51 protein-coding genes and 3 pseudogenes are annotated in these 54600 nt (G+C 60.1%); 28 read left to right on the top strand and 26 right to left on the bottom strand.

The window, feature by feature from the left end:
• The 4 genes from NKI20_RS23560 to NKI20_RS23545 form a co-directional block, all read left to right on the top strand.
• Positions 1–1378: sugar ABC transporter ATP-binding protein (locus NKI20_RS23560; protein WP_352834832.1), on the top strand; the 1378-nt coding region annotated here is incomplete at its 5' end.
• Positions 1378–2433 carry an ABC transporter permease gene (locus NKI20_RS23555; RefSeq protein ID WP_352486259.1) on the top strand — a complete coding sequence of 352 codons (1056 nt, stop codon included), beginning with the start codon at positions 1378–1380 and terminating at the stop codon, positions 2431–2433. The genes NKI20_RS23560 and NKI20_RS23555, both read left to right, overlap by 1 nt.
• Before the next feature lie 72 nt (positions 2434–2505).
• The gene (locus NKI20_RS23550) at positions 2506–3489 is read left to right on the top strand and encodes a substrate-binding domain-containing protein (RefSeq protein WP_352834829.1); all 984 of its coding nucleotides are present in this window, start codon (positions 2506–2508) and stop codon (positions 3487–3489) included.
• 404 nt (positions 3490–3893) lie between these two features.
• The gene (locus tag NKI20_RS23545; RefSeq protein ID WP_352834826.1) at positions 3894–4082 is read left to right on the top strand and encodes a hypothetical protein; all 189 of its coding nucleotides are present in this window, start codon (positions 3894–3896) and stop codon (positions 4080–4082) included.
• 573 nt (positions 4083–4655) lie between these two features.
• On the opposite strand, the gene NKI20_RS23540 is transcribed toward NKI20_RS23545, so the two are convergent.
• The gene (locus tag NKI20_RS23540) at positions 4656–4892 is read right to left on the bottom strand and encodes a DUF899 family protein (protein WP_352834823.1); all 237 of its coding nucleotides are present in this window, start codon (positions 4890–4892) and stop codon (positions 4656–4658) included.
• Between NKI20_RS23540 and NKI20_RS33790 the strand changes: the two are divergent.
• Positions 4885–5478: pseudogene (locus tag NKI20_RS33790) on the top strand (DUF899 family protein). The gene NKI20_RS23540 and the pseudogene NKI20_RS33790 sit on opposite strands and share 8 nt — an antisense overlap.
• Positions 5479–5759: 281 nt before the next feature.
• Positions 5760–6491 carry a Crp/Fnr family transcriptional regulator gene (locus NKI20_RS23530; RefSeq protein ID WP_352834820.1) on the top strand — a complete coding sequence of 244 codons (732 nt, stop codon included), beginning with the start codon at positions 5760–5762 and terminating at the stop codon, positions 6489–6491.
• Between the two features lie 577 nt (positions 6492–7068).
• On the opposite strand, the gene NKI20_RS23525 is transcribed toward NKI20_RS23530, so the two are convergent.
• Complete coding sequence (locus tag NKI20_RS23525; protein ID WP_352834817.1) at positions 7069–7269, bottom strand: hypothetical protein; 201 nt, start codon at positions 7267–7269, stop codon at positions 7069–7071.
• A 979-nt stretch (positions 7270–8248) separates the two neighbouring features.
• Here NKI20_RS23525 and NKI20_RS23520 point away from each other — a divergent pair.
• Positions 8249–8548 carry a DUF1236 domain-containing protein gene (locus tag NKI20_RS23520; protein WP_352486263.1) on the top strand — a complete coding sequence of 100 codons (300 nt, stop codon included), beginning with the start codon at positions 8249–8251 and terminating at the stop codon, positions 8546–8548.
• A gap of 201 nt (positions 8549–8749) precedes the next feature.
• Positions 8750–9511 carry a hypothetical protein gene (locus tag NKI20_RS23515; RefSeq protein WP_352834814.1) on the top strand — a complete coding sequence of 254 codons (762 nt, stop codon included), beginning with the start codon at positions 8750–8752 and terminating at the stop codon, positions 9509–9511.
• Positions 9512–9735: 224 nt separating this feature from the next.
• Here NKI20_RS23515 and NKI20_RS23510 read toward each other — a convergent pair whose 3' ends face one another.
• Positions 9736–10716 carry a GlxA family transcriptional regulator gene (locus NKI20_RS23510; RefSeq protein ID WP_352834811.1) on the bottom strand — a complete coding sequence of 327 codons (981 nt, stop codon included), beginning with the start codon at positions 10714–10716 and terminating at the stop codon, positions 9736–9738.
• 204 nt (positions 10717–10920) lie between these two features.
• On the opposite strand from NKI20_RS23510, the gene NKI20_RS23505 reads away from it, so the two are divergent.
• The 9 genes from NKI20_RS23505 to NKI20_RS23465 all read left to right on the top strand — a co-directional run bounded on the left by NKI20_RS23505 (position 10921) and on the right by NKI20_RS23465 (position 20649).
• Positions 10921–11607, top strand: coding sequence for a GntR family transcriptional regulator (locus NKI20_RS23505; protein ID WP_023758681.1), 687 nt, complete (start codon positions 10921–10923; stop codon positions 11605–11607).
• 444 nt (positions 11608–12051) lie between these two features.
• Positions 12052–12963: a dihydrodipicolinate synthase family protein gene (locus NKI20_RS23500; protein ID WP_023758682.1), complete on the top strand. Its 912-nt coding sequence runs from the start codon at positions 12052–12054 to the stop codon at positions 12961–12963.
• Positions 12956–14473 carry an aldehyde dehydrogenase gene (locus NKI20_RS23495; protein WP_023758683.1) on the top strand — a complete coding sequence of 506 codons (1518 nt, stop codon included), beginning with the start codon at positions 12956–12958 and terminating at the stop codon, positions 14471–14473. Before NKI20_RS23500 ends, NKI20_RS23495 begins: the two co-directional genes overlap by 8 nt.
• Positions 14470–15801, top strand: coding sequence for an NAD(P)/FAD-dependent oxidoreductase (locus NKI20_RS23490; RefSeq protein WP_023758684.1), 1332 nt, complete (start codon positions 14470–14472; stop codon positions 15799–15801). Before NKI20_RS23495 ends, NKI20_RS23490 begins: the two co-directional genes overlap by 4 nt.
• Before the next feature lie 81 nt (positions 15802–15882).
• Positions 15883–16734 (top strand): glycine betaine ABC transporter substrate-binding protein, encoded by an 852-nt coding sequence (locus tag NKI20_RS23485; protein WP_023758685.1) that lies wholly within the window; start codon positions 15883–15885, stop codon positions 16732–16734.
• An 88-nt stretch (positions 16735–16822) separates the two neighbouring features.
• Positions 16823–17914: a quaternary amine ABC transporter ATP-binding protein gene (locus NKI20_RS23480; RefSeq protein ID WP_352834804.1), complete on the top strand. Its 1092-nt coding sequence runs from the start codon at positions 16823–16825 to the stop codon at positions 17912–17914.
• A gap of 15 nt (positions 17915–17929) precedes the next feature.
• Entirely contained in the window at positions 17930–18778 is an 849-nt protein-coding gene (locus tag NKI20_RS23475) for an ABC transporter permease (RefSeq protein WP_352834801.1), read from the top strand.
• On the top strand, positions 18775–19632 hold the full coding sequence (locus tag NKI20_RS23470; RefSeq protein ID WP_023758688.1) for an ABC transporter permease: 858 nt from the start codon (positions 18775–18777) through the stop codon (positions 19630–19632). The genes NKI20_RS23475 and NKI20_RS23470 overlap by 4 nt, the downstream gene beginning before the upstream one ends.
• Before the next feature lie 18 nt (positions 19633–19650).
• Complete coding sequence (locus tag NKI20_RS23465; RefSeq protein ID WP_023758689.1) at positions 19651–20649, top strand: 4-hydroxyproline epimerase; 999 nt, start codon at positions 19651–19653, stop codon at positions 20647–20649.
• Between the two features lie 416 nt (positions 20650–21065).
• Here the strand turns inward: NKI20_RS23465 and NKI20_RS23460 are convergent, their stop codons facing one another.
• The 12 genes from NKI20_RS23460 to NKI20_RS23405 all read right to left on the bottom strand — a co-directional run bounded on the left by NKI20_RS23460 (position 21066) and on the right by NKI20_RS23405 (position 34037).
• Entirely contained in the window at positions 21066–23216 is a 2151-nt protein-coding gene (locus NKI20_RS23460; RefSeq protein WP_352834797.1) for a type IV secretory system conjugative DNA transfer family protein, read from the bottom strand.
• Positions 23217–23228: 12 nt separating this feature from the next.
• Positions 23229–24254, bottom strand: a complete 1026-nt coding sequence (gene virB11, locus NKI20_RS23455) for a P-type DNA transfer ATPase VirB11 (RefSeq protein ID WP_352834794.1) — start codon at positions 24252–24254, stop codon at positions 23229–23231.
• On the bottom strand, positions 24251–25714 hold the full coding sequence (gene virB10, locus NKI20_RS23450; RefSeq protein WP_352834791.1) for a type IV secretion system protein VirB10: 1464 nt from the start codon (positions 25712–25714) through the stop codon (positions 24251–24253). The genes virB11 and virB10 overlap by 4 nt, the downstream gene beginning before the upstream one ends.
• A complete protein-coding gene (locus NKI20_RS23445) occupies positions 25714–26511 on the bottom strand; it encodes a TrbG/VirB9 family P-type conjugative transfer protein (protein WP_023758693.1) in 798 nt (265 codons plus the stop codon). The genes virB10 and NKI20_RS23445 overlap by 1 nt, the downstream gene beginning before the upstream one ends.
• The gene (locus NKI20_RS23440) at positions 26508–27215 is read right to left on the bottom strand and encodes a VirB8 family type IV secretion system protein (RefSeq protein ID WP_023758694.1); all 708 of its coding nucleotides are present in this window, start codon (positions 27213–27215) and stop codon (positions 26508–26510) included. Before NKI20_RS23440 ends, NKI20_RS23445 begins: the two co-directional genes overlap by 4 nt.
• Positions 27216–27298: 83 nt before the next feature.
• A complete protein-coding gene (locus tag NKI20_RS23435) occupies positions 27299–28342 on the bottom strand; it encodes a TrbL/VirB6 family protein (RefSeq protein ID WP_023758695.1) in 1044 nt (347 codons plus the stop codon).
• 183 nt (positions 28343–28525) lie between these two features.
• A complete protein-coding gene (locus NKI20_RS23430) occupies positions 28526–29260 on the bottom strand; it encodes a type IV secretion system protein (RefSeq protein WP_352834786.1) in 735 nt (244 codons plus the stop codon).
• Positions 29261–29269: 9 nt separating this feature from the next.
• Positions 29270–30427, bottom strand: coding sequence for a transglycosylase SLT domain-containing protein (locus NKI20_RS23425; RefSeq protein WP_352834783.1), 1158 nt, complete (start codon positions 30425–30427; stop codon positions 29270–29272).
• The gene (locus NKI20_RS23420) at positions 30411–32813 is read right to left on the bottom strand and encodes a VirB4 family type IV secretion/conjugal transfer ATPase (RefSeq protein WP_352834780.1); all 2403 of its coding nucleotides are present in this window, start codon (positions 32811–32813) and stop codon (positions 30411–30413) included. Before NKI20_RS23420 ends, NKI20_RS23425 begins: the two co-directional genes overlap by 17 nt.
• Positions 32810–33103, bottom strand: a complete 294-nt coding sequence (locus NKI20_RS23415; RefSeq protein WP_023720449.1) for a VirB3 family type IV secretion system protein — start codon at positions 33101–33103, stop codon at positions 32810–32812. Before NKI20_RS23415 ends, NKI20_RS23420 begins: the two co-directional genes overlap by 4 nt.
• Before the next feature lie 3 nt (positions 33104–33106).
• On the bottom strand, positions 33107–33457 hold the full coding sequence (locus NKI20_RS23410) for a TrbC/VirB2 family type IV secretion system protein (protein ID WP_156938516.1): 351 nt from the start codon (positions 33455–33457) through the stop codon (positions 33107–33109).
• Positions 33435–34037, bottom strand: coding sequence for a lytic transglycosylase domain-containing protein (locus tag NKI20_RS23405; protein WP_352834776.1), 603 nt, complete (start codon positions 34035–34037; stop codon positions 33435–33437). Before NKI20_RS23405 ends, NKI20_RS23410 begins: the two co-directional genes overlap by 23 nt.
• 138 nt (positions 34038–34175) lie before the next feature.
• Here NKI20_RS23405 and NKI20_RS23400 point away from each other — a divergent pair, with 138 nt between their 5' ends.
• Genes NKI20_RS23400 through NKI20_RS23390 form a run of 3 tightly spaced genes read left to right on the top strand, consistent with a single transcriptional unit; the run spans position 34176 to position 35484 of the window.
• Entirely contained in the window at positions 34176–34778 is a 603-nt protein-coding gene (locus NKI20_RS23400) for a hypothetical protein (protein ID WP_352834773.1), read from the top strand.
• Entirely contained in the window at positions 34775–35323 is a 549-nt protein-coding gene (locus NKI20_RS23395) for a thermonuclease family protein (protein ID WP_023758702.1), read from the top strand. Before NKI20_RS23400 ends, NKI20_RS23395 begins: the two co-directional genes overlap by 4 nt.
• Positions 35320–35484 (top strand): hypothetical protein, encoded by a 165-nt coding sequence (locus NKI20_RS23390; protein WP_156938519.1) that lies wholly within the window; start codon positions 35320–35322, stop codon positions 35482–35484. Before NKI20_RS23395 ends, NKI20_RS23390 begins: the two co-directional genes overlap by 4 nt.
• Here NKI20_RS23390 and NKI20_RS23385 read toward each other — a convergent pair.
• A complete protein-coding gene (locus NKI20_RS23385; protein WP_352834770.1) occupies positions 35481–35825 on the bottom strand; it encodes a hypothetical protein in 345 nt (114 codons plus the stop codon). The genes NKI20_RS23390 and NKI20_RS23385 overlap by 4 nt on opposite strands.
• Before the next feature lie 642 nt (positions 35826–36467).
• Between NKI20_RS23385 and NKI20_RS23380 the strand changes: the two genes are divergently transcribed.
• Both NKI20_RS23380 and NKI20_RS23375 read left to right on the top strand, forming a co-directional pair.
• Positions 36468–38069: an RcgA family putative transporter gene (locus NKI20_RS23380; protein ID WP_031260018.1), complete on the top strand. Its 1602-nt coding sequence runs from the start codon at positions 36468–36470 to the stop codon at positions 38067–38069.
• Positions 38059–39084: an RcgR family putative quorum lactone hydrolase gene (locus NKI20_RS23375; protein ID WP_352834767.1), complete on the top strand. Its 1026-nt coding sequence runs from the start codon at positions 38059–38061 to the stop codon at positions 39082–39084. The genes NKI20_RS23380 and NKI20_RS23375 overlap by 11 nt, the downstream gene beginning before the upstream one ends.
• Before the next feature lie 82 nt (positions 39085–39166).
• Here NKI20_RS23375 and NKI20_RS23370 read toward each other — a convergent pair whose 3' ends face one another.
• Positions 39167–39682, bottom strand: a complete 516-nt coding sequence (locus tag NKI20_RS23370) for a helix-turn-helix domain-containing protein (RefSeq protein WP_023758707.1) — start codon at positions 39680–39682, stop codon at positions 39167–39169.
• Positions 39683–39778: 96 nt separating this feature from the next.
• Here NKI20_RS23370 and NKI20_RS23365 point away from each other — a divergent pair, with 96 nt between their 5' ends.
• The 3 genes from NKI20_RS23365 (at position 39779) to NKI20_RS23355 (ending at position 42651) form a co-directional block, all read left to right on the top strand.
• Positions 39779–40378, top strand: coding sequence for a hypothetical protein (locus NKI20_RS23365; RefSeq protein WP_352834763.1), 600 nt, complete (start codon positions 39779–39781; stop codon positions 40376–40378).
• A 56-nt stretch (positions 40379–40434) separates the two neighbouring features.
• The gene (locus tag NKI20_RS23360; protein WP_023758709.1) at positions 40435–40893 is read left to right on the top strand and encodes a hypothetical protein; all 459 of its coding nucleotides are present in this window, start codon (positions 40435–40437) and stop codon (positions 40891–40893) included.
• A gap of 381 nt (positions 40894–41274) precedes the next feature.
• Positions 41275–42651, top strand: coding sequence for an ISNCY family transposase (locus tag NKI20_RS23355; protein WP_352834759.1), 1377 nt, complete (start codon positions 41275–41277; stop codon positions 42649–42651).
• A 666-nt stretch (positions 42652–43317) separates the two neighbouring features.
• On the opposite strand, the gene NKI20_RS23350 is transcribed toward NKI20_RS23355, so the two are convergent.
• The 8 genes and pseudogenes from NKI20_RS23350 to NKI20_RS23315 all read right to left on the bottom strand — a co-directional run bounded on the left by NKI20_RS23350 (position 43318) and on the right by NKI20_RS23315 (position 52113).
• The gene (locus NKI20_RS23350) at positions 43318–44394 is read right to left on the bottom strand and encodes an ABC transporter ATP-binding protein (protein WP_023758711.1); all 1077 of its coding nucleotides are present in this window, start codon (positions 44392–44394) and stop codon (positions 43318–43320) included.
• Positions 44391–45191, bottom strand: coding sequence for an ABC transporter permease (locus NKI20_RS23345; protein WP_352485927.1), 801 nt, complete (start codon positions 45189–45191; stop codon positions 44391–44393). The genes NKI20_RS23350 and NKI20_RS23345 overlap by 4 nt, the downstream gene beginning before the upstream one ends.
• A gap of 1 nt (position 45192) precedes the next feature.
• Complete coding sequence (locus tag NKI20_RS23340) at positions 45193–46053, bottom strand: ABC transporter permease (protein WP_352601127.1); 861 nt, start codon at positions 46051–46053, stop codon at positions 45193–45195.
• Between the two features lie 67 nt (positions 46054–46120).
• A complete protein-coding gene (locus NKI20_RS23335) occupies positions 46121–47125 on the bottom strand; it encodes an ABC transporter substrate-binding protein (protein ID WP_352834754.1) in 1005 nt (334 codons plus the stop codon).
• Between the two features lie 82 nt (positions 47126–47207).
• Entirely contained in the window at positions 47208–48686 is a 1479-nt protein-coding gene (locus NKI20_RS23330) for an aldehyde dehydrogenase (RefSeq protein ID WP_023758715.1), read from the bottom strand.
• Complete coding sequence (locus tag NKI20_RS23325) at positions 48683–49732, bottom strand: LLM class flavin-dependent oxidoreductase (RefSeq protein ID WP_352834751.1); 1050 nt, start codon at positions 49730–49732, stop codon at positions 48683–48685. The genes NKI20_RS23330 and NKI20_RS23325 overlap by 4 nt, the downstream gene beginning before the upstream one ends.
• A 5-nt stretch (positions 49733–49737) precedes the next feature.
• A pseudogene (locus NKI20_RS23320) lies at positions 49738–51533 on the bottom strand (alpha/beta fold hydrolase).
• Positions 51526–52113: an amino acid synthesis family protein gene (locus NKI20_RS23315; RefSeq protein ID WP_031260025.1), complete on the bottom strand. Its 588-nt coding sequence runs from the start codon at positions 52111–52113 to the stop codon at positions 51526–51528. Before NKI20_RS23315 ends, NKI20_RS23320 begins: the two are co-directional and overlap by 8 nt.
• A gap of 130 nt (positions 52114–52243) precedes the next feature.
• On the opposite strand from NKI20_RS23315, the gene NKI20_RS23310 reads away from it, so the two are divergent.
• Together NKI20_RS23310 and NKI20_RS23305 are read left to right on the top strand one after the other, a co-directional pair.
• Entirely contained in the window at positions 52244–52912 is a 669-nt protein-coding gene (locus NKI20_RS23310; protein WP_352834748.1) for a GntR family transcriptional regulator, read from the top strand.
• A gap of 236 nt (positions 52913–53148) precedes the next feature.
• A complete protein-coding gene (locus NKI20_RS23305) occupies positions 53149–53403 on the top strand; it encodes a hypothetical protein (protein WP_352485932.1) in 255 nt (84 codons plus the stop codon).
• A 135-nt stretch (positions 53404–53538) separates the two neighbouring features.
• On the opposite strand, the gene NKI20_RS23300 is transcribed toward NKI20_RS23305, so the two are convergent.
• On the bottom strand, positions 53539–53652 hold the full coding sequence (locus tag NKI20_RS23300; RefSeq protein WP_352601115.1) for a hypothetical protein: 114 nt from the start codon (positions 53650–53652) through the stop codon (positions 53539–53541).
• Positions 53653–53674: 22 nt separating this feature from the next.
• On the opposite strand from NKI20_RS23300, the pseudogene NKI20_RS23295 reads away from it, so the two are divergent.
• Positions 53675–54253: pseudogene (locus NKI20_RS23295) on the top strand (sensor histidine kinase); the annotation flags it as partial.
• Positions 54254–54600: the final 347 nt, after the last annotated feature.

The raw sequence follows: 54600 nt of genomic DNA, 5'->3' as shown, positions 1-54600 counted from the left end.
CATGAATATCTTAACGGGCGTCTACATCCCGGACGAGGGCAGCATCCTCATCGACGGCCAGCAGGTAGCCTTCAACAATCCGCGCGAGGCGCAGGCGGCCGGCATCGCCACCATCTTCCAGGAACTCGACCTGGTGCCGACGCTCGACGTCGCCGCCAACCTGTTCCTTGGCCGCGAACTGATGCGGCCGGGCGGCTTCCTCGACGTGCCGGCGATGCGCGGCGAGTCCCGCAAACGCTTGGAAGCCATCGAGCTTGCCATAGATCCGGCCAGCATGGTCGCCGATCTGTCGATCGGTCAGCGCCAGGTCGTGGCGATCGTCAAGGCGCTGTCCTACGCCTCGCGCGTGCTGATCATGGACGAGCCTACGGCGGCACTGACGGTCGGCGAGGTCGAAAGGCTGTTCGACATCATGCGCAAGCTCGCTGGCAGCGGCGTCGGCATCGTCTATATCTCGCATCGCCTGGAAGAGGTGCCGCTGATCGCCGACCGGGTGACGGTGATGCGCGACGGCCGTGTTGCGGGCGTCACCGAGCCGCGCGCGCCGCAGGCGGAGCTGGTTCGGCTGCTGGTCGGGCGGCCGCTGGACGAGCTTTATCCCGAACGCACCAGGACGGCCGGCAAGACGCTGCTCAGCCTGCGCAACGCGAGCTTCCGGCTTGCCCATGAAAGTGCCGGATGGCAGCCGCCGACCGGCATCTCGCTCGACGTCAATGCCGGTGAGATCGTCGGGCTGGCCGGCATCATGGGGGCAGGGCGCACGGAACTGCTGAGCGCGCTCTATGGCGCCGGTCTGTCCGGCCGTTGGGAAGGCGAGGTCGCCATCGACGGCCGGCCGGTGAAACTGGATTCGATCAAGGCCGCGCGCGACGCGGGGATCGCCTTCGTCACCGACGACCGTCGGGGCAGCGGGCTGATGCTCAGAATGGCGGTAGGCCTCAACCTCGTCATGTCGGTGATCCGCCGCATCTCGCCGGCAGGCCTGATGTCGCCGCACCGCCAGGCTGATGCGGTCAGGCAGTCGTTCGGCCAGTTCGACATCAGGCCGAAGAACCCCGACATCGCTGTCGGCGCGCTTTCGGGCGGCAACCAGCAGAAGGTGGTGCTGGCCAAGGAGATTCTCGGCAATCCCCGGCTGCTGCTGCTCGACGAGCCGACACGCGGCGTCGATGTCGGCGCCAAGGGCGAGATCTATGCGCGGCTGCGGCAACTCGCGGCGCAAGGGCTCGGCATCCTGGTCGCCTCCAGCGAGATGCCTGAGTTGATCGGCCTGTGCGATCGCATCGTGGTGCTGCGCCAGGGGAGCAATGTGGCGGAATTCATCGGCGGCGTCGATGAGCACACGGTGCTTGCCGCGGCAAACGGCAGGGAGGCCTGATGGCGCAGGACAAGATTTCGATCGCAGGGGCGCCTGTGGTGCCCGTGCCGGCAGCAAAACATCGCGACCCGCTGGCCCTCATCGTGCGTTTCCAGAGCTTGATTGGACTGGTCCTGGTGGCGATCGGCGGCATCATCTTCTCGCCGCGCCGGCATGGCGAAATCCTGTTCCTCAACCCCGACAACATCGCCAACATCGTGCGCGCCGTGTCGGAAACCGGCATCATCGCCATCGGCATGACCTTCGTCATCATCACCGCCGGCATCGACCTCTCGGTCGGCGCCGTGCTTGGCCTTTCCAGCGTAGTGACCGCATCGATGATGATTTCGGGTGGCTTTGGCCTCATCCCGACCATCCTTGCCGTGCTGGTCATGGGCATCGTCTTCGGCACGATCCAGGGCACCATTTCCAGCCGCTTCCGGCTCGAGCCGTTCATCGTCACGCTGGCCGGCCTGCAGGCGGCGCGCGGCCTGGCGCTGGTGGTGTCGGGCAATCAGTACATCAACATTTCCTATGGCGACGGGCCTGGCCTGGCGCCCCCGGTGTTCGCGGTGCTTGGCGAACGCCTGTTCAGCAACACCGTTCCGGTGGCCACCATCGTGTTCATCGCCTTTGCCGCGATCGCCACGGTGGTGCTCAACACCACACGTTTCGGCCGCTATGTCTTTGCCGTCGGCGGCAATGAGCGCGCCGCGCGCATTTCCGGCGTGCCGGTGTCGATGGTGAAGATCTCGGTCTATGCCATCACCGGCTTTGCCTCCGCACTTGCCGGCATCGTGCATGCCGGCCAGTTCAATTTCGGCAGCGCCAATGACGGCATGGGCTACGAGCTCACCGCAATCGCCGCCGTGGTCATTGGCGGCACCAGCCTGTTCGGCGGCGCCGGCTCGATGGTCGGCACCGTTGCCGGCACCATCATGCTCGGCGCGCTCGCCAACATCCTTCAGCTCAACAACATCACCCCCGCCATGCAGCTGCTCGCGACCGCCGCGATCATCGTGCTGGCGGCAGTGCTTCAATCCCTCGTTCGCCGCCGCGAGGGTTTGGGCCGTTAGGACGAAGCGGCGGCAAGTAAGTGTCAGTCAACCAAGGTCTGGCCCCCCGGCCCGACGAGGAGGAGAGTGAATATGGAAACCACGAGAAAAAGGCGTGCCCTCAAGGCCGCGCTTATGGCAGGCGCTGGCCTGTGCATGGCGGGAGCCGCCCAGGCTGCCGGCCCGATGGTCAAGGCCTGCGCCAAGGACGGTCAGTTCATCATCGGCTTTTCGCAGGCGAACAATGCAGAACCCTATCGCCAGCACGTCAATGACGAGCTGACCGCGGCAGCGAAGCAAGTGCCAGGCTTCACGCTGCAGATCGCCGACGGCGCCGGCAACGTCAACACGCAGACTTCGCAGGTCGACAACTTCATCACCCAGAAGGTCGACCTCCTGCTGATCTCGCCCTTCGAGGCGGCACCGCTGACGCCTGCCGTCAAGCGTGCCATGGATGCCGGCATCCCGGTCATCGAACTCGATCGCAAGACGGTTGGCGATCCTGGCAAGGACTACACCGCCTTTATCGGCGGCGACAACTACAAGATCGCCATGGAAGCGGGCAAATACACCGCCAAGACCTTGCTGCCGGACGGCGGCGAGGCAGCCGTGCTCGAGGGACTGCCAAGCTCCACGCCGGCGGTCGAACGGCTGAACGGCTTTAAGGACGGGGTGAAGGCGAATGCCAAGATCCAGGTTGTGGCTGAGCAGGCGGCCGACTGGGTGCCGGACAAAGCCCAGACCGCCTTCGCCGCCATGCTGCAGGCGCATCCCGACATCAAGGTGCTCTACGCCTCGAATGATATGATGGCGGCGGGCGCGCTGCTTGCCGCCAAGGGCGCCGGCAAGGACGTCAAGATCATCGGCACCGATGGCTTGCCGGGACCTGCGGGCGGCATCGAAGCCGTCGCCAAGGGTGATTGGGCGGCGACCTTCACCTATCCGACCGGCGCCAAGGAAGCGATCGAAATGTCGAAGAAGATCCTGCTCGATTGCGCCTCGTCGGTGGAACCCACGGTCACCGTCGACACGACGGCGATCACGGCCGAGAACGCCAAGCAGCTGTCGGGTAAGTAGCCACGGCTGCAACTCACGAGAAGAGGGCGGGCGCGACCCCGCCCTCTTTGCGTTCGCAACTATCAAAGGCAACTCAAAAGAGGGCATCGCGCTGAAAGTACGCCAAACAGGCTAAGGCGATTCCATATTTGACAGAGCCCGGCAAAACGGCCGGCGCGGTATTGCCGGCGAGACAACAGTGAAACCCGCGTCGGCGCTGCGGCTAGTCATAGCCGCCCCGCCAAGCTAGCGCTCGCCCGAAGCCGGGCAATCCAGGCACTTCGGTTTGGTTAAAAACGTACGGTGGAATCCCATTGTGCCTACGTCGGATGTGCTTATGAATCGAAGTCGTCACCAACTGGGTTACAGGGCGTCGGTGCTTGAGACTTCGCAAAGCTCCCGCCCTCTGATGGGGAGTTGGCATCATGGACCGGCCATGTAATCAGGTATCGCCTTTTGTCCGCGACGTTCTGCGCAGCGCCTTCATAAAACTCGTCATCGAAGAGAAAATCCCTGAAGATCGATGGCGTACGTTTGCTGAGCAGTTGATAAGCGACTTCACGGATAGCGATGACATCGATCCTGAGTTGCTGGAATGGATCATACGCAAGTAGCTGCGTAACCCGGAAACGATAAAAACCCGCCGTTGCGACGGCGGGTTTTTACCGTTCAGGCGAAGCCGTGGGGACATGCACCCATGCGGCGGCGGGGCTTTGGGGGGCACATTGTCTGCGCCGCACATGGCGCCTTTCCCCACGTAAGCCGAAGTGTAATTTTACTTCAGCGCTCACGCAATTGCGCCAAAAGGATTACCAGCCGTAGGGGAATGCAGGGGTGTTACCCTGCCAAGCGCCGCTGTCGGTCTCTAGGTTCGTCTTCGATTGTAGCACGAACGACGAGAACAGATGGTGATTCTGATGGCGGCTCGTTTCGCAGGGCTGCAGCCGAAGAGGGAAAATGAAGCGCCGCACCCCACGCTTCACCCCACATTTTTCATGGACGTTACTGGACCTTGCCGGATTTCTGTAGCCTTCCTCGCGGAGATAGTTCGCGACAGCGTTCCTCACGTTACTTTCCCAAACCAATCAAGGTGGCGTCGAGAGATCCTGCCGGGTGCTGCTCTTTCTGCTGGGTGGTTGCAGACCCTCATAGAGCGACGATTGTGACCCCCGCCGCCGCCGGGATTATCATCGAGCATCATACTCGTCATGAAGACGGACCCAATCGCCCAAAGTATGGGACGGCCCATTTTCATTGCGACCGAGCGGGGTCAGGTCGAGATAGCTGTATGTGCCGATCAGGTTCTCGCCGCCACGTCCTCGCACCTGGAAAGTGCAATAAATCTCGCCATCGCCATCTTTGTAGAAGACGGTCGCTCCAGCGCGGTCTCTCCCTGTCATCGCGACCTCTTCAAAATTGAACAACACCCTCCCCGAGGCGCACCAGCGTCAACAACTCGCGGCGGACCGGCGAGCCCTGCCTTGGCTGCGGATCGAAAAGCCGTACGAGTTCGATACGGCGCGATGATGTGATCCGTCATGCCGCCTTACCGGGACTGGTTTGAAGCGCATAAGGTGCACTTCAAGAAAGAAAAGGCGTTTACGCGACTACGACCCAAGGAAGAAATCGCTCGCTGACCTCTTTGAGGGCCGTAGCCAGTTAATCGTCTATCACTTCATGTTTCCGCCTAATGCGGATTATCGCTGCACCGGCTGTTCATTCCTTTCGGATCACATCGACGCCGCCAATCAGCATTTGATGCATCACGATGTCTCCCTGGTCGTATGCTCGCGCGCTCCTCTGACTGAGTTGCTGGACTTCAAGGCGCGGATGAATTGGCAGTTCGATTGGGTGTCGTCATTCGGAAGCGATTTCAATTTCGACTTCCAAGTATCGTTCACGGAGGATCAGATCCGTTGTCGAAAGCCACGATCCGACACCAGCGGCGAGATTTCCACGGAAAAGAGCACAGGTGACAACACCGAACGCCGGTGGGCGTCTCGGAGATAGCGAAGCCATGAAGTGCTCGCGGTTGCAAATCTACCGGACCCTCAAAGGGTCGTCAGAGGACGTCGCCTGAGGCGACCACTACACACGCAAAACCATCAAATCACCGCGTGACCCGAGCGCCAGACAGCGGGGTTTCGGAGCCGTCCAGCGAGTCCCCAAATCGGCAATAGTGCGAAACGTACGGTTCGCGGAATTATGGTACAGTTTGCCATCGTCTGCATTTGCCACGGGCGCAGGCGGCTGGGAGATGACAAGCGCTCTTGCCTTTATGGGAGGGCGCCATGGACCAGGAAGTTACCCAGAGCAGAAGCGAACTGTTAGGTCGCCTCAGCCAAGCCGATTTCGAACTCCTTCAGCCCTACATGCACAACCGACATCTTAAATTGAAGACTCCGCTGGAATCGGCTGCCGAGCCCATTGAGTGCGTCTACTTTCTCGAAAGCGGCATCGCATCTGTCGTGGCGAAAATTCGGCCGGAAGCGAATGCGGAGGTAGGTATTATCGGCCGCGAAGGTATGACCGCCTGCGCCTTGGTCATGGGCGTCGACTGGGCAACCCACGATTGCTATATTCAGGTGACGAGTGAGGCGGTTGGCATCGACGCGGAGCCGTTCAAGGCTGCGCTGGAAAGCAGTCCAACTCTCCGGCTCTTGCTGCTTCGCTATGTTCACTACCTGCACATCCAGACCAGATCCACGGCGTTGATCAATGCCCGCGCGAGGCTGGAAGATCGGTTGGCGAGATGGCTGCTGATGTGCGACGACCGGATCATCGGCGACGAAATCGCGATCACCCACGATTTCCTGGCCGTGATGCTTGGCGTCAGGCGTCCCGGCGTAACGATCGCCCTGCAACTGCTGGAAGGAGACGGGCTCATCAAGTCCCGCCGCGGTGAAGTCACCGTTCGCGACCGAGAGGGCCTGATCGCTGCCGCTGGTGGCTTTTATGGCGAGCCTGAAGCAGAATATGCCCGGCTGCTCGGCAAGTCCGGGCCACGGGTGGCGCCTCGATAGAAAGCTGGGTGGTCGGCGCTTCGAAGCATTGCCACGGCCCGCCGGTACAGGGTGCACGTACGGACGGCAAGCCAAAGTTCGCCTTCATCTAAGTGGCCGATTTGAAAGCGATCAAGCACCGCCGAAGCTATGAGCTCTGCTTGTTGGCTTGTGTGGTCGAAATTTCGCTCGGCACAAAGCCGGTCGAAGACCCGTTGGCAGATCTGCAAATCAGCGGGACAAAAGCAAGAATTGCCGAGCTGGTTCAACATCGAGCGCCTCCCAGTACGCACGTGCAAGAACGTTCCCTCAGAAACGATTTAGAGACCGCAAGCGGCGAGAGTCAATGAACGGTTAAGGGCGTACATTTCGTGGTAGGCCTCATCCAGAAGGTTGGCCCCCGCAGCAAGTTTCGAGCATCGCCAGTTTTGATCAACGCCGCGCTTTTTCTATCTCTGGAACCCGCGCGAAGCCCCTTGAGAGTTAACTTGATGTCAAAAATCCTCGCAATGCCCACAGTTATCTCCCGCTCGCGGCCATCAGCGGGGACAATACGCTGCCAGTTCAACTGCGGACAGCTCGGCCGGATATGTTTTCGCTAGTCGGGCAAATCGCCTCGCTTTGGTTTTTCATTATCCAAAGCGGACAGCTTGCGCGTGGCCTCGTCAACTGCCACGCCAACCAGCGCGTCGAACTCCGCCACAGCCTCAATGTGACCGCCCGATGAGACGGACCTTCGGATCTGAAGCAGGAGAAACCTAGCATCGCGCAGGACGACGGACAGATCGTTATTGCCCATGGCTCGCCTCATCGCAGGACCAGTCGAGAGGCCGTCCGCAGGCCATCTTACCCAATGTACGCTACATCGCAAGAGATTTGTCGGAAACGTACAGAACTCGACAAGATACAACGAGCTTCAGTCGATTTGGTTGCAGCCGCTGATTGCCCGCCATGCGATCTCAGGTGGCGAGGATCAGGTGATCCTGGCTTCCGCGTCGCTGAGGTTCTTGTTCTTGAGCATATAGAGCATGTGTTTGGCCTCCTTGAGCGCCTCCGCCAAACCGACAAGCGAGACACCTCCCAGCCCTATGTCCCGCCGCCGTCCCTGGACGACGACCCAGAGTATCCAGCGCTTGGCGCCCGATGGGTCAACAACCGATAAAGTCCATTTCCATCAGCGTATCTGCCGGGAGATAGCTTCTGCTTGAGCTGGAGAGCGCTAAGTTGCTTTTCCTGTGTGCTGGCCCTGACGCTTTATCGAAGATCTCGAACTCGCCCCAAAACGTAGACGGATTTGGTTGAACCTCAATCGACATCGCTGGACAGTTGAAACTTCATAACCATCTTGTTTTGATTGAAAGACAGGACATTATAGGATGTCCCTGGCCACCGCATTGGCGGGCGCTCTCTCCGTCGCTTAGCAATACCTGCTGCGCGCTGGAAAATTGGAGGCGGCTGCGGTCGACTGAAACGCGGAGATATTTAAGAGGCTTTCGACCCTTCTTAGTGCTTCCAGCGGCAAAGGCGCTCACAGCTAGCTAATTTCATCAGATATGAAGTCGCCTGTTTGGCGTTTCCACAAGCGCGCAAACGTTTCTCCCAACAGTGCGACAAATGACGCCTCGAACTGGGCGAGGCGGTCAGAACGTCAGAACCGTTGCCGTGGCAACTCAGACCTAGGTCCAGTCATTACGTGGACTAAGGTCCAGGGGAGGAACATTTTGAATTCAATCAAGTTCGGCGGGGCGGGGCAACGCACTCCATAGGAGCATTGAAACATGAGAACCAATTTCAAGATCGCCGCTGCTGCGGTTCTGCTGCTTGCCGGCGTCGGCGCAGCTGCAGCTCAGGACGTTGTGATCACGCCTGAACAGGACACGGTCGTAAGGGAATATGTTAAGAAGCAGCCGCTCGCTTCTGTGAAGGTTCCCGGTGTCGAACTCAATGTGGGTACGGCTCTGCCCGAAACCGTCGAGGTTCACGAAATCCCCAATGTCAAATATCGCTATGCGGTGATCGACAACCGAACCGTCCTTGTGGATCCGGGAACCCGAAAAATTGTGAAGGTCTACGATTGACGAACACGTAGCGCAACGTAGCACTCCTTACCCTTCCTGATTGGCCCGTCACCGCTTCTAAGGTGGCGGGCTGCGGGCTTTGACACTCGGCCAGGACGAGGCACGCTGCAGGCGTGTTTCGACACCCCTGCAAAGTCGGCTTGACGAAACATTAGTGATCTCTAACTATTCGTGCTGCGGCAGACGATGCTAACCCCATCGTTGCTGAAGATCGGGATCTTCACCGGGCTCCCGATCGGCCCGCGCTTCCTGCAAGCGGCGCGGGCTTTGCTGGAAGCCAAGCGGCAACGCCGTATCGATGGGCAATCCCTTGTCGTCAACGGCGATGCAATCGCTGCCGCATGGCAAAAGACTGTGACGACGATGCGGACCGCGGGCATAGTCGGTCAGGCTCTCTCGGCAGCAGAGTCGATCGGCAACGATTTTCTTGAGTTCCGTCGCGATCGGGCAGGGGGAGGGCACTCAAACCCAACTACGGATCGCGCAGCAGACGACAAGCAGGGCCAGAAGTCTTTTCTGTCCCATCCCGGCATGAGAGAATTGAATGCACTGATAGGAGATTTGGACATGGCGCAAACCCCCTTGGAAATGCGGCGTCAGATGGCCCGCGTCAATCAGGCTCTCGACAACATGCGCGAGACGCTGCCGCCGGCGCATCAAGGACAGTTCGAACAATACCGTGAAGAGGTCAACAACAAGATGCATGATCGTCTCGCGCGGCTGCAATTCGAGCGGCAGCAGCAGCGTCGTGGTGGCGGTGGCGAGCCGATCCCCGAGCGTGAGGCACGAGGGCGAGACCTTCCAGCTCCGGACGATCCCCGCCAGCCGGAGCAGCCGCGCACAGGCACCGAGCAGGAGAAGGTGAGAGCCAAGCAGAAGGAAGCCAACAAGCAGAAGGCTCATCAAGCAGAAGAGCAGGACCGCAAGACACAGCGCTCAAACGAGAACGATTACGAGCGTTGACCAAGGGCCGACCTAGCGTCCTCGCGCGGTGGACGCATTCGTCACAGAATGATCAGGCTGGATGGCAGCAATGCTCCCGACTCCGTCGCAGAGTTCAATTTTTGCGATTGCCTGAAAATAGACATGTCCTACGACGGCTGGGGTCGCGTTTTCACACAAGCAGACAACGGTGATTTAGCAAACTTCGCACCCGAGGTGCACATTTCTTTCCCAGCGCTTGATGATCATTCTTTGGTGGGATTGCTGGCCGAGCGGGTCGGATGCCTAAGATTGGTAGGCGTCATACCGGTCTGCTGACGGAATACCCGGCTGAAATGCCCGGCATTTTCGAAACCGCATCGGTATGCGATTTCCCCTATCTGCAAGTCGCTGTCCTCCAGCAGGGACTTCGCATAATGCACCCGTAGCGCGAGATACGCCGCCATCGGGCTGACGCCCAATTCAGTCCCGAAAAGACGCTCCAGCTGGCGCCTGGAACAATTCAACCGGCCTGCGATCTCGGTGATCGAGACTTTCTCCTGAATATTGCTTTCCATCAACAGAAGAGCCCGCTTTACCGCGCGGCTCGACGCTTCGGGAAACAGATCCCCGACGGGCTGCACGTCCCTGGTGTTTCGAATACGATCAAGGACAAGGATCTTGGCGGCTTTTTCCGCCGCTTTCCGACCGATGAATTGCGACACGAAATAGCCGGCAAGGTCAGCCGCACCCGTGCCGCCGGCACAAGTGGAGCGGCCACGGTCGACGGAAAACAGACTATCGGCATGTGCGTTCACATCGGGGAACTCAGCCCGAAAATCCTTGATGTGGAACCAGCTGACGGCGGCGCTATAGCCATCCAGCAACCCGTAACGGGCAAGCGCGAAACTTCCCGTGCAAAGCGCGGTAAGAGGCACCCCCTTCTCAGCGGCTCGCAAAAGGAATGCCTCTTTCTCTGAACTGAGGGCTCGATTGGTGTCAAGCAGGCCACCGACCACGACGACGTTGTCAAAGTCCTCCGGATTGCCGATCTCCTTCGTCGGAAGCAATTCGACGCCGCAGCTGGCCCTGATTGGCAGGCCGCGTTCGCCAATGATCTGCCAGTCGAATTCGACCCTGCGGCTCCGGTCGCCCTCATCGCCCGCCAGGCGCAACGTGTCGATGAAGAGCGACAGCGGTGACAAGGTGAAGTCGCGAACCAGGAGAAAAGCAAACCTCTTGGCCATTCCTTTTACCTAGGCTGTCCTTGTGCGTTGTTCGATTAGCAGTGTGGGTCGGATCCGTCAGTGTCCCCCCGACGGGTGTGATTTGATGACCGCTGTATATTGTGTACCAAGAAAATACAATCCGTTGACTCGCTCACCAACGCATGCGATTCTTCCTCCCAGACTAAATGTCATTGACTATCAGAATCATTCCGAAGGTGCGCGATGAAGGGCAGCAAGGGCAGTCTCTACGACGATCTGAAGCGTCGCATCCTGACGATGGAACTTGATCCTGATGAGGATCTGGATGAGGTGGCGCTCAGCGAGCGCTACGGTCTCTCGCGGACCCCAGTCAGGGAAATCTTCCGCAGATTGGAGGGCGAAGGATACATCGAAATCCGTGCGAACAGGGGAGCCCGGGTTGTCCCGATGAACCATTCGACACTTCGGCATTTCTTCTTGGTCGCGCCCATGATCTACGCTGCCATCGGCCGATTGGCCGTCCAGAATTTCAAGCCCTCACAGCTTTCGGATCTGAAGGACACACAGGAGCGTTTCCGCAAAGCAAGTGTGTCCAGCGACGCGCTTTCCATGGTGCTTGAGAACAACAGATTTCACGAGATCATCGGCGAGATGTCCGGCAATGCCTACCTTCAGCCGAGTCTCGGAAGGCTGCTGATAGACCACGCCCGTATCGGTCACACATTCTTTCGGCCGCGCAACGCTGACATGCGCAAGCGGCTTCAGTTAGCAGTCGAACACCACGACGGCTTCATCTCTGCTATCGGCGCTCACAAAGAGGATGCCGTTGTCGACCTCGTGTTCGAGCATTGGGAACTGTCGCGCGAAAACATGGAGATGTTTATCGCGCCCCAAGGATTGAAGGCCGATGCCCTCGTTGGCGATCCTTGACCGCATCGCTGTAATCGATCCCGGTGAAATTCGAAGACCCAACTTTCCGGATTACCTCCGGGTTGGGATCATCCCATTTGCTCAAATCACGTGACAGAGCGGGCTCGAAACGCACTGCGCGAGAGGAATGCTCGCTCTCGCTGCTTCTGGTCTTGAGGCAGTTTGCCGGCAATCGCATAGTCGTCGGCAAACTCAGCCGAACCCAATTGACCGGTCCCGGATCGTCCTCGCGAGCAGGTAGTGTGTTTTCAAAATATAAAAATTGTGTACGCAGATAATACAATCCATTGACTCCCTGACGACCCTGTGCGATTTTCCAAGCCATCAAATGCGATCGGCGGGTTCGGGGCACTGAGAATTCTCGCGTGAGAAGTTCGCAGACGGCTTCGTGCGTCTCGAAAAGCGCATTCGTCGAAACGGCCACTCCATCGACGGAGGAATGACTTGAAATTCGAGGGTATCTATACGCCAGCGGTGACGCCGCTTGAGCCCGATGGGCAGATTGATCGCTCCGCCTTCGCGGCAGTTCTTGAGTCACTCATCGACGCCGGGGTGCACGGCATCATCGTCGGTGGTTCGACGGGCGAATACTACGCGCAGAGCGCCCAGGAGCGCTTCGATCTCGCCGCCTATGCCAAGGAGGTCATTGGCACCCGGCTCCCGCTCATCGTTGGAACGGGGGCCATCAGGACGGAAGACTCGGTCGAATATGCCAAGGCGGCGAAGGAAATTGGCGCTGATGCCATCCTCGTATCGTCGCCTCCCTACGCCTTGCCGACCGAAAGAGAAAACGCCGTTCATGCGCTGACGGTGGACCGCGCAGCGAACCTGCCGATCATGCTCTACAACTATCCGGCCCGCATGGGCGTCACCATGCGGGAGGACTTTTTCGCCCGCGTTGGCAGATCCAAGAATGTCGTGGCGATCAAGGAAAGCTCGGGTGAAATGAGCAACGTCCACCTGCTCGCCCGTAAGTTTCCGCACATCTCGCTTTCCTGCGGCTGGGACGACCAGGCGCTCGAATTCTTTGCATGGGGCGCCAGGAGCTGGGTTTGCGCCGGCTCCAATTTCCTGCCGCGCGAGCATGTCGCGCTCTACGAGGCCTGCGTGCTCGAAAAGAACTTCGACAAGGGCCGCGCCATCATGACCGCGATGCTGCCGCTTATGGATTTTCTGGAGTGCGGAAAATTCGTCCAGTCGATCAAGCACGGCTGTGAGTTGATAGGCCTGAAGGCAGGCCCGGTGCGGGCGCCACTGCGCTCGCTCAATTCAGAAGAAAAGCGAACTCTCCAGACTGTCGTCGCCACCTTGAAGCGCACGGTCGCCCAGATCACGTCGGGAGCAAACCATGCATGACCCTTTGACCGCTGCCGAATACAAGGCGATTGCCGCAGGCCTTCAATTTCCGACCAATGCCTTCATTGATGGTGCATTTCGTCCGGCGAATTCCGGCAAGACATTCAAGACGACCAATCCAGCGACGGGCGATACGCTTGCCGAGATCGCGGCGTGCGATGCTACCGATGTCGATTTCGCAGTCGCCAAGTCCAGGCAAGCTTTTGACGACGGCCGCTGGCATCTCCGCTCGCCCAGTGAACGCAAGGCCGTACTCCTCAAATTCGCGAAGCTTCTGGAGGATAACCGTCACGAACTCGCGGTCATGGAGAGCCTCGACAGCGGCAAGCCGGTCCGCGAATGCCAGACCGTGGATGTTCCGGACACGATCCATACTCTCCGCTGGCATGCCGAACTGATCGACAAACTCTATGACAACGTTGCCCCCGTGGGCTCGAACGCGCTGACCATGGTTGTGCGCGAACCGGTCGGCGTCGTCGGGTGCGTCCTGCCCTGGAATTTTCCGCTGCTGATGCTGGCCTGGAAAATCGGTCCGGCGCTTGCCGCCGGATGCTCCGTGATCGTGAAGCCGGCCCAGGAGACGACGCTGACGACGCTTCGTGTCGCGGAGCTGGCGCATGAGGCGGGCATCCCCGCAGCCGTCTTCAATGTCGTCACCGGCAGCGGCAAGGAAGTCGGTGAGCCGATCGGCATGCATATGGATGTCGACATGGTGGCGTTCACCGGATCGACACCGACAGGTCGCCGTTTCCTGCATTACGCGGCGGACTCCAACCTCAAGCGCGTCGTGCTGGAATGCGGCGGCAAGAACCCGGCGGTGGTTCTCGATGATGCCGAAGACCTCGACCTCGTCGCCGAGCAGGTGGTCAACGGCGCGTTCTGGAACATGGGGGAGAATTGCTCGGCCACGTCGCGGCTCATCGTCGACGCCAAGATCAAGGACGAATTGCTGCAGCGGATCGGCGCCTATATGCGCGAGTGGAAGACCGGCGATCCGCTCGACCCGGAAAACCGCATCGGCGCGCTGGTCAGCAAGAACCATTTCGAGAAAGTGAAATCCTTCCTCGGCGACGTGAAGACCGAAAAGCTTTCCGTCGTCCATGGCGGGGCCACGCATAAGGGCATCTACATCGAGCCGACCATCGTCGACGGCGTCACGCCTTCGAGCCGCCTCTTCCAGGAGGAGATCTTTGGACCGATCCTTTCGGTCACGACGTTCAATTCGCTTGCCGAGGCGATAGCTCTCGCCAACGACACGAATTACGGGCTGACCGCATCCGTCTACACAGGCAGCCTGCGCAAGGCGATCAAGCTCTCGCGCGAAATCCGGGCGGGCGTCGTGACCGTCAACTGCTTCGGCGAAGGCGACGCAACGACGCCGTTCGGCGGCTACAAGGAATCCGGCTTCGGCGGACGCGACAAGTCGGTCTTCGCGCACGACAACTACTGCGAATTGAAGACGGTCTGGATCGACGTATCGGATCGTTCAATCGACGAGACCATCCGGTGACCGACATCGTCGTCAAGCGTCTTCCGGCGGAATCCGGAACCTCGGGCTGGGAGGCGATCAGCAGACGCGGCTTCCCCGTCCGGACGCTCGACGGCGACGTTTCGGCCGACTGGCTGATCATCGGTGCCGGCTTCGCGGGCCTCTCCGCCGCGCGGCGGCTGTCTCAACTGCGGCCTGACGACAAGATCGTCGTGCTGGAGGCGGGTGAGATCGCCAAAGGGACCTCGGGCCGGAACTCCGGCTACATGATCGACGTTCCGCACAATATCTCGTCGGGCGAATATTCCGTCGCCGATGAGGCCGAGACAAGGACGGAGATCGCCCAGAACCGTTTTGCGATCGCTTTCGCCGCCGACGCCGCCGCCGCATATGGCATGACCGTGCGCACCTTCGACCCATCGGGAAAGATCAATGCTGCGGCGACAGACCGCGGGATGAGGCTCAACGAAAGCTACGGCCACTCGCTCGCTGGCATTGGCGAAGAGCACCGCTTCCTGGATGCGGACGAAATGCGGGAGATCACCGGCTCATCATACTACCGGGGAGGTCTCTACACGCCGGGCGCCGTGATGATCCAACCTGCAGACTATATCCGCGGGTTTGCGGCCGGGCTGGCATCGAAAGCCGACATATTCGAGCACTCGCCGGTGCTCAAACTGGAGCGCCGGAGCGGGATGTGGAAGGCCATGTCGCGCAACGGAAGTGTGACCGCTCCGAAAGTCATCCTGGGCGTCAATGGCCACGTCGAGGATTTCGGCCACTTCCGCGGCCGCCTTATGCACATCTTCACCTACGCATCGATGACCGCCCCTTTCACGTCGAGGTCCACCGGCAAGGACAGGTGGGCGTTACTCCCGGCCGATCCGATGGGGGCGACGGTCAGGAAGATCACATCAGATGGGTCTTCGCGTATCGTGATCCGGACCAGGTTCACCTACGACTGGACCGTCCAGGTCGGCGAGAAGCGCTTGGCCGGGATTGGCGCTGAGCAGCGGACATCCCTGGACGCCAGGTTTCCGGACCTCAAGGATGTGCCGTTCGAGCACGTCTGGGCCGGGCGGCTTTGCCTCAGCCGCAACCATGTGCCGGCCTTCGGCGAAATAGAAGAGGGCCTCTACTCGGCGTGCTGCGAGAACGGTCTCGGGACCGTGAAAAGCACGCTCGCGGGCGTCATGGCCGCCGATCTGGCGACCGGCACCCACTCGGACATGCTCGACAAATTCTCGGATCAGCCGGAGCCCGCCAGGCTCCCTCCGGAGCCGCTCGCATGGCTCGGCGTCAACACCGTGATCCGATTGCAGGAATTGCGTGCAGGCCGCGAGGGATGAGCCCTCGCCGCGCAATATGAGGACTGAGCCGACCGCAAAGTCTTCAAATGAGAATGGGAACAACAATAAGGAGTGAGTAAAATGAAGACGTTGTGGAAAGCGCTCTGCGCTGCCGCGATGGTCGGTATGACCATGCTGTCCGCGCAGGCGGAAGAAAAGACCATTACCATAGGCACGATGTCCTGGGAGGACCTCACCCCGATCACCGGCATCACCAAGAAGGTGCTCGAAGATTCCGGCTACACCGTGAAGGTGGTGCCTTTCTCAGAGTGGGGCATCGCCTACGCCGCGTTGGCCAAGGGCGACGTCCAGATCCTCGCCTCGCAGACGGACTATGTCGCCCAGGACTACTGGGACAAGAACAAGAAAAAGCTCGAGAAGATCTCTCCGGTTTCGCACGGTCTTTTCCAGGGCGTTGCGGTGCCGAAATACGTGACGATCGAATCGATGGACCAGCTGAATGACAACGCCGACAAGTTCGGCGGCAAGATCGTCGGTATTGAGCCGGGATCGGGTCTGATGCGTGATACGGCGAACTCTGTGAAGGCATACGATCTGAAACTTCAGCTCGTCGAAGGCAGCACCGCGGCCATGACCGCAGCGCTCAAATCGGCAACCGACCGCAAGGAATGGATTGCTGTCACCATCTGGGAACCGTCGTGGATGATGCAGAAATATGACGTGAAGTTCCTCAAGGATCCGAAGGCAATCTTCCCGCCGCCGCAGAGCTATTACTGGATCGGCAAAAAGGGTTTCTCGGCTGACAATCCGCACGCACGCGAGGTCATCGCCAGCGTCTACGTCCCGCTCGCCGACATCACCTCGATCAACTCCGCCGTCAACGAAGGCAAGACCATGGACGAGGCCATCAAAGCCTGGACCGATAGCCATGCCGATCTCCTGAAGCGCTGGGAGAACATCAAGGCCGAATAATCGTCCGGCGGGTCGTCGACATCGGCGGCCCGCCTCGAAACTTCGAAGAACGCGAAGGCCGACGCCAAGCCGGCCCATGGGGAACGCAATGAACAGTGCGATGAAGGACTCCAATGAAGTGCTGGTGGACTGCCAGTCCGTATGGAAAATTTTCGGTAGCCGCGCTCAGGCTGCCGTCAAGGCCATAACCGAACGTGGGCTATCCAAAAAACAGGTGCTGCAGGACTTCGACTGCGTGGTGGGCGTCTCCGATGCCAGCTTCCAGGTCCGCCGTGGTGAGATATTCTGCGTCATGGGACTCTCGGGGAGCGGCAAGTCGACACTGATCCGCCTCCTTAATCGTCTGATCGAACCAAGCCTCGGCAAGATCACGGTGAAGGGAAAGGAGATCGCCAAGCTGAATGCTGCAGAACTCCGCGACATGCGCGCCCGCAACATCGGTATGGTGTTTCAGAGCGTGGCGCTTCTCCCCAACAGGACGGTGCTGGAGAACGCCGCCTTCGGTCTTGAGGTGCGGGGCATTGCGAAAGAGGAGCGCAACAGGACCGCCCGCGCAACCCTCGAAAAAGTAGGCCTTGGCGACTGGACGTCGCGCTATCCCGTCGAACTGTCCGGCGGCATGCAGCAGCGCGTCGGCCTCGCCAGGGCATTGGCGGCGGACCCCGAAATCATTCTCATGGACGAGCCGTTCAGCGCGCTTGACCCGCTGATCCGCCGCCAGTTGCAAGACGAATTCCGCAACCTCACCAAGTCGCTTGGCAAGTCGGCAGTGTTCATCACCCACGACCTCGAGGAAGCCATCCGCATCGGCGACCGCATCGCCATCATGAAGGACGGCGTCATCGTCCAGGTCGGCACGGCTGAGGAAATCGTCACCAAACCCGCCGACGAGTATGTCTCCGATTTCGTGGCGGGCATATCCAGGATCCATCTGGTCAAGGCTCACTCCGTGATGCGTCCCGTGGCCGAGTTCAAGAGCTCGCAGCCGCAGTGTGATGTGAACGCGCTGCTTCGGACGTCGCCGGAGGCCGACATTGGCGAACTCATCGACCTCACCATGCAGTCCGAACGCGACGCGGTCGCTGTCGTGGAGAATGGGACCGTCATCGGTATCGTCACCATCCGTGGCTTGCTGCGAGGCGTTGCTGGGGCGCCCGCAAGAGAGCTCGCTGCGGCATAGTTCGGGAGGAGCGAAATGGACACGTCATTCATTACCGACACTTTCGATGCCTGGACGGACACGGCACTTGGCTGGATCAGCGACAACGGCGAATGGTTATTCGACGCTTTCAGGACCGTGCTTGAGGGCACTTACGACGGTGTCCTGTGGCTCCTGCAACTCGCACCGTTCTACTTGATCGCAATCATCGCGGCGCTGCTCGCATGGCGATTGATCAATCCCTTGTCTGGCGTCGTCGCCGGGGTCGCCCTGATCTTTTGTGCGGTCATGGGGCTCTGGACCGAAACCATGAGCACTTTGGCCCTGGTGACTACCGCCACGATCCTCGCCCTTGCCGTCGGCATTCCAGTTGGGATCGTGGCGGGCTTCGTCAAGTCGTTCAACCGGTTTCTCGAACCAGTGCTCGACCTGATCCAGACGCTTCCGCCCTATATCTACCTGCTTCCTGCGATCGCGCTATTGGGCTACGGGCCGGCGACTGCGCTCGTCGCTACTGTCATCGTCGCCATGCCGCCCGCCATCCGGCTCACGTCGCTAGGCATTCGGATGACGCCGCACGAATTTATCGAGCTTGGCCAGGCAAGCGGCCTGACGCCGTGGCAGATGTTCATCAAGATCAGGCTGCCTTTTGCCATCCCGAGCATAATGGCCGGGATCAACCAGAGCCTGATGATGGCCTTCGGCATGGTCGTCATCGCCGGCATCGTCGGTTCGGGAGGTCTCGGAGAGACAATCTACACAGCCGTGCGCACGCTCGACATCGCCACTTCGATCAACGCCGCGATCGCGATCGTCATCCTGACCATGATGCTCGACAGGCTCACACAGAGCGCGGCGCATCGCGCCGAGGGACGTGTAAGATGAACCTTGATCTGGTGCAGTTTTCGCCGGGGGCTTACCTCGCCCCCGCAGTGGATTGGCTGAACAAGAACTTCCATCCGTTCTTCGACGCGCTGACCAAGTTGATCGAGGCGGTGTTGGGCGCCATCGAAACCGCTCTGCTCTACCCGCCACCCTATGCAACGATCGTCTTGGCTGCCCTTCTCGCCGCGTTCTTCGTCAGCGTTCGGGTTTCCGTGGTGACAGCCATCGCGCTTGCATTCTGCCTGCTGGCGGGTTTTTGGACCGCTTCGATGCAGACCCTGGCGCTGGTGACGGTGGCGGTGATCATCTCCGTGTCGATCGCCTTTCCGCTTGGCATTTTGGCATCGCGCTACCGGAAGTTCGAAGCCGCGATCCGTCCCGTGCTGGACATCATGCAGACCGTCCCGCCATGGGTCTATCTCATCCCCGCCGTCATGATCTTCAGCCTCGGCCGCGTCCCGGCGATCATCGCGACGATCGTCTACGGCATTCCTCCGATGCTGCGCCTGACAACCCTGGCCTTCAACCAGGTGCCCAAAGACCTGCTGGAGCTCGGCCAAGCCACCGGCGCCTCGCCACGGTCTGTTCTGTTCAAGATCGAAATCCCTTCGGCCACCCCGACGCTCCTGGTTGGCCTCAACCAGTGCATCCTCCTGTCGCTGGCCATGGTCGTCCTGGCGGGCCTCGTCGGGGCTGGTGGTCTTGGAGCCGAGGTGACGCGGGGATTGACGCGGATGGAAATGGGCCTGGGCCTGCGGGCCGGACTGTCGATCGTCGCCGTCGCCATCCTTCTCGACAGGGTCTCCAGGGGCGTGCTGCAGCGCAGCCAGGCGCCTGGCGCGAAGGCCGCTTGAACCGCGAAGGAAAACACCATGCGCCGCAGTTTCTTCTGCATCGATTCCCACACCTGCGGCAATCCCGTCCGCCTGGTCGTGGGAGGCGGTCCCTTGCTGCCTCACATCCCAATTGCCGAGCGACGCGACCTGTTCGTACGCGACCATGACTGGATCCGGCAGGCATTGATGTTCGAACCGCGCGGACACGACATCATGTCGGGCGCGATCATCTATCCTGCGTACCGTCAGGATTGCGATTTCGCCGTGATCTTCATCGAAGTCAGCGGATGCCTGCCGATGTGTGGTGCCGGCACGATCGGGCTGGTGACGGCGGCAATCGAAGAGGGCCTCGTAACGCCGCGGGTTCCGGGAAAGCTGTCAATCGAGACGCCGGCCGGGAGGGTCGATATCCAATATGAGAAGCCGGGCGAGTTCGTGGACTCCGTCCGGATGTTCAACGTCGCCAGCTATCTGCATGCCGCGGACGTCGCCGTGGATGTCCCCGGTCTCGGTCGCCTCGTCGTCGACATCGCCTATGGTGGCAACTACTACGCCGTCGTCGAGCCGCAGGGTACATGGCAGGGTCTGGACGGCATGTCGGCGAGCGACATCGTCGGCCTCAGCCGCAGGCTCCGCGACGCGCTCGAACCCGTCTGCGATCCGGTTCATCCCGAAGACGAGAAAATACGCGGTGTTCATCACGCCATCTGGTGCGACAGGCCCTCAAGCAGCAATGCCGACGGCCGCGGCGCGGTGTTCTACGGCGACAAGGCGATCGACCGTTCGCCGGGCGGCACCGGAACTTCAGCGCGTATGGCGCAACTCTATGGTAAGGGACGACTGAAGGTCGGCGACAGCTTCCGCCAGGAAAGCCTGATCGGCACGGTGTTCGAGGGCCGTGTCGAGGCCGAGACCGACGTTGGGCTTTTCAAGGGCATACGGCCAAGCGTCGGCGGCTGGGCGAGGATCATCGGTCACAATACGATTTTCGTGGACGATCGCGATCCGCTGGCCCACGGATTCCAGATGCGATGACGACATGCACGCCTCTTCGCAATGTCCGCTCAGGATTTAGATCACGTCTATGCTCTGCGGGTCTGAAGGACCGCTTCTGAAAACCCATGCGCAAAGCCGCCGGTCTGCTTCCGTGAAGATCCTATGGGGATGGAAGGCGACCCGCGCTCTGCCAGAGTGAAGTTGCCAAACATCACCTGGAGGTCAGCATGCAAGCCAACACCACCAAAGCCCCGGCCGCTACCCGATCGACAATGTCGGCAGGCCGTGCATTTCGATATCCGAGGTTAGCCACGCCGTAAGGGAATATTCCGCTTTGCGAACTCACGGATTGGAACTTGTCGATCTCATTGCGCGAAGCGCGATGGATGCGGGATTTGCGGTTGAATTCGACGCCGCGGATTCTTGAGATTCCTCCGCCGCATCGAAATGCTAGTTTATTCATCGACTACATCAGGCAAAGTATCTTCGACGACGCTCAAATTTCGATCGAAAGCCTCGGTGTCGGATGCGTGGGCTCGGAGAGATCGCACCTTGTTTAGGATAGCCGCAACCGCCGCTTCTTTTTCTGGCGCTATGCGTGTTGTCACCGCTTTGGCCGCCAACGCGGAAAAATCTATGGCGGCATAAGGTGGCACACCTGCAGTGTCGCTTGCTTTCGGCCGTTCTTTCACGATGGTGCGCCGGCCCCGCGGCGGAGCCATACGCCCGGCTTTTGCGGCGAATGTCGCGCCGCGCCGCAGGCGGGTCTGCAAGAGGCCTGAGCGGTACGCCGATGCTGTCGGCACAATCGTCGGGAGCGCAGGAGATGGAACCGCCGCGGAAGCGTCCAACGCAGGTCTTTTCGTGCGCGAAGTGTCGGTAGAGGCGGGCAGGGGCATGAATGCGCGTTTGGCGAGCTGGCCGTCGGCGAAATAGAAATTGCGCGTGCCGAGGATTGGCAGTTCCCCACGCGGCAATATGATGACCTGGTTCTTGTCGAGCGTACGGATTTCATCCGGCCGCATGAGGGGCCGCCGCACTTCCTTGCGGTGCTCAGAGCGCGTGTAATAAGTGTCGAACAACGTTGCCTTGGTGCGCGTCACGTCTTTTTGCACGTCCGACGTTTCGCCAAGCTGCTCGGAAACGTAGCGCAGATCGTCAGCGTCCTGAGCACCGAAAAAGATCTGCACGCGAGCGGCGTTGATGAGCGTCTTGCGCCCTTCCTGGCGATAAATCTCGTCTACAGCCTTCAGCGACTGTACGAAAAACCACATAGAAACGCCATTGCCGCCGAGCACGCTCGCCATTTCGGTCACGTTCTCGAGCTTGCCGAGGTTCTGGAACTCGTCGAGCAGCACAAGCACCGGATGCTCTTCCGGACGCGGCATGGTTTCCGACATGAAGTTCATCATCTGCGTAATCAGGACGTTGAACAACGGTCCAAGCGACGTAATCTGCTCACGCCGCACGTCGAGATAGAGAGACATCCGATCACGCTTGAGCTTGCGAATATCGAACGTGCTGCGCGACGTAGCTCGCATCAGGCGCTCGTTGAGAAAGGGAGCCATGCCGGTGCGCACGCCGGCGTAGATTCCGGAAAACTGCCGCTCGGACATCTCAAAATAGGGCAGCAGGGTTTGCAGCGTGAAATGCGAACATTCGCGGCGGCGTTCCTCCCGCAGCGAGCCAATGAATTCCAGGAGCGGCTGCTCGGCACCGTTCATGATCTCGAGGATTGTGGCGAAGGTCTTCTTCTCGTTCGGGATCGCAGGCGATTCCATGACGAAGGACGCGATGCCGGTAAAGAGGAGGCGGGCGTCGTTAACCCAGTAGGGATCCGCGTTCGAATGGGGGCGCGGAAACAGCGCCGCAGCAATATTGCGAAGGTCGATGTCGCGCTGTGCTGAGTCCAGCGAGATGAAGTCCATGGGATTGTAGCATGCGGTATTGCCGTCCGGATCAGCCGGCGCGAAACGCACCACGCGGCTCATGGTCGAACGGTAGCCAGCAGTCGCCGCATAGGTCTCACCCCGTAGGTCGAGAACCACGAGCGAATGCAGCCAGGTCAAGGCGTTCGGGATGATGAGAGACGTACCTTTACCGGACCGCGGCGGCCCTATGACGAAGCCGCCGACATCATCGCCATCAATCCACAATTTCTTGCCGCCGATCAGCTTGCGCTGCGCCAAGCGGATCTTGCCGGAGCGCTGATCGCGGCCGGGCGACAGAATTCCGGCAAGCCTGCCGCCGGCTCGACCGACGAAGACGCCGCCAACTTTCGTCAGGCCGGTTTTTGATAAATCGCTCATAGTCATGAAGCGAGAGTCATTGCGCTTTCTCGGGCGCATGAGAAACAGGCTGACCAGTGGCAAGAGAAACCCTAACGCTCCCACTGCAACGGCGTATTGTACCCGGCCAAAATCCCTCGCCATCGTGTCCGCCCACGCCTGACGAACGACTGGCAAGGGATCGGCGTTCAACTGGTCGAACAGGACGTGGGAGCCCGTCCGGTACCAATCCGTCGCGGCATAGGCGACCGTGAAGAGCAGGACGCCCAAGGCCATCGCCATGAGCATCATGAAAATTGCTGTTGCGACTTTCTGCATGGATGGGGCCCGCTAGATCGTCTCGGCCTTGGTGAACTTGATCTCACTGATGCCGCGTCGTCCGCCTTCGGTGCGGACCATCTGGACGACCACCGGGATGACCTCGCGCAGGTAGTCGAGGATTTCGCTTCGTGAGAGGCCTGAACTGCCCTGCATGACCATCAGCGCCAGCCGCTCGTAGGCGGACCGGGCGGAATTGGCATGGACGGTCGTGAGCGAACCAGGATGGCCGGTGTTGATCGCCTGGAGGAACGCGAAGGTTTCAGCGCCGCGCAATTCGCCCAGTAGCAGACGGTCGGGTCGCATGCGAAGCGAGGCCTCGAGCAACTGTTGCGCTGAGACCTTGGCAAGGCCCTGGTCGCCCTTCGAGGCTATCAGGGTGACATTGTTGGGAGCCGGCAGCCTCAGTTCGCGAGTGTCTTCGATTGTGATGATCCGTTCATGAACCGGGACCTCCTTCAAGAGCGCATTCAAAAACGTCGTCTTGCCAGTCGACGTACCGCCTGAAACGACGATCGAGACGCGGTTGCGGACCGCGTATTGCAGGAAATCCATTGGCGACGTGTCGTGCAACATCTCGACAAGTCGCTTTTCTTCGGGTGAAAGCGCCAGGCCGCTGCCCATCGCCGTGTTTTCGAATGCGCCGAGATCGTTGTAGGCATCAAGGCTCATATCCATGATGACCTGCTTGCGGATCGAGATCGCCCCGCCTTCAGGAGCCGCCGGCGGCAAGATGCATTGGATGCGCTCCCCTGAAGGTAAAGCGGCTGACAGGACCGGCTTTTCTTCGTTGATCACCTGGTTGGTCGCCGAGGCGACGCCGGTCGAGATATGCCTAATCCAGCCGGGCGTGACCTCGCGCTTGACGACGTGCTCCATTTCCTTGGCGCCGAGGCGTTCGATGAACAATTCACCTGGCCTGTTGATTGCAATCTCGGACACCGCAGCTTCGTTCAAATAGGACCATATCGGCTCCAGATGAGCGCGCAGGACCGGAGCTCTCGCCCAAGGATCGGGGAGGGGATGGACGGCATTCATTTCACCGGGCTCCCATAGCCGGGATAGAAATGATCCTTCGGCGTGCCGTAGAGAGGCGTCGGATCGATCGCCTTCTTCGGCCGCCCGCCTGCCTTGAGGCGTGCAACTTCTTCCTGGACGGGATCGGCGTACAAATCGGAGAAATCGAGATCTCGCCGCACCAGCACGACGACCGATGTGCCCTGGTCGACGTAGACCGTCGGGCCAATGTTCTGCGTATCACGAAACGCCTCTTGCGCGAGTTGCTGCAGCGCGGTCGATGATTTGTCGAAGGCGATGCTACGCGCGTCGCGCTGCGAGCCATTGCCGCCATAAGTTACGGTCGTGGTCTCGCCGGTCACGGGATCGACCGTCGACACCTGGCGCTGTTGTCCATTCTGGCTACTATCGGAAAGCGAGGACAGATATTCAGAGACACCGCCAACGACGGAAAGCATGATGGCGTTGCCGTAGCGTTCAACCCAGTGCGTATCGACACGCCCGCCCATGCCGCCACGGCCGAGCGCGTCTGCCCCAGGCGACTTGATATCGACGGAAATGCCGTCCGAGCGAATGACCCTGCTCCAGACGATGAAAACACGCTTTTGACCGCGCGCAAGCCCCGAGCGGTATTCCCCGGTCAGGCGCGAGCCCTTCGGAATGAGGATTCGCCTGCCGTCGAGCGAGAAGACATCCTCACGCACGACTGCGCGCACGGCGCCGGGAAGGTCGGTGTTAACGGCGGTTTCCAAATAGCCGCGAATGATCGTTCCCTCTGGGATCAACGCATCGGTGCGTCGAAAAACCCTGGCTTTGACGATGCCGGAGGAACTTGCCTCAGACTGCGCCAGGAATGCCTTGTTGGGGTCACTGTCGGCGCCGGGGACCGGGATGATCTGACCGTCGGGCTCGATTTCGACCTGTGCCGCCTGGGCGCCGGCATCCGTCGAGCCGGTTTGATCATTCGTCACCATCTGGCTCGACCGCAGGCGTTCCCACACCGCTTTTTCGCGCTCGGCCGCCTCCGCTTTACGACGAGCCTCGTCCTCAGCCGCCGCCTTGCGTCGGGCTTCTTCCGCCTCGGCCTTGCGGCGTGCCTCCTCGGCCGCCATTTGCGCCTCCAGCGTGCGTCGCTGCGCATCAAGGTCGGCGCCCTCCTGAACGGTCTGATCGACATTATCGGCTTGTTGCGTGCCGTTCTGGACGTCAGCCGGTGGCGGCACCACGATCTGGTCGATCGTGCCGTCGGCAGGTTGCGGCGGCTCGTTCAACGTCGGCGGGCGGAACTCGGGCGGGTTGAAGTTTTCCTCGCCATCGCTGCGAACATCGCGCGATGCAGGCTCCCTGGGCCAGTTCAGCCATATCAGCGCGCCTACGAGCACTACGCCGAGGCCGACCAGGGCGATCCTGGTACCCACGCCCGCACCACGGCGCGCGACCGTCGGGCTGCCGTCCAGTTGGTTATAATCGATCTGGGTCATCACCGCCCTCCGCTGGATCCGAACAGGGTGGAACCACCCGTCAGTTTCGTTGGACCGTAGACCTGCTCGACTGGATCGATAGCGTTGGGTCGCGCCCGGTTGTAGAGGCAGAGCGTCTTGCCATCGGCCCGCAAGGTGAATTGCCGTGCGACCTTGTCGATGACTGTGTATTTGCCCTGAGTACGAACGTTGACCAGGGACTCATGGCGCTTGTCGTCGACAACGAAGATTGCCGGAATGTCGCCCTTGAACTCCAGAAACAGCTTGGTGCCGTCGTCGAATACGGTGCGCGGCTTCAGGCTGTCGTCGCCCTTGTAGGCGTAGTCGTAATTGAGATCGGCATAGTTCAGGTCCTTCAAATCCGGATCGGTTGCGCTCTCCTTGGCCTGTGAGAGCAGGCGCGCGTTGATATCCTCGTCCGGGTATTTGAACCGGACCTGGAAGGATGCCCGGTCACGGCTATTGTCAGTGGCCTGCAGCAGCAGGGAATAGACGCGCCGGTTGGTGACCACGTTGACGTTGGTCCAGGCATCGCGCTCCAGCGGCTTGACGAACAGAAACCGCGATCCGCGTTTGGGGATGATCGACCAGCCTTTCGTGTCGCCAGCCGACACGGTTTCGATGACTTCGGTCGGACTGAGTTCGACCATCGTGGAAATCCCAAGAGCGGCGCGCACCGACGTCACGTCGTCATTGTTGAAGGTGACATATCGGATGCGGCCGTCGCGTGCCGCCGCGCTGTGCATCGCGCCGAGCAGAAGGGCGGCCGATAGGACGAGGCCCGCGCGCCGTCTCATTGCAGGCTCCCCGCGGCCGGGGCCGATTCCTGGTCGCGGCGGTAATCCGTAACCTGAAAACCCAACGGGTTGTCGAAACGCCATTCGTTCTTGAGCGGCGTTGAGGTGTAGCGGAATTTTATCACCGCCACCCAATTGTCGGCGGTGGACGAATTGTCCCGCCGCGTCGTCGTGGCAAAGCGCACCGAGGCTGTGTTGCGATTGAGCAGGGAAACCGATTTGATCTCGACCGAGACAGTGACATTGCGGCCAAAAATCTTGTCCAGCGATTGTGGGTTTGCTGGCGTGAAAAGCCATGTCAAATCCTTGGACGCGGCTTCGGTCGAGTAGAGCTGTGCCAGGTCGTAATTCTGTTTCAGTTCACGCGAATCGTAGGTTTCGCGGGCCCTGATGTAGCGGACCAGATTGGCCGTCGTGACGGCCTCGTTCTGGGACAAATCTCCAGGCTTCAGCGCGCGCATGATCTCGAGGTAGCCCGTCGATTTGTCGACCTCCACAACATACGGTTCGAACTGCCGGAGGGGCAGGATCAGCACGAGCGCCAGCAGCGACAGCACCGCAACCAGTCCCGAAATGCCGCTGACGATCCAGGCCAATGTACGCGATCGGCGCATTGACCTGTGCGTGTCGTCTTCCCAGGTCGCGCCTGCCCTGTAATAGCGCTTGTCGACGAGTTCGCGGCTGCTGCTGGCAGGTGTTTCCATTGAGATTGACACTTTACTATTGCCTCGTTTGCGCGGCGATCCTGATCCGATCGAGGGCCGCGATCCGTGATAGTTCTTGTGTTCTAGCCCAGAGGCCTGGAGTTATCGCGCGCACCTTGCTGGATGGCGGTCCGGGTTGCGGCATCCGCTCTGGCTGCTCGCGAAGATCGAAAACTGTTTGTCGCGAGCTGCCGGGCGCCGCGAGCGGCACGGCCGGCGGCCCATCGCGCGCCGGAATAGCGCACGGCATTCCTTCCGAAGTTTCTATAAGGGTTGTATGCGCCCACAGTGCTGAGATACCCGCCGCCATTCAGGATCGAAGCAATCGAGGGTATCTGCATGAGAACGTAGATGCCGATGATCGTCACCAGCACCAAGGGCAGCACCAGCGACATTTTGCTGTCCATGGTCGCTCCGCCGGACGTGGCGGTGTTCAGCGCCGCATTGACGAGCGAGAAGTAGAAGCCGAGAAAGCCGTAGATGAGCACTTGCTGAATCATCAGAAAGGTGGTGAGCGAAAGGAAGCCTTCGCTCATGCGCGAGGACCAGCGGTAAAGCCAAAGGATGGTCCATATGGGCGCCAAGGCGAGCGTGATGAACAACATCACCTTGGCGGCGATGATCGCGGCCATGGCAAGCGCTGCGAAGATGATGGCCGACAGCAGAACCAGCAGCGACAGCAGCGCGCCAAAAATGTCATAGAAGGATCCGCTGTAGACCTGATTGGCCACGTCTTGCGCCCCTTGGTAGAGGTTGTCGATCAGCGCTGGAATTGCCGCCTGATCGCTGAGCTGATTGCCTGTGGCTCGCGACACGGCGCCTACGATCACCTTTCCGACCTCATCTGGAATGCTTTGCACAAGCTGGTATATCGTCGCGGAAAATGTGCCCCATCCGGTCAGCAGCAGATAGATGATGACGGCGCGGCCGAGGCGATAGGCCGCTTCGATTGGCGAAATCGACTCCCGCCCGCTCAGGATCGAATAGCCCCACCACGCGATATAGAGGGTGAGCATGAGGGTGAAGACGTTGCCCATCGCATTGCCCAACTGCATATAGACGGTGCGAACGAAGTCCTCGCCGATGTTGTCAATGCCACCGAGGATGCTTGCGGCGAGACCGTTCATGGATTCTCGTCAACGATGCTAGCGAACGGCGTTGAATTGACCGGCTTCAGCGCGCCGCATTCGTCGGCGTGGGCATACGCCAAAGGCCCGCACGGAACTTTCAGTTCACGATTTGCACATCCAAAAAGCACTGCGCCGAGCCCGATCGCAGCGCATATGCGCACCACTCGCCTCGACAAGTGCTTAGCCTCCGCTCTTGCCAAATTCCGCGAACGGATTGACGTCGCGCGGTGTCATCATTTTCTGCACCTGGCTCTGGCGAAGAAGATCTCCCTTCAGCTTCTCATTCAGGGCCGCGACCGCACCGTTTTGGACGCCGATCAGTTCGTTGACCGCACGCGCGTTTTCCAGCTGCATTCGTGTGTTCTGGTCCACCGAACCCTTGACGTCCTGCGACTGCCCGATCTGCCCACTCGCGGACTGCAATGACTGTTGGCGCTGGGTGACGCCCTGCGAGGCCTGCGAGGTCAACGCGCTTAGCAGCGACGCCACGTTGACGCTGCCGCCATAGGCGGTGTTGACGGCGCTCGTCTCCTTGCCGGCAATCTGCTGGAGCTGCTTCACCAGCTGCAGCCCATTGATGACGGCGCCGGCGATTTTCTGGATTTCGGGCGACAGGCCACCAAACGAAAGCGCACCGCCGTTCAGGATCGATCCGAACGACGGCGCCTGGGCGATCGACATATTGCCGGCGAGGCCCATTTGTCCGATCCCGAGCGAACCGTCACGACTGCCGCTGAGAGCCTGCAGGATCTCCTCGCTCTTTTTCAGAATATCCTTGTTGGAGTCCATGATGGAGTTGGTGTTTTCCGCATTCTTGCGGGCTACATCGAGATTGGCGCCATCAATGACGGCAATCTGTGCATGGGCCGTGCTTGCCCAAAGCGCCAGACTGGCCGCAATCGCGAATTTCTTCATGTGAGCCTCCTATTGCTGTAGAGAATCGATGACGCCGGCAGCGCCAGCAGGGTCGGTGGTAATGATCATCGAGCGGCTGTCGGCCGAGCTTGCCCCCGCGTTCTCAAGTGCGCATGGTAGCCACTGGCCGCGATCAATCTTAAGCCGTTCCAGTTCCGCGGGATTGCAAGAGAACGGGTTTGGAGAACCGCTCTTCGGTTGTTGCACCAGCTTGGCCGACTGCGATGCCTGAACGTTCTGCATCGACAGAAGTTGTGCCAGCAATGCCGTGAAGTCGCCCGCCTGGGCGAAGTACTGGTTGGTGACATCGGCGTTGATCCCACGAGCCGACGAGTTCAGCTCCCAAGCGTCCTTGTATTCGGTCACCTGGCCAACGTTGCCCGCCAGCGCGTCGATCGCCGCGTCGTTGGCGCCCATCTGCGATGAGCTTGCATCAAGGCCGCCAGCCGCCTTCCTGACCGTGCCCATGGCCGCGTTCTGGGCCGTGCCGCCTGCGCCGTCGGCCGTTACGAACGAGAATGGTGGCGGCGCAGCGGCCGGAGCCTTGCCGCTCGACACGTATTCGTTGAAGTAGCTGTTCCAACGGCCGACGCCGCCGGCCCACTGGTTTTGCTCGCCTGCGTTCGATCCGTTGTAGAAGGAGGCGAGACAGCCATAATTCGTCGCCCCGCATTGCTTCACGCCCATTCCGAGATATTTGACGCCGCCTTCGACATTCTGCTCGTTCACGTCCCGGTCCAGTCCCATGGACTTGCCGGTGGCTTTGGTCAGCTGCATGACGCCTTTGACGCCGGTGTGGCTCCCGGCGCATGTGTCGAAGCGCGATTCCTGATAGGCGACGGAGAGCGCCAGGCCTTCGGGCACGCCGTATTTTTGCGCATAATAGCGGATCATCTTCACGTTGCCCGCGTCGCGCTGCAACGCGTCGGCCGGCGACCGGCGAAACATCTGTGAGCGGTATTTGTTCGAATAGGTGCAGACGACGCTTTTCTTCTTGTCGGTTTCGTCCTTCTTCGCTTCATCCGACGTCTTGCTGTGCTGCTCATCCTCTTGCCGCTTGTCGAGGTTAGAATCGTCGATGACCGCGATCTGAGCGATAGCCACGCTCATACTTTCCGCCGTCGCGAGAGCCACGGCGAGACAAGCGCTGCTAAGCCGCTTCGTCATGCTCGTTCTCCCAACCGCAGAAGTATGGCAGCCACATCTCCGGCTCGTCGCCGAAGGTCTCCCGGAGCCGTGCGCATTCCTTGCTGTTGGCTTCGTTCGAGGACAGGACCTTGATCAGATCGGGCATCGCCGACAAATCGAGCTTGGCTACGATCGAGTCGCTGTCGTGCTTGACGAGGAAGGTGCGTGTTTCCTTCGCGGTCCGGCGCACGAACTCGAATTCCTTCGCTGTCAGCGAGAAGCGCTCCATGTAGGACTCCTTGCTCGCCTTCGGGTTGGGGAAGAAAATGTTGGTCTTCGTTTGCTCGATCAGCGACGACGAGATGGAGGAACTGACGACGTCTTCCGCTGTCTGCGTGCCAAAGCCGACAACGCCGTTGCGGCGACGAATGGTCTTCAGTGTCTCGTTGATGAAAGCGGCGAAAACCTCGTCGTCCAACAGCTTCCAGCCTTCATCGAGGAAGAGCATGATCGGCGAGCCGTCGATGACGTCCTCAAGACGATGGAAGATGTAGAGCAAGGCCGCCGAGCGCAGCTTTCTGTCGCCCAGGATCTTGGTCATGTCGAACCCGACCACCGGTTTCGAGAAATCGATGAGATCGACGGGATTGTTGAAAAGCCAGCCCTTGTCCTTCGGGTCGAGCCAAGGCTGTATCCGCGCGGCCAGATCGTTCATGCCGGGCATGAGGGAGCCCCGAAGCACTTCCGGCAGCAGGTCGAAGGTTCGCTGTTCGCGCGAAATCTTGTAGATCATGTCGACGGCGGCGTTGATGACGCGCATCTCCGCCACGTCCAGCGTGCCGCCTTCCGGCGTCAGAATATAAATGAGCAAATCTTCCAGGAAAGAACGGTTTTCTGCCGTGTCCTCGAGCTGCAATGGCGCGAACCCGGTCGGCTGAGAAGGCTCCATCACCTCGTAGCGACCGCCCAGCGCCCGAACAAAAATTTCAGCGCCGCGCATGTAGTCGAAATAGACACATCGCGGCCGCGGCATGATGCGCATGGCCTGCGCCATCAGGAACGACAGCACCACGGTCTTGCCCGAGCCGGTCGGGCCGAACACCGTGAAGTGGCCGACATCGTGAACGTGGAAATTGAAATAATAGGCCGTCTGGCTGGTCGTTTCGAGCAACGCGATGGGCCGTTTCCAATGCAGCCGCTCACGTTGGCCGGAGGGGAAATTGTGTCCGGAGAAAAGACCGGCGAAGTTAAGCGACGAGATCAACGCACGTCGCGCGATGTAGCTGAAATTTCCCGGCAACTGCGCCCAGAAGGCCAGTTCCGTATTCAGTGTCTCGCGAACCGGCACGATCGACATGCGCGAAAGCTCGGCCGTGATATCGGATAGCGCACGATTGAGCCCAGTCATGTCCGGTGCCAGGGCCATGACGCTCATATGATGTTGTCCGAAGACGACTTCGCCGCCGGCCAGCTTGTCGGCACCGTCGTGGACGGACTCCTCGACCGTCGTGCCCGCCTCGTCGGAACCCTCGACCTGGTTCGCGATGGTGTTGATCCTGCGCATCGCGGTTACCCGGTCTTCGATGGCAAAACTCTGCGTCAGGACAAACTCGTGTGGCAGGCGCAAGAGACCGTCCAATGAGCCCGGCGCGGTGAACGGTGGATATTCCTTGATCGACACCATGGCGCCGAGTTTGCCGGCGTCCGGCCCGCGAAGTTCCAGCGCGGATTTGCCGAAAAACAGCTGTCGTGTCGCCAGCACATCACCAAGGGACATGCGCGGCAAAGGCATTTCCACGTCGCGGCCGCCGGCGAGGATCTTCGCCAAAAATTCCGCAGGCTCGGAAAAGAAGCTGTTGCGGCGCTTCACGACACCGAGAAGACGCGCACCATAAGCGGTAAAATCCTTGACGACGCCGTCGAGAACGTCACGCAATTCGGCCATCGCCTCTTCGCGGGTTTCTTCGCCTGCGGTACTTATGCGAAACGCATTGAGCGCCTTGTCCACCCAGCCGACGCGACCGACCATCGGTCGGCGTATGATCGCCAGATACGCCTCGTTGACGAATAGGTTTTTCGCCCCGAGCTCATCCATGTAGCGGGCGTCGAGCTCGGCCACGAAAGGATTGTCAAAGTCGCCATCGATCTCCGGCGTCACGTGGCGGCGAATGATCGTTGTGTAGACCGCAAAGCGAGACGTCGAGAGATTGCGGAACGTAGTGTTGCGGTTGAACATGCGGCTGTTCAACTCGGCCTGGTCCATCGTCTGGAACGGCAGGCCACTAAGCTGGATTACGCCGACAAGAAATCCGCTCTTCGTCACGATCAGATTGTCATCGGTATGGCGAAGGTAGGGGATGTGCATCGCCGCGGGCTTTTCGCGGCGGCGCTCACGGCCAAATTTGAGGTCGGCATCGAGGCTCATGGCGAATAGCTCCTCGCGCCCCAGAAAGTAAGGTTCGCCACCGCTCCGCGTTTGGAGACGCGCCGCTCGAAAATGTGGAACATGTAGGGATCGCGCTGGCACAGATATGCGCTGACCAGATGCACCACCCCGAACACGCCAAGGCCGAGCATGAAGCTGCTGGTGGCAATAAAGCCGATCACCGCCAGAATGCCGTTCAGCGCGAACACCTCGTAGCGCACCCCCCATTTCATCGGGGGACGTGTCAGTGGCAGGCTGACCGGCTCGACATAGACTTCCTCGTCATCCATGCCTCAGCTGCCTCCCGCGGTCGCGCGAACCGCATCCACCAGCTGCGCAGCGCCGAAGATCAGAGCGATGCCAATGATGATGGAGAAAGCCATCATCCACGCCAGCCGGCCCGTCATGGCGAGGAAGCCGAGAAAACAGACCGCGATAATGGCGAATGAGCGCGCTATGTCGCCCTGCAGAACTCCAACGAACCACTGGAGCACATTTTCAACTGGTGCCGCCGACTGGGCATACGCAGTAGCTGGCGCGAGAGCTATTCCGACCGCCGAGGCCAAGGCCAGTTTCAGCGCAAATTTGCCCGCTTTCCTGTATTCCACCCCTTGGCTCCTTTCAGTTGCCGAGATCCATGACATGACCATCCTGCCAAGCGTCCTCGCTTGCTGGCGGTGCGGCCGCGAGCGTTTCGGATTTGGTCAGGGCGGACTTCTTCACCACACCGCCGAACTTCCAGCGGTTGAGTATTTTCACGATGTATTCCGCCGTCTCCGGATTCACCGGAATGCCCTGCGACTTGTAGACGCTGTTGGGCCCGGCGTTGTATGCCGCCAGCATCAGAAGCGGATCCCCGAATTCTCCATAGAGTGATTTGAGATAGCGAAGGCCAGCCCGGACATTTGCGTGTGTATCGCAACGATCGCTGACCCCTAGATCGGCCGCCGTGCCTGGCATCAGCTGCATGATTCCCAGCGCTCCGGTCTTGGAAGGACCCTGACTGGCGCCGAGATCGCTTTCGGCCCATGCAATCGCCTCGGCCAGATCGGTGTCGAACCCTTCGTCTTGCGCGATTGAACGCACAAGTCGGGAGACGTCAGCCCGATTTCCGGTCTTACACGCCCCCGGCCTTTGCGCCCCGACTCCGGAAAGGGCTTGCGCCGGTGTTGCGAAGGCGATTGCTACGCGGTCTGATGCCAGGTCCCGGCCATGCGCTTCCAACGGCATCATGGCGCCAAAGAGAGTGAGCAGGGGAGCGAATCGAGTGTTCATAGTGTCGCCAAAATTTAACACTTTACTATGGCTACACGCAGCCCTAGTAAAGTGTCAACACGATATCGATCGCAAGGACGGATTTCGATGAAACAGACTGCCCTTTGTACGGTCTTGCTGCTCCAGGGCACCGTGGCTTATGCTGCCGGCGCCGACGCCCCGAGCGCCTTCGCGCAACCCTCAGAGCACTACCTGCTCCAGTTTGCCAAGCCGGGCGAGAAGGTGTTCGTCTATGAACGCTACGATGCAAAAGGCGCGCTCTTTCAGCGCGATGCGGCGACCCTCATCTCGCCGGTCAAGGTGCCGTCGGCGACCGAGCGCGTCATCAACGGCGTGACGTACCGGCTGCGCGGCCTTGCGGCCTGCCCCAAACCGAAGATTGCGTACAAGACGCAGCAATGGGACTGCACGAAGGCCGCGCAGGACTATGAAGAGGTAATCTACAACGATCGTGCGTCTGTCGTGCTTTGCAAAACACTTGTGCTGCAAAGCAGGAAGGGTGAACCCGATGCTGTGTCGTGCTTCTCGCTCGTGGGTGCGGGCAACGCAAACGACCCGTACAACGTCGCCTACGACGATGACGAAATGGTTTTTTTCGACATGGCGGCGATCGGACGCAACAAGGACGGCAAGTCGCTGCGCCCCGATCTAGAGCATTCGGCCGACCTCGGTGGTCAGTTCCAGGAATGAAACAGGCGAGCTTTGCAGTGCTGGCCGCATTTGGTTTGTGCGCATCGGCACATGCCCAGGATGCATCCGAGTCTGCCGTGCCAACGCCCCTCGCGGTATCGAAATCGGCTCAACTGCTGACGGGAGATACCTGGCGTGACGGAGACCACCTTTTCCGCCTCTATGGCGTCCAGTCATGTCTTCGAGGGACGTCAGCCGAAGAGCCAAATGGGAACAAAATCGATTGCGGAAACACCTCGCTGGCGCACCTTGCTGCGCTGTTCGATAGCGCGGCGGTTACATGCCAGCCAATCGGCTACGCCTTCGACAAGGCGGTTTTTGTCGTGTGCGGTGCGCAGCTCAATGGCGAAACAATCGACGTCGGCACCGCGCTGATAGCGACCGGATACGCGTTTGCCGCAACGACAGCAAAGGGCAAAGCCGTCAATGAGAACTACCTCGTCGCGGAAATCAACGCGAAGATGAAACGTGCAGGTTTGTGGGGCACGACGTTTCAACATCCTGTGCAGCTGCTGCTGAGCCAAGGGTTGGAGAGACAAGAATGAAGCAAGACGATGAGGCGCACAGATATTACTATCCCGTCGAAGGACGCGGTGACGGTGCTATTGGTGGAGCCGCTGCATTCATCGCGATCATCTTGGTGCCGGCAGGACTCTTTGCGGCCTGGAATACTGTGGTCTCATGGATTTCAGCGCTTTTCTCTTAGGACTCCAGTTTCGTGAAAGAATCGAGCAACGCGCGCAAATCGTCGACATCAATCTCGCACCAGCTATGGGCCGTCAGCCGTTGGAAGTGGGCAGCCTTCATTTTCATTTCCGCGATAGTGATTACCGGGGCAATCGCAGCACGCCTTCGCAGTGCGGCCTCCTCCGCCATGACCGCGTCCAGCCTCTGACCCAGCAAGATCGCGTCCGTACCCTCGGCCTCCATTGCTCGCTTGCCCAGACGTTCAAGCTCTGCAATGCTCCGACGATGTTCCGCAATCAGTTTCGCGACGCCTTCAGCCGCTACCACCTGTCCGTTGCTACAGACCAATTGAATAGACATCGACCGGCTCCACGTAACTGACTTGGGGGGCGAGAAAATATCCCTCTGCTTCTCGGGCTCCCGAAGCCCTGGCTTCCCCTGCCTTTCGCTCATCCGAGCACACTCCGCCCTGCCATCAGACAAAACGTTTCAGAATCTATGCCGAAATTGCATATCCCGAATTTGACCCTGGCGCCGGCGCGACCAGCCGACGGTGCGAATAGACAGTCCCATGCGGTCCTTCTGCTCGGCGAAATATGCCCGACACGGGCGCGGGGTCGGGAGCATGTCCGGTTTGCCGTGCTTGATATTCTTCGGCATCGGCCTGCCTTCGGCGCCGGTGTTGGTGCTGGCCAGCAACTTGCGTCGACTCTGTCGCCGGCAACTAGAAGACCAGGGAACCGGCCGAAGGTGCGCCGGTCCATGATCTGAACTCGGACTGCTCATCTGACAGCCCGTAAAGTCTGTAACACCAGGATTTTTAACATCATCACCGCTCGTAAGGTGGGCGCCTGCCCTGCGACCGATCCGGGCAGTCAGTCCCTTGACTGGTCTCTCTCCTCGCCGGCCAAAAATCGAGTTGACAAAACCGTTGATTGAGGACGAAGGCACGATAAAATACGAAGCCTAGCGAAATGGAACGAAACTAGAGCCCGTAAGTCATTGGTTACGAACGGAAAGTTATTTCTCCCGGCGCCGAGAGACGGGAGTGATTTCAAAGAATTATTCAAGCGATTGGCGGCGGCGGGTGCGGGTCGGCCGTTAGGCAAAGACGGGTTTCCTGCAGGCCCATGGACGCCCGAGCTTCTTGCAGAGGCGATTTCACAGATTGATTCCAATCAGGTTGGGGTCGATCTGAGAACGGTGCAGCTTTGGTTTCAGGAGAACGACAAGGGGATTAGCACTACCAACATTCGTTGGCTGGCGAGGATTTTTGGATGCGATGATCCGATCGCAACTAGCGAATGGCAGATGGAGCTTAGTGCGGCGCAATCGCGCTTATCGGCCAAGAGACGAGAATGGAAGAGAGCCGCAAGCAGGATTGCTCCAGATACCGCACTGACTGGGACTTTCGATGACAAGACAGACTCGCCGGCAGAGCTGACACGGTATACTGACGCCAAGGGGCCGAGGCGGCGGTTTAGTTTGGCGAGGAAATCGGAGGCGTTTTTTAGTTACGGATCTCCCCTGAATTTACCGGCGTCGGTGTTTGCCGGCATGACCGCCCTCGGCTTTTTGTCGTACATCATTGGTATCCACAACGTCACCTACGAGCGAGCCGACGGGCTCGTTAAGCAGGTTGGATTTCTTTGGGCCGCAAATTGGACACTCGACTTTATGGTGTTCTTACCGCTGTTTTTCTTCTTCGTTATAGAGTTGCTGGTCTTCTGGAAAAGTGAGGGGCGCAGAAAGCTTGCAGTGCAGGGCGATCAGGAAGGCGACGACGCCTGGTTGCGCAACGTTGACTCTTCCTCGTACACCTATTGGTCGGTTTTTTTGATTTGCTTGCTGTTCGCGGGTCTTTTTCAATGGATCGGCGTGTCCCTGATCCCGTTGATGAGGGGCGGTGGCAACTATGCCATGGATTGGGGGAAAATAGCTCTTGTGCGTCCTGAGATCATATCTGTCCCAGAAACAGTCGCTTTTACGGGGCTAGCCTACCTATACATGTGCCTGGTGTTTTATCTTTTCTTCGCAGGTCTCATTTTGGTCTACACGGTTGTTCATGATCTTTGGAGAATTGGGGACAGGCTGAAGAAGCTGTCGTATGTTGATCATCAGCAAGAACTCAATGAAGCCGGCCTCACAGTGATGCGTGCGGTTTTTCGGTGTACTGTTTTGGGGGTTCTGGTGGCCATATGGATGAAGGTCCAAAGCTCTTATCTGGCATCCAGTGGTGAGAATATTGTGGCATGGTTGGTCGGCGATATGTCTTCGATGTTCCAAGGTCGCGAGCATGTGACCAACGGGTTCCGCTATCGCATGCCGACGCATTACAGCAGCCTTCTTGTCGTTATTTCAACCTGTTTTGTATTTCTGTATGGCACCATCCGACTAGTTGTCGGGGGTCGAGTTCATACGCCTTTGTGGAAGATGTCGGCGGTCGTGGCGTTACTTGTTGTCAGCTACTTGTTGATCGACACGTTTGCCGGCTTTTCGACCCTGCTGGCCATTTCAGTGCTAGTCGCGCTTTACAGCCTGTTCGATCCAGGGTTGGGGCGATGGCGAGAGAGTGATTTGGGAAACAAACAGAGTGTATCATAGTTGGCTTGATCGTTGGGACGAACGCCGGGCCCTTCGCGGTGAGGAAGGGAAGAAACCAACGAATTTCGTCCTTGACGCGGAACGCGCCTTTCCATGTGCGAAGAAGATGACAAGTATCGAGGAATTCTGTGCCCTTGCGGACCAAGCCGTGGTTGATCTAGCCTTTTTCGATGAGCCGAGTGTGAGTGATCAGGGTTTTGAAAGGGTAGATGGGTGGCTCAAATTTCCATCGGACATTTCTACTGATGTCGAACAGAACAACGTCGTCTCGGCGAAAATCACAGAAAGCGGGGCGTTCGATCAGGCAATGGTGATTTTTCACCATTGGAATGCAAGCGCCCGGAATCGTCAGATTGCCAACTTTTTCTCGCAGCGTGGCATCACGGTTGTGGAGATTGCTATGCCTTATCACTTAGAACGTAGCCGTCCCGGCTCCGTCCACGCCGATTATATGCTTAGCCCTAATCTCGGTCGAACGATCCAATCTGTAAGGCAGGCAGTGCTGGATGGGCGAAAACTCATACGATGGTTGAAGAGCGAAGGCTATCGAGAGATTTCGGTTGTCGGTATGAGCTTAGGCTCGTGGGTTGCGGGGCTGGTCGCGGCGCACGACTCGGCTGTGTCAAAAGCCTCGCTGTTTCTGACGGCGGGGAGTCTAGCGGATATGGTTTGGACGGGTCGCGCGACACGACTGATACGTGACAGCATTGAGCCTGAGATTGAGCTGACCGATCTCAGAAGGGCCTGGGGTCCGCTTAACTTGGAGAATTACGAACTTTGTTTGGCACGGCCTGATCTCGATCTTCACGTTGTGTTGGCGAAGAGAGACAAAGTGGTGTTGCCAGAATTATCGGAGAGTTTCATGCGGAGGCTGAAGGATGCCGGTGCTAGGCCAAGTATTTTGGAATTAAACTGTGGTCATTATTCGCTCGCCATGCCGCCTTACATTTTGTGGGCCGGGTTGAGCTTGAAGCGGTTTCTGTCGTGCGCTGACAAGTCGGCCCGGCGAGCATGAGTGTGGCGTTGGCCGGTCAGTTCACCAGAAAATTCTCTGTTAGGCGTGCCTGCGCGTCCGGCTGCAGCCAATAACACGTAGTTCAGGTTGGTGGGACCTTATCCCAAAATAGGAACGTCCGTGGGTCAAGCTTCAACGCCTTGGCGATCGCGGCAATCGTGTCCACGCTGATGTTGCCGCTCGCGCGCTCCAGTTTCGTGAATGTCGCCTCCGCCACGCCGATCAGCTTCGCCATCTCATAGCGGAGCATATTGCGTCGTTGCCGCTCCATGTCGATGATGTGTGCAAGGCGCTTGCGGATCGCAGTTTCGTCCAGCTGATGCACCCATTCGGGGAGTTTTTTCCCGCCGGAGAGCAGTTCTGCGACAGACACTTGCAGGCCGTTTGCCATGATCTGCAGCGTCGTCAATGTGACATTATTTTTCTGCCGAACGGTCTGGATGTAAGTTCGGTAAGCGAGCCCTTCGCCTTCAGGGGTGCGGAACAGCTCGGCCATGTACATATGGGATAGGCCACGCTTGGCTCTCTCCCGCTCCAGCACGGTCGCAATGTTGACGCGCAAGGGGTTGTCGACCGCGCCCGCATCGTCTCGTTTCATAAATCGATGTAGTCGCACAAACCTGCCTTCTTGATTTGTCCTTTTTCGCACGAATCATCCATAGTAAAGTGTCAAAATCGCAACGAGGAAAAGGCTATGACCATGCTGAAACATTTCTTGGTGAGTGCCGCCGCCGTCGCGGGCGCCGCGGCTCTCCCATCCCAATCACAGGGATCGGAATGGGGCTGTCAGGTGCTCCTCTGTCTGTCCGGTGATTGGCAGGGCACTCCTTCTTGCCACCCGCCAATCTACAAGTTGATTGCGGCGATGGAAGCCCCGGGTTTTAACTGGCCGACCTGTCCACAAGCCAACTCCAGCGCCGCGAAATTTGAGAAGTATGAGGATTGTCCGCTTGGCTGGCAAGCAGTTGGTGCCAACTCCGACCGACCCGGAATGGGGCACGAACGGAACATCTGCCGCATCAGCTCCGACAGACTCACGATACCCGGCGTTCTCAAAAACAGCGGCCTCGGCGGACGTGATGAAGACGGATCACGACAGGTCCAACTCGAAATCGAAGGTAAGGTGGTGACGGCAAAAATCCAGACAAGTGGCAACGACAAAGGGCATTCCTTGGGTAATGGCCCAACCTACTACACCATCGCTCGACCGATGCGCGGAGAGCCCTGGTTCATCGAGTATGACGACGCGAACGGTATGCGCCAGAAAAGCTGGTTCAATCTCAACATGCCATAAGCCAAGCCATCACGCAGGACGAGGACTGTGAGGACCATAATTCAGGGAGGTTTGTAGTGTTCAAGACGCTTCTCATGTCCACTATGATTATGAACACAGGCGCAGTGTTGACGGCGGCTGGTCAGAGCGACAGGCCGCGATCAAGCGTGGACAATCCGATGTGGCCCGCTTCACTGAAATGGGACTGCAAGACCGCTGCCAAAATCGTGTGTGAGCGTGATGGCAGTTGCTCGGTGGCTGAGGGCCACACCGGATTTGTGCTGAACTACGGCAGCAACGAAGCTGAGTTCCCGGCCAGCAATGTCAGGATCAAACGCCACTATCAACAGACTGTGCAGGCAAGCCCTTTGCAGCAGGAAGTTAAAGTCGAACTGGCCGACAACCGGGTTCTATGGCTGACGGCCGTGGATGCCAGCCGCACGTATTCGGAAGCGTGGGTCGGCGCACTGAGCGAGTTGAAGGGTGGCGCGGTACTGATGGAATCCGAGGGAGTCTATTGCATGCCGCACAAGTGAATGCGCCCGAGAGGGCAGGCGAGCAAAGGGCGATATGGTCTGACCGCGGCGTCGGACCTCGGCGTTGCAGAAGCGTTCAGGGTGTTCCGTCCAGGTTTATCGGGCGATGAGGTGATAGTAAGTAATATAAGATCCGTCGCATCAAGGCTTAGGGTGGGAGTGACTGTCACAACACTAGATATAAATTCACCATGGGACTGTCAAAGCGGTTGATACGCGAGCCATGTATACTTGGAATAACTGAGAAATATTTGCTTTTACTGATGAAAGTCGCATAAGATATCTTATGGAACTTTGACATATTGGCGCAAAGTTAAAATGTCTTGATTCTGCAAAGTAGGAATGTCGCCCTGCTCGCTGTCGAGCGAGGGAGACGGCAGAATGGGATTGATCCTCATGAGCGAGCGCGAGCTGCAACGCATTGAGGTGCTTTCGAAAGTTGTGGAGCGGCGCACGACCATGGTGTCGGCCGCACGGCTGCTGGGACTGTCGGCTCGGCAAGTTCAGCGTCTGTTGAAGACCTTTCAGGCTGAAGGCGCTGCGGCACTTCGGCACAAGGCTCGAGGACGACCATCGAACCATCGATATTTCGCCGGCGTCGGCGAGTTGGCGATCCAGTTGGTCCGAGAACATTATCTCGACTTCGGCCCGACCTTGGCGGCCGAGAAGCTGGGTGCGAACCACGGCCTGGTCGTGTCGCGCGAGACATTGCGCAAATGGATGGCGGAGGCTGGGATTTGGCTGTCGCGCAAGCAGCGCCGGACATTCCATCAGCCGCGTTTGCGCCGGGAATCTTATGGCGAGCTGGTGCAGATCGACGGCAGTGATCACCGTTGGTTCGAGGAGCGCGGCGACCCATGCACCCTGCTCGTTTTCATCGATGACGCGACCGGCAAACTCCAGCAGCTTCGCTTTGTGAAGTCGGAGAGCACGTTCAGTTACTTCGAGGCCCTGGAGCTTTATCTGAAGGCGCATGGTTGCCCGATAGCGTTCTACTCCGACAAGCACACGGTGTTTCGGGTGGCGAGGGCCGAGGCCAGCGCCGGCCGCGGCATGACGCAATTCGGGCGAGCGCTTTCCGAACTCAACATCGAGATCCTGTGCGCCAATTCTAGCCAGGCCAAGGGCCGGGTCGAACGTGTCAATCGCACGCTGCAGGACCGGCTTGTGAAGGAACTGCGTCTTGCTGGCATCTCAGATATCGAAGAAGCCAACGCTTTTCTGCCGGCATTCACGACCAGCTTCAACGACAAGTTTGCGAAGATCCCTACCCGGCCGGACAATCTGCACCGTGTCTTGAACATGCCGGCTGATCGACTCCGCGACCTGCTCTGCAAACGCGAGCAGCGCTATGTCGGCCAGCAATTGTCTTTCTCCTATGAACGCAAGCAGATCATGCTGGAGAAGAATGATATCTCATGCGGCCTAGTCGGCAGATATGTCGACATTTACGAGTTCGCCGACGGTCGCCTGGATGTTCGGTGGAAGGCATGCTCCCTGCCCTACACTGTCTTCGACAAAGAGCAGCGCGTCACCCACGCCGCGGTCACCGAGAACAAGCGGCTCGGCGAAGTGCTGACCTGGATCAAGGCTCAGCAGGACGAGGCGCGGCCTCCGCCGAAGATCAAGACCAACAGCGAACAGATCGCTTACAGGAAGCGCGGAACGAAGCCGGGCCGCAGGACGGATTTCATGAATGATCCTGCGATTATCGCGCGTCGAAAACAAGCGCTGGCAAGGCTGGATGCTGCCGAGTGAATCAGCTCTCAAAGCTAAAGCCGAGGCGCTAAGCTTGAAACGCGCCCGACCGGGCTGCGCAACCCCGACCAGCTGACGCCCGATCGGGCGCTTGTGTCAGCGCCAGGAAGCGCGTCACTGTCGCATTTCTAACTTGCTGGACCCTGCCCCTCGCAAACGTAGGATGCGACATTTCTACTTTGCAGAGCGAGCGACATTTCTACATCACCGCCACATGACATTAAATGAAAACGCTTCGTTGACCACATCGTCCTGTGCAACCCCGGATTCGTAGTTTGCGAAAGAGAAATCTCTCTCAAAAAGCACGTCGGCTACATTTGAGAAGAGCACATTTTTTGAGCGTTCAAGGCCTTCCGGCTTGTATCAGGCTCGCCCGCGACTCCCATGGAAAGCGTGCACTCGGTCGCGAAGCCACCAGGCAATCTTAGGACACTGCTATCACGGCGCTCTAAGAGATCAGCGGCGCCCCTCTCCGGCTTGGTAATCGGCCTTGCGCTTTGATCCCTAAGCGGGGAACATGCGCGATCAGCGCGCCGTCAGCCGGATTTTCGACTGAGGTCGCACGGCGTGCGGACAAATTCGCCGTCGACAAGGCACCGGTGTTGAAAGAGGGCGCGTCGGCGAGCGGCGGGAGGATCATTGGCAGGAGCTTTCTCGATCGGGCAGTTATGCGGAAAACAGGAATGCCGCCGCCGGATCGAAAAAGACCTGACGGCTGCAGGGCGTCAGATCCTGCGACCGCATGGCGGCGGAGGTCGGCCTGATGTCGATCTCCTGTCCAGTGGCCGTGCGCGCGACGATGCGCCGTCGTTCGCCATAGAAGGCGACGTCGACGATCTCGACAGCGAGTTCCGCGCTCGCCGGCTTTCGTTCCATGCCAAACGCTTCCGGCCGGATCATCAGCCTGGTTTTTTGCCCCTTGTCGAAGGTCCTGTTGACGCTCACGCCGGAGACGACTGAACCGTCCGCCAGCCGGATCGTTGCCGCGCCATTGGCGGTTTCGAGATGTTCGGCGGTGAGGAAATTCGAATTGCCGATGAAGCCGGCGACGAAGTCGGTGGCCGGTCTGAGATACAGGTCCTCGCCGGTGCCGGTCTGCTCGATGCGACCGTCCCTGAAGAGCGCGATCCGATCCGAGAGGTGCAGCGCTTCCTCCTGGTCATGCGTGACATAGAGGATGGTAACGCCGGTCTCGCGGTGGATGCGGCGGATCTCGGCCTGGATCTCCTCGCGCAGTTTCTTGTCGAGCGCCGACAATGGCTCGTCCATCAAAAGGATCGGCGGATCGTAGGCCAGTGCCCGGGCCAGCGCCACGCGCTGCTGCTGGCCGCCCGACAGTGCGCCGGGCAAGCGCGCGGCGAAGCTTTCCAGCCGCACCAGGGTCAGCATGTCGGCGACCTTCTTCTTCACCTCGGCATCAGGTCGGCGGCGCACCCGAAGCGGAAACGCGATGTTCTCGGCCACCGTCAGATGCGGAAACAGCGTGTACCGCTGGAAGACCATGCCGATGCTGCGCTTGTGCGAGGGTATCGCCAGCAAGGATTTGCCTTCCAGTTGGACATCGCCGGAGCTCGGATCCTGGAAGCCGGCGATGGCATAGAGCGTCGTTGATTTTCCCGAACCCGACGGCCCGAGAAAGGTCAGGAATTCGCCCCTGGGAATCTCAAGGGTGACGTCGTGCACGGCGGTGAACGCGCCGAACGCTTTGTGCAATTTGCGGATGGAGAGGAAGGGCTGGATCATGTCTTGACCTTTCGCTGCAGCAGCGCCGTCACCACCATCAGGGCAAGCGTCAGCCCGACCAGCAGGCTGGAGGCGGCGGCGATGACCGGGCTCAGATCCGAGCGCAGACTGCCCCAGATCTTGACCGGCAGGGTTTGCAAGGAGGGGCTAGCCATGAAGATCGCCACCACGACCTCGTCCCAGGAGGCGAGAAAGGAAAAGATCGCGGCGGAAAAGATGCCGATCCGGATCGATGGCAAGGTTATCCTGAGCCTGGCCTCGAACGGGCTGGCGCCGCAGACGATGGCCGCGTCCTCGATCGATTTGTCGAAGCCTTCAAGTGCGGTGGCGATCGGGATGATGGCGAAGGGCAGCGCCAGCACCGTGTGGGCGATGACGAAGCCGATGCTGGTACCGCCGAGACCGAGGCGCAGGAAGAAGGCGTAGATTGCGATGGCGAACACCACGACCGGCAACACCATCGGCGTCAGCAGCAGACCGCGAAGGATTTCGCGGCCGCGAAACTGGCCGCGAACCAGGGCAAAGGAGGCGAGCAGGCCGATCATCACGGCAAGGATCGCCGTCATCGTGGCGATGCGGGCGCTGGTCAGCGCCGCCTCCAGCCAGGAAGGGTCGGCGAACAGCTCCCGGTACCATTTCAGCGTCCAGCCAGGTGGCGGAAAGGCCAGCCAGCGCGACGAGCCGAACGACAGCAGAACAATGAAAACCACCGGCAGGAGCAAGAAAGCGGCGACCAGGGCGGTGAAGCCGAGCAGCGCAATTTTCAACCAACCCATGCGGTCGTAGTCGAGCAGCATCTCAGATGCCTCCCGTCATGCGCCTGGCGCCGACAAGGCGCAGCTGCAATGCGTAGAGCGCCATGGTGACGACGAGCAGGATGAAGGCGGCGGCGCTGCCCAACCCCCAATTGAGCAGCGACTGGATCATCTGCGCGATCATTTCGGCCAGCATCATGTTCGATGTGCCGCCGAGCAGTGCCGGGGTGACGAAATAGCCGAGCGACATGACGAACACCATCAGGCCGCCAGCGGCGAGGCCGGGCAGCGACAGCGGCAGCAGGATGCGACGGAATGCCTGGATGGGGCTGGCGCCGCACAATGCTGCGGCACGCAACGTCATCGGGTCGATCGCCCGCAAGGTGCCGACCAGCGGCAGGATCATGAACGGCAGCATGATGTAGACCATGCCGATGGTCACGCCGGTGAGATTGTTGATGAGCGGCAGCGGCTGGTCGATGATGCCGATGGCGAGCAGCGCTCGGTTGATGACGCCGGTGCGCTGCAGCAGCACCATCCAGGCATATGTGCGGGTGAGCAGATTGGTCCACATCGACAGGATGATGACGCCGAAGATGATCGAGGCCAGCGCGGAGGGCATGATCGCCAGCATCCAGGCGACTGGAAAGGCGACGACGACGGTAACGGCGGTGACCACCGCCGCGACGAGGAAGGTGTTGAAGAACACCCTGGCATAGGTGCCGTCACCCAGCAGCGTTGCGTAGTTCTGCAGGCCGGGTTCGGGCTCGGTGACACTGCGCAAGAGCAGGGCCAAGACCGGCACGACGAAGAACAGCACGATCAGGACCAGCGCCGGCAGCAGGCTGTTGAAGCCTGCCGGCATGCGGAATCCTGGTAGGCTCTGGCGTGTTTCGACCGACATGGCAGTGATCCGGCTATGGGACGAGACGGTGCTGGCCGCCTCGTCCCGTGCTGTTCAAGAGGCAGGCTTATTTCGCCTGCCAGGCATACCAGCGCGTGGCGATCTCGTCGCGGTGCTCGGCCCAGTAGTTCATGTCGAGGTTGATCTGCCCGTCGACATGGGCATCCGGCAGCGACTTCACGACGTCCGCCGCCATTTCGGCCTTGGCCTTGGTGTTAACAGGCGCATAGCCGCTGGATGCGGCAAATTCCGCCTGGCCGGCCGGGCTGCTTGCCGCAGCCAGGAACTTCATCGCCGCATCCTTGTTCTTGGCGCCTTTCGGCACCACCAGGACGTCGGCTGCCGTCAGGTTCTGATTCCAGGACACACCGACATCGGCTTCGTCGTGCTGAAGCGCAAAGACGCGGCCGTTCCACAGCTGGCCGAACGCCGCCTCACCGGAAGCGATCAGCTGCTGCGACTCGGCGCCGCCGCTCCACCAGACGATGTCAGACTTGATGGTGTCGAGTTTCTTGAAGGCGCGGTCGAGATCGAGCGGATATAGCTTGTCGGAGGGAACGCCGTCGGCGAGCAAGGCGATCTCGATGACGCCGGGCGCCGACCATTTGTAGAAGGTGCGCTTGCCCGGGAATTTCTTGGTGTCGAACATGTCGGCCCAGCCGGCCGGTTCGCCTGACACCGCGCCCTTGTTCCAGGCGAGCACGAAGGAATAGTAGAAGCTGCCGACGGCATGGTCGGTGGTGAAGCGCGGATCGAGATCGGCCTTCGGCACAGCGGCGAAATCGATCGGCTCCAGCAGGCCGTCCTTGGCCGCCTTGATGGCGAAATCCATCTCGACGTCGACGACATCCCAGTTGACGCTACCGGCGTCGACCATGGCCTTCAGCTTGCCGTAGTCGGTCGGCCCGTCCTGCAGGACCTTGATGCCGGATGCGGCGGTGAAGGGCTCGGCCCACGATTTGGTCTGCGCTTCCTGGGTTGTTCCGCCCCAGCTGGTGAAGACCATTTCCTCGGCCTTGGCGGCCGTCGTTGCAAGCAGTCCGGCAACAATGCCGGTGAAAATCAGTTTCATGTCGTTCTCCTCTGTTTGTTTTCGTTGTTGGCTGTTCGCGATCGGCGTTTTCGCCTTGATCGCGAATCCCCGTCCGCGGCGGCTACCGCATGACAAAAGGATCGGGAATTGGGTCGTCGGAGGTGCGTATCCACACCGATTTCGAACGCGTGTAGTCGCGGATCGCGTCCATGCCGCCTTCGCGGCCAAGGCCTGACTGGCCATAGCCGCCGAACGGAACCAGCGGCGAGACGGCGCGATAGGTGTTGATCCAGACCACACCGGCGTGGATGCCGCGCGCCATGCGATGGGCTTTCGCGAGATTGGTGGTGAACACGCCGGAAGCGAGGCCGAACCTGGTGTCGTTGGCAAGCGACAGCGCTTCAGCCTCGCTGTCGAAGGCAAGCGCGCTCAGCACCGGACCGAACAGCTCTTCGCGCACGCAGGCAAGGTTCTGGTCTGATGCCTCGATGATCGTCGGCGCGTAGTAGAAGCCGTCCGCCTTGCCCTCGGGGCGCTTGCCGCCGGTGACCAGCCGGCCGCCACTGGTGAGGCTTTCGGCGACGGTCTTCTCGATCCATTCGCGCTGCCGCGATGTGGCAAGCGGCCCCATTTCCGTTTCGGGATCCTGCGGGTCGCCGATCCGGATCGCCTCGGCCTTGTGCTTGAGCCGGGCGAGGAACTCGTCCTTCACTGAACGCTCGACCAGCAGGCGCGAGCCGGCGACGCAGCTCTGGCCGGTGGCGGCGAAGATACCGGCGACGACCGCGTTGGCGGCGCTGTCGAGATCGGCATCGGCAAACACCACGACGGGGCTTTTGCCGCCCAGTTCGAGCGTCGTGGAGGCAAGGTTTTCCGCGGTGTTCCTGACGATCTGGCGGGCGGTTGCCGGACCACCTGTGAAGGCAACGCGGGCGATGAGCGGATGGCTGGTCAGGCGGTGGCCGCAATCATGGCCGAAGCCGGTCAGGATGTTCACGCTGCCGGCGGGAAAGCCCGCCTCGTGCACGAGTTCGGCAAAGGCCAGCAGTGGGGCGGGGCCATCCTCCGAAGCCTTGAGGACGACAGTGCAGCCGGCCGCCAAGGCCGGGCCGAGCTTGACGGCGGACAGGAAGAGTTGCGAATTCCACGGCACGACCGCCGCGACGACGCCGATCGGCTCGGGTCGGATGGTCACTTCCATGTCGGCCTTGTCGATCGGGACAAATGAGCCTTCGTGCTTGTCGGCCAGCCCGCCATAATAGCGGTAGTAGTCGCCGACATAGGCGATCTGGGCGCGCGTCTCGCGGATGATCTTGCCGGTGTCGCGCGTCTCGAGTTCCGCCAGCCGGTCGGCATTGGCGACAACCAGATCGCCGAGCCGCACCAGAAGCTTGCCGCGCGCCGTTGCGGTCATCGCTGCCCATGGGCCGGAGTGCAGTGCCCGATGTGCGGCCGCGACGGCGCGGTCGACATCGGCGGCTGAAGCCGCGGGCATTTTTGCCCATGTTGTGCCGGTCGACGGGTCGATGCTGTCGAAGGTCGAGGCGGCCTCCACGAACTGGCCGTCTATGTAGTTCCTGAATTCGCCGGTGCTCGTCACGCGCGCGGTCCCTGGAAGGCCGGCATCACTTTGTCGATGAACAGCTGCAGCGATTTCTTCTTGCGCTCATGCGAAAGGCCGCTGTCGATCCAGATCGAATACTGGTCGTAACCGAGCGCCTCATAGGCCTTCAGCCTGGCGATCACTTCGTCTGCCTCGCCGATCACAAGATGCTGCCGGATCTTGTCCGGTGCATATTGCGGCATGGCCGCAATCTCGCCCTCCGTCAGTTCTTCCAGCACGCCCTGGCGCACCGGCTTCTTGTTCTGGAACCAAGCGCCGAACTGGCAATAGAATTGCGACAGGTCCTGCGTCAGACGCTCGGCGTCGGCTGCGTCCTCGGCGACGAATGTGTGCATCAAGAGCATGATCTCGGGTCGCGCTATTTCGGGATGAGCAGCACAGGCCGTGTTGAAGCGCTCCATCAGGCTCACCACTTCGCCATCGCCGGAGGCGAGCGGCGTCACCTGGACATTGCATTTATTGGCCACCGCAAAGTCGTGCGAATTGGGGTCACGCGCCGCCACCCAGATCGGCGGATAAGGTTTTTGCAGCGGTTTGGGCGACGAGGTGGTCGACGGGAACGACCAGAATTCGCCGGAGAGTTCGAAATCGCCATCCCACAGGCCACGGATCGCCGGCACCATTTCGCGCATGCGCTGACCCGCGCCCCAGGCTTCGAGCCCGGGGAAAAGCCGCTGGTATTCGTATGCATAGGCGCCGCGTGCAATGCCGATGTCGAGCCGGCCGCCGGTGATGACGTCGGCCATCGCCGCTTCGCCTGCAAGCTTGATCGGGTGCCAAAACGGCGCGACGATGGTTCCGGTGCCGAGCCGGATCGTGCTCGTCTTGGCGCCCAAATAGGCGATGGTGATGAAAGGGTTGGGCGAGATGGTGAATTCCATCCCGTGATGCTCACCGATCCAGGCGGTCTCGAAGCCGGCCTTGTCGGCCAGCACGACAAGTTCCTCCAGTTCGGCAACAAGCTCGGAATGCGGCTTCGCCAGATCCGAGCGCTCCATGTGGACGAACAGCGAAAATTTCATTGGCATCACCTGCGACCAGTAAGAGCTTGGGACGACGCGGCCCTGGCGAGCGGCCGGACTTCGCCTTCGACCTCGTTGCCGACATAGACACCGAAAGCATCTTCCGTGCGTTCACTGATATAGCGGGTCAGCATGGAACGAACCGCCGGATCGGCGATCTTCAGATCGGCGATATCGTCGATCTCGACAAGCCGCGTCTGGCGATCGCTGGGATTGGGTGCGGTAACCGTTCCCCGGTAGTAGACGTGTGAGCGCGACGGATCGGCCGCGTCGTCCCACACCGCAAACAGGAAGCCGAGCTGTGCGTCGACAGCCTTGGCGGCGAGGCATCCCTTGAGGCTGCGAGCGTCCTTCGGCGAGCCCAGCCCGCGACCCGCCGGCAATTCGTGGAAACCGCCCGGTGTTTCGAAGAACAGCACGCGGCCTTCATTCTCGAGAATGGCACCAACTTCGGCCCCATGAGGTGCTGCCGCCAGCGCCTCCTGGCTGAGGCCGGTGTGACATAGGTGCCGCGGCAATAGCCAAGCGGCTGCGCGCCATTGTGGGTGAAGTCGCGAACGCGGCCGATCAGGATCGAATGGTCACCTGCGTCGACCAGTTGCTCCATGCCGCAATCGAATACGGCGACGGAACCGTCGATCAGCGGATTGCCGGTTTGCCCGGACTGCCAGGCAACAGAAGCGAATTTATCGGCGGCCTTGGAGGCGAAGATGCCGGATTCTGCCTTCTGGCTCTCCGACAGGATGTTGATGGCGAAACCTCTTGAGGTCGAAAAGGCGCTGTGCCCCAACGCCTTCTTGGCGATGCACACAAGCACCAGCGGCGGATCGAGCGAGACCGAGGTGAAGGAGTTGGCGGTGAAGCCGCGTGGCTCGCCCTCCGCACTGACCGTGGTGACGATGGTGACACCGGTCAGGAACGAGCCGAGCGCCCGCCTGAATTCGCCGGCGTCAAATGCAGCAGCCGTCTCCGGCCTAATGGCAGCGTCTTTCTCCGCATCGAGAAACGCCATCATGTGTTCAGTCACTTTTTCCGGCGAAGCGATTGTCATCATGTGTCTTTCGCCGCTGAGAACGAGACATTGCCCGTGCGGTGCCAGTCGGGCCATCGCCGCCGACATGGCCGGCGTGGAATTCCTGTCTTCCGATCCGGTCATGAACAGTGCCGGCGCTGCGAGCTCGGCCAGGCGGTCGACATGCTCGGTATCGGCGCGGGCAAACAGGCGATAGGTGCGCGCGTAGCCCTGAGCGCTGACGCCTTCAAGCGCCGTGCGTGCCGTTGCGGCTGCACTGGCAAGGGTGGCCGGCAGCGGGTCGCCGAACCAGCGGGCAAGCGTTGCGGCGATGGCCGAAGGATCGCCATGAGAGCCGAGTGCTGCCGCGCGTTCGCGCACCGCCTGCGCCAATGCCTCAGGACGACGGAACACGCCGTTGAGGCAGATGACGGAGTCGACACGCGACGGTGCGCGAAGGGCGATTTCGAGAGCGACCAGCGCCCCCATGGAGTGGCCGACGATCGAAACAGAGGCGAGACCGAGGTGATCGAGCAAGCGGATCGCCTGGTCGGCAAAGTCGGACAGGTTGGAGTTTTCCGGCGGCAGCGGCGAATTTCCATGGCCGAGCATATCGATGGCGATCAGCTCGCGGCGATCCTGCATCAGCTCGATCTGCGCCTGCCAGATCCCGGCATTCATGCCGACGCCGTGGATGAGCAGAACCGGCGCGCCGGAGCCGGCACGGATGAAGCCGGTTCCGTCCGGAGCCGTGTCCCGGACCCATGCAAGGGCGGCGGCGTCAGCCATGCAGATCACCGACCTCCTTCAGATCCTGATAGCGGTCGCCGATGCGGTGGTGCGGACGTCCGCCAATGGAAGCGCCGAGCGCCACCACCAGTTCGTCCGGCGCCGGCGCGTCGCCGATCTGGAAATGCACGGTCAGATAGTGGGAGCGGCGGCCTTCGTCGTTCTTGTCCATCAGCGGGATCATGATTGGCGTGTTCGGCCCGCCACGCAGATTGGTGAAGGCGAGATAGGTCTTGGCGCCAACGGCACGGCGATAGTGGTTGCCGAAATGCAGGGTGTGGATCAGCGCCGAGGCGTGTTCGATCTCGCCTGAGGTGCCGCAGATGGCAGCCTTGCCGTACCCCTCGATCGCCTCGCCGGAACCGGCGACGGCAAGAATCTCACGGGTAAGCAACTCGCCAAGCACCGGCGCATAGGCCCGTATCGCGGGCGAAAGGTCATCGGTAAACCCCTTGCCTGCCCACGGGTTGTCCAAGACAGCAGCGACGCCTATTAGGCGCAGGGGCCTGGGTGCCGCCTTGCCACCCTCGATCAGAGTGGTCTCGACATGGGTCACTATCTTCCGAATAGCAGGGCTCATAGAGGTCCTCTGGAAACTGACCAAGGTTGAACTCACATTCCATAATATGGTATACCATACTATTATCGGCCAAAGCGCCTTGTCAACAGGCATTCGAATCTGGTTTCGTCATTCGTGAAAGGACCAATCCATGGACGATACACTTCGCATCGAGCGCTCGACAAAAACGCTTCGGACCCTGGCGCTGGAACGCATGCGCGAGGCGATCATGGATTTTCGGTTCCAGCCAGGTGAAAGGCTTGTCGAACGGCCGCTTTGCGACCAACTCGGCGTCAGTCGTTCCGTGGTTCGAGAAGTGCTGCGTCAGTTGGAGACCGAGGGCCTTGTCCAGATGATTCCAGGGCACGGGCCGGCGGTAGCGCGACCCGACCTCAACCGTACGGAGGAGATCTATGAGTTGCGTGCCTTGCTTGAGGGGATCGCGGCGCGTGCCTGCGCCCTCACCGCAACCAGCGAACAGATTGAAGGTCTCGAACGCGCGTATGAGGACCTGCTCAAGGCATGGGCCTCAAGCATCCCCGTCGAGGTGATGCGGGCAACATCGCGCTTTTACGAGAATTTGTTTGTTGCCGCAGGCAAGCTGATCGCCTGGGAAATCGTGCAAGGATTGAACGTGCGCATCAATCAATTGCGATCAATGACGATCGCCTCGGCCAACCGGCGCGGTCCCGCGATCGCCGAGATGGAAGATATCATGAACGCGGTAAGGGCACGTGAGGCCGACAAGGCGCAAGCCGCCGCCCGGCACCATGTCGAGCAGGCTTGGAACATCGCGCGGCTGTCCTTGCGTCCCAACTGATTTTCTCCTGACGCTGCCTCTGTCGAATCGGCAAGGCTGTCCTCGGGGGGCGACTCCGGGTGCGCACGTCCGCGCCTTTCACTAAATTTTTTTGGTAGGCCCGTCCGCGGAAGCTGTTTCCCTTGCGCAAGCCTCGGCGTCGCGGTCGCTCGCGTCATGACCGACAACGTCCTAGGAGCGGAAGAAAATGGAGGAGACAGTCAAAGTCTCTCTGTTCGTCAGCATGATCTCGCCGCATGACGCTCGTCAAGTTGGGTGGTCGAACCAGGCGACTTCCACCGGCAAGGGAAGACGCAAAACTCACCTGGAAAATGGCGACTTTTGCCATTGTGGGCGTGAGCCTTGCTTTCGCGAAGGAGGAGCTAACCACCTCCGTCACCCAGGAAACGGTAATTCGGCTGCTGTGTATGACGGGAATTGGCGAAGCTGAAGCTATTGACTTAGCATCCAGGCCGCGACCCGCCCTCTCTCCAGAAAAAACATCACTGTAGTATTCCATTCCCGGTCGCTCGCCCTGCTGCCGATTTCCGGCGAATGCGACCTCGCGCGATTGGAAGGATGCCACATCAACGCGAGGCGAGAAGAGAGCCGCCGGGGCCCGCAGGGCTCGACGGCCTTCCAAGGTATCAGCCGCCGAGATTCACCCACACCGACTTTGTCTGCGTGTACTGTGATAGCGCCTCAAGGCACTTGTCGCGCCCGTTGCCCGTCTGCTTGTACCCACCCCAGATCGAGGTCATATCGCCATGGTCGAAGCAGTTGACCATCGAGGAGATCCAGACGATGACGGAAGCGGCGCTCGCATTCGCGCGCGAGGACGCCACGGTAGAGGAGACGCGAACCGTCGATCTTTCGGCGCTGGTCGGCAGCCTCTGCGACGATCTCGCTGAGCTCGGCCAAGACATCACCGTCGCCGATGGACCCAAGGTGCTGTACCGCGGCCGGCCGGACTCCCTGCGCAGGGCGATCCGCAACCTCGTCGAGAATGCCGTCCGCTATGGCGAACAGGCAAGGGTGAGCCTGGTGCGGAGTGCCGATAGCCTGGACATCGTGGTCGAGGACGCAGGACCCGGCATTCCGCCAGGCAACATGGAACAGGTGTTCGCTCCCTTCTTCCGCATGGAGCAGTCGCGCAACCGGGAGACCGGCGGCGTCGGGCTCGGCCTATCAATCGCCCGCGCCATCGCCCGTCACCACGGCGGCGATATCGTGCTGGAGAACCGGAGCGGGGGCCTTCGCGCTGTCATCAGGCTGCCGCTCATCGACATGGCCAAGCACCTTGCCCCGGCGCCGGTGCCTGAGACGAACCCTCCGACCGGACTACGATCCTTGCCGGCTTGACCGAAACCCGTCCCACGATCAGGACTGCCGCGCTGCCGCCACGATTGGATCATCGCCGTCGCAACGAAGGACAAGTCATCACCTGCATCCTCTCCCTCCCTGCCCAGCCACCGCTGTTGCTGTCGAGCGGCTGGTCCTGCCGGAAGCCTCCGGCCCGCAGCAAAGCTCCTCCCCTCAACGTTTCGCAGAGGCCATCCGATGAACCATTCACAAGCCACGACACGCAACCCCCTCATGTCCGCTGGAGTTGCAACCGCATCCCTGGCGACGTCCATCATGCGAGCGCGCGCATCCCTGGCTACGCTGTTGGCCGCCGGCCTGCTGTTGCCTGCCGCCGCTTCCGCGCA

The sequence above is a fragment of the Mesorhizobium sp. M0830 genome, from assembly GCF_040319965.1.
Classification (GTDB): domain Bacteria; phylum Pseudomonadota; class Alphaproteobacteria; order Rhizobiales; family Rhizobiaceae; genus Mesorhizobium.
The sequence above is the reverse complement of the archived record's forward strand: the minus strand, read 5'-3'. Positions and strand labels throughout refer to the sequence as shown.

Bases quoted from the DNA above. Each gene is read 5' to 3' on its own strand.
- NKI20_RS23555 (WP_352486259.1), top strand. From the start codon at position 1,378: ATGGCGCAGGACAAGATTTCGATCGCAGGGGCGCCTGTGGTGCCCGTG.
- NKI20_RS23550 (WP_352834829.1), top strand. From the start codon at position 2,506: ATGGAAACCACGAGAAAAAGGCGTGCCCTCAAGGCCGCGCTTATGGCA.
- NKI20_RS23545 (WP_352834826.1), top strand. From the start codon at position 3,894: ATGGACCGGCCATGTAATCAGGTATCGCCTTTTGTCCGCGACGTTCTG.
- NKI20_RS23530 (WP_352834820.1), top strand. From the start codon at position 5,760: ATGGACCAGGAAGTTACCCAGAGCAGAAGCGAACTGTTAGGTCGCCTC.
- NKI20_RS23525 (WP_352834817.1), bottom strand. From the start codon at position 7,269: ATGGGCAATAACGATCTGTCCGTCGTCCTGCGCGATGCTAGGTTTCTC.
- NKI20_RS23520 (WP_352486263.1), top strand. From the start codon at position 8,249: ATGAGAACCAATTTCAAGATCGCCGCTGCTGCGGTTCTGCTGCTTGCC.
- NKI20_RS23510 (WP_352834811.1), bottom strand. From the start codon at position 10,716: ATGGCCAAGAGGTTTGCTTTTCTCCTGGTTCGCGACTTCACCTTGTCA.
- NKI20_RS23505 (WP_023758681.1), top strand. From the start codon at position 10,921: ATGAAGGGCAGCAAGGGCAGTCTCTACGACGATCTGAAGCGTCGCATC.
- NKI20_RS23495 (WP_023758683.1), top strand. From the start codon at position 12,956: ATGCATGACCCTTTGACCGCTGCCGAATACAAGGCGATTGCCGCAGGC.
- NKI20_RS23485 (WP_023758685.1), top strand. From the start codon at position 15,883: ATGAAGACGTTGTGGAAAGCGCTCTGCGCTGCCGCGATGGTCGGTATG.
- NKI20_RS23480 (WP_352834804.1), top strand. From the start codon at position 16,823: ATGAACAGTGCGATGAAGGACTCCAATGAAGTGCTGGTGGACTGCCAG.
- NKI20_RS23475 (WP_352834801.1), top strand. From the start codon at position 17,930: ATGGACACGTCATTCATTACCGACACTTTCGATGCCTGGACGGACACG.
- NKI20_RS23470 (WP_023758688.1), top strand. From the start codon at position 18,775: ATGAACCTTGATCTGGTGCAGTTTTCGCCGGGGGCTTACCTCGCCCCC.
- NKI20_RS23465 (WP_023758689.1), top strand. From the start codon at position 19,651: ATGCGCCGCAGTTTCTTCTGCATCGATTCCCACACCTGCGGCAATCCC.
- NKI20_RS23460 (WP_352834797.1), bottom strand. From the start codon at position 23,216: ATGCAGAAAGTCGCAACAGCAATTTTCATGATGCTCATGGCGATGGCC.
- virB11 (WP_352834794.1), bottom strand. From the start codon at position 24,254: ATGAATGCCGTCCATCCCCTCCCCGATCCTTGGGCGAGAGCTCCGGTC.
- virB10 (WP_352834791.1), bottom strand. From the start codon at position 25,714: ATGACCCAGATCGATTATAACCAACTGGACGGCAGCCCGACGGTCGCG.
- NKI20_RS23445 (WP_023758693.1), bottom strand. From the start codon at position 26,511: ATGAGACGGCGCGCGGGCCTCGTCCTATCGGCCGCCCTTCTGCTCGGC.
- NKI20_RS23440 (WP_023758694.1), bottom strand. From the start codon at position 27,215: ATGGAAACACCTGCCAGCAGCAGCCGCGAACTCGTCGACAAGCGCTAT.
- NKI20_RS23435 (WP_023758695.1), bottom strand. From the start codon at position 28,342: ATGAACGGTCTCGCCGCAAGCATCCTCGGTGGCATTGACAACATCGGC.
- NKI20_RS23430 (WP_352834786.1), bottom strand. From the start codon at position 29,260: ATGAAGAAATTCGCGATTGCGGCCAGTCTGGCGCTTTGGGCAAGCACG.
- NKI20_RS23425 (WP_352834783.1), bottom strand. From the start codon at position 30,427: ATGACGAAGCGGCTTAGCAGCGCTTGTCTCGCCGTGGCTCTCGCGACG.
- NKI20_RS23420 (WP_352834780.1), bottom strand. From the start codon at position 32,813: ATGAGCCTCGATGCCGACCTCAAATTTGGCCGTGAGCGCCGCCGCGAA.
- NKI20_RS23415 (WP_023720449.1), bottom strand. From the start codon at position 33,103: ATGGATGACGAGGAAGTCTATGTCGAGCCGGTCAGCCTGCCACTGACA.
- NKI20_RS23410 (WP_156938516.1), bottom strand. From the start codon at position 33,457: ATGTCATGGATCTCGGCAACTGAAAGGAGCCAAGGGGTGGAATACAGG.
- NKI20_RS23400 (WP_352834773.1), top strand. From the start codon at position 34,176: ATGAAACAGACTGCCCTTTGTACGGTCTTGCTGCTCCAGGGCACCGTG.
- NKI20_RS23395 (WP_023758702.1), top strand. From the start codon at position 34,775: ATGAAACAGGCGAGCTTTGCAGTGCTGGCCGCATTTGGTTTGTGCGCA.
- NKI20_RS23390 (WP_156938519.1), top strand. From the start codon at position 35,320: ATGAAGCAAGACGATGAGGCGCACAGATATTACTATCCCGTCGAAGGA.
- NKI20_RS23385 (WP_352834770.1), bottom strand. From the start codon at position 35,825: ATGTCTATTCAATTGGTCTGTAGCAACGGACAGGTGGTAGCGGCTGAA.
- NKI20_RS23370 (WP_023758707.1), bottom strand. From the start codon at position 39,682: ATGAAACGAGACGATGCGGGCGCGGTCGACAACCCCTTGCGCGTCAAC.
- NKI20_RS23365 (WP_352834763.1), top strand. From the start codon at position 39,779: ATGACCATGCTGAAACATTTCTTGGTGAGTGCCGCCGCCGTCGCGGGC.
- NKI20_RS23355 (WP_352834759.1), top strand. From the start codon at position 41,275: ATGGGATTGATCCTCATGAGCGAGCGCGAGCTGCAACGCATTGAGGTG.
- NKI20_RS23350 (WP_023758711.1), bottom strand. From the start codon at position 44,394: ATGATCCAGCCCTTCCTCTCCATCCGCAAATTGCACAAAGCGTTCGGC.
- NKI20_RS23345 (WP_352485927.1), bottom strand. From the start codon at position 45,191: ATGCTGCTCGACTACGACCGCATGGGTTGGTTGAAAATTGCGCTGCTC.
- NKI20_RS23340 (WP_352601127.1), bottom strand. From the start codon at position 46,053: ATGTCGGTCGAAACACGCCAGAGCCTACCAGGATTCCGCATGCCGGCA.
- NKI20_RS23335 (WP_352834754.1), bottom strand. From the start codon at position 47,125: ATGAAACTGATTTTCACCGGCATTGTTGCCGGACTGCTTGCAACGACG.
- NKI20_RS23325 (WP_352834751.1), bottom strand. From the start codon at position 49,732: ATGAAATTTTCGCTGTTCGTCCACATGGAGCGCTCGGATCTGGCGAAG.
- NKI20_RS23315 (WP_031260025.1), bottom strand. From the start codon at position 52,113: ATGAGCCCTGCTATTCGGAAGATAGTGACCCATGTCGAGACCACTCTG.
- NKI20_RS23310 (WP_352834748.1), top strand. From the start codon at position 52,244: ATGGACGATACACTTCGCATCGAGCGCTCGACAAAAACGCTTCGGACC.
- NKI20_RS23305 (WP_352485932.1), top strand. From the start codon at position 53,149: ATGACGCTCGTCAAGTTGGGTGGTCGAACCAGGCGACTTCCACCGGCA.
- NKI20_RS23300 (WP_352601115.1), bottom strand. From the start codon at position 53,652: ATGACCTCGATCTGGGGTGGGTACAAGCAGACGGGCAACGGGCGCGAC.